We start from the raw sequence: 57,671 nt of genomic DNA on the forward strand, positions 1-57,671 counted from the left end.
GGGTCTACAACGGGTTCAGATGTTCGCCTTGGGCGTCGCCGCCGCTAAAGCTGCCTATGCCAGCGATGGATAATGCGAGTTTGTGGGTAATCGGATGCGTTAAAAACCTTCCGGTATGACTTTCCGCATGACAGGCAATCTCCTCCGGCGTTCCCACCGCCACCACTTCACCGCCCCCGCCCCCGCCTTCTGGCCCCAGATCAATAATCCAGTCAGCGGTTTTAATCACATCCAGATTATGCTCAATCACCACAATGGTATTGCCGCGATCCCGCAGTTCATGCAGCACTTTCAACAATTGCTCAATGTCGTGGAAATGCAGCCCCGTGGTCGGCTCATCCAGAATATACAGCGTCTGGCCGGTATCGCGCTTGGACAACTCCCGCGCCAGTTTCACCCGCTGCGCCTCACCGCCGGATAGCGTGGTGGCGTTCTGACCGAGCTTGAGATAACTCAAACCCACGGCGTCCAGCGTTTGCAGCTTGCGCGCCACCACCGGCACCGCCTGATAAAACGCCAGCGCATCCTCAACCGTCATTTCCAGCACCTCATGGATATTGCGGCCTTTATAGCGAATATCCAGCGTTTCCCGGTTGTAGCGCTGGCCTTTGCACACATCGCACGGCACATAAATATCCGGCAGGAAGTGCATGGCCACCTGAATCACGCCATCGCCCTGACAGGCTTCACAGCGCCCACCCTTGACGTTGAAACTGAACCGGCCCGGCTGATAACCACGCGCTCGTGATTCCGGCACGCCGGAGAACAATTCGCGGATGGGCGTAAACAAGCCGGTGTAGGTCGCCGGATTGGAACGGGGAGTACGGCCAATCGGACTCTGGTCGATGTTCACCACTTTATCCAACTGTTCCAGCCCTAACAGATCGCGGCACGGCGCAGGCGATTCGTTGGCGTTGTTCAAATCGCGGGCGGCGTAGCGATACAGCGTATCGTTGATGAGGGTGGATTTACCGGAGCCAGAGACACCGGTAATGCAGGTCAGCAGCCCCAACGGAATCGTAACCGACAGATTTTTTAGATTATTGCCACTGGCCCCGACAATCCGCAGTTGTTTGTCGGGATTAACGGGCGTGCGCTTGTCCGGCAAGGCAATCCGCCGTTGACCGCCCAGATACGCGCCAGTCAGCGAGTCGGGATGGGCGATGATCTCGGCGGGTGTGCCCTGCGCCACCACCCGCCCGCCGTGAACACCCGCGCCCGGCCCCATGTCCACCACCTGATCGGCGGTGCGGATGGCGTCTTCGTCGTGTTCGACCACGATGACGGTGTTGCCAAGATCGCGCAGCCGCAGCAGGCTGGCCAGCAGCCGGGCATTATCCCGCTGGTGCAGGCCGATGGATGGCTCATCCAGCACGTACATCACCCCCACCAGCCCCGCGCCGATTTGCGAAGCCAGCCGGATGCGCTGGGCCTCGCCGCCGGACAGAGTGTCGGCGCTGCGCTCCAGCGTCAGATAGTCCAGCCCGACATTGACCAAAAAATTCAGCCGCTCGCTGATTTCCTTGACGATTTTAACGGCGATTTCCCCGCGTCGGCCCGGCAGACTCAATTGTCCGAAAAAGTCGCGGGCCGTTCCGATGGGCAAGCCGACCACTTCCGGCACGCTGCGGCCAGCGACGAAGACATGGCGGGCGGAACGGGTCAGCCGTGCGCCCTGACAGGTCGGGCACGGTTGGCTGCTGAGATATTTCGCCAGTTCGTCGCGCACCTGATTCGATTCGGTTTCCCGATAGCGGCGCTGCATGTTGGGAATCACGCCCTCGAACGGATGGCGACGATGGGTGGTCTCGCCCTTGCTGTTCTGATAATCGAAATCGAGCGCCTCGTGACCGCTGCCATGCAAAATCAAGGTGCGGATGCGCTCCGGCAACTCCTGAAACGGCGTATCCACCTCGAAATGAAAATGCCGCGCCAGCGCTTTAATCAACTGGAAATAATAAAAATTCTCTCGATCCCAGCCACGCACCGCTCCCCGCGCCAGGCTCAAATGCGGATGCGCCACCACCCGCTCGGCGTCGAAATACTGCTTCACCCCCAGCCCGTCGCACTCGCTGCACACCCCGACCGGATTGTTGAAGGAGAACAGGCGCGGCTCCAGTTCACTCAGGCTGTAACCGCAGACCGGACAGGAAAATCCGGCGGAAAACAGCAATTCATCCCGGCCCGGCTCGTCCAAAAAAGCGATGCGGGCAATGCCGTTGGCCAGCTTCAACGCGGTCTCGAACGATTCCGCCAGCCGCAAGCCCAGGTCATCGCGCACCTTGAAGCGATCCACGACGACTTCAATGGTGTGCTTGCGACGCAAATCCAGCAGCGGCGGGCTGTCCAGTTCCACTACTTCGCCATCAATCCGGGCACGGACGAACCCCTGTACCTGCAATTCCTGCAACAGCTTGACATGCTCGCCCTTGCGTTCCTTCACCACCGGGGCCAGCAGCATCAAGCGGCTTTCTTCCGGCAACGCCAGCACCTGATCCACCATCTGGCCGACGGTCTGCGCGTCCAGATCAATGCCATGATCCGGGCAGCGCGGAATCCCGGCCCGCGCGTACAGCAGCCGCAGATAGTCGTAAATCTCGGTGATGGTGCCGACCGTGGAGCGCGGATTGTGCGAGGTCGATTTCTGCTCAATGGAAATCGCGGGCGACAAGCCTTCGATATGATCGACATCCGGTTTTTCCATCAACGACAGAAATTGCCGGGCATAGGCTGAGAGCGATTCGACGTAGCGGCGCTGGCCTTCGGCATAGAGCGTATCGAAGGCCAGCGAGGACTTGCCGGAGCCGGATAGGCCGGTAATGACGATCAAACGATCACGCGGCAGGTCGAGGTCGATGTTTTGCAGATTGTGGGTGCGAGCGCCGCGGATTTTGATGGTGTCCATGCGGATAATCGAGTGCAGCTTGATAGGAAGGCGGCATAATAGCGCCCAATCGCCCACTGACGAGGGTTATCAATCTTTATTTCACAAAGCTGATAACTCGAATAGCGGATAAGTGGATTTCAATATCCGCCTAGAGGCTTATCTTTGCCAGGCGCTCCATAGCCAATAAATAGGGAAAGCCAGTAACAACATCCCAAGCCCAATCATCGAACGTAACGGAGATTGCGCCAGTAATCCAAGCGTCATCAATCCACCCGTCAGCAACACCACAACAGGCGGTAATATTCCCAGCGGTGCACGCCACTGCAACGGTTCGCCCACTTTCAAGCGGCGGAGCTTGAGCAACGCTATCGCAGTAGCGCCATAAAACAACCAGACATTGAACACGAAGAAACCCATCAAATCACGAAAATCAGCGGCAAAAACGTAAAGCAAAGCAACGCCGATTAACATCAATGTTGAGCGTGCCGGTGTTTCGAATCGAGGATGTATCTCACCAAACCACGGTAGAAAAGCACGATCACGAGCCATGGCGAACGCCAGACGCGATACGGCAAGCACGATACCGTTAAGAGCGCCCAGCGTACTAACGACCACCAGCAGCGCGACAACTTTGGCGAAACCTGGACCAAGACCCACCCCTACCGCCTGGGCAACGACTTGTTTGGAAGCGGCTGCCCCGGCGCTACCTAACAACGACATGGTGGCATACTGGACCACCATGTACGTCGTTGCCAGCATAGCGACGCCCACCAATACCGCACGGCCAAAATCTTTTGCTGGATTCTTTAGCTCACCGGCGATCATCGAAACATCCGACCACCCATCGAAAGTCCAGAGCAAAACAACCATTGCACTGATAACCCCAGCGAAGCCATTTGGGAAAAGCTCAGGGGGTGGAGCGCTGGCTACAGGAGTAGATACCGTCGGAGCGGCAATTGCCGCTACACACAATGCTAACAGAGCCAATACTTTGAAAGCGGTCAGCGCTTTCTGCACACCAGCCCCTAAGCGGACTCCGATGATATTCAAATCAGCCACGGCAATAAGCGCCATGGCACCCACCAAGGCCGCCCGAAAATCGGTTGCGGCAATGCCGGGAATCACTTCGTTGAGGTAGCGGGCAAAAATCAGCGAAATCGCCGCTAGCGCAGCCGGATAGGTGATAAATAGGGCTGCCCATCCCGCGACAAAAGCGACGGCAGGGCCATAGGCGGCGCCATAAAAGACGAAAAACCCACCCGGTCGTGGCAGTCGCGCCCCGCATTCCGCATAACAGAACGCACCGCAAGCGGCGACAGCGGCCCCCACTAACCACAGCGAGGCAGCCAAAAAGGGTGAAGAGATCGCACCGGCAATTTCAGCCGGCGCCACAAAGATACCGGATCCCAGAATGATGCCGACGAAAATCGCCGCCGCATCGATCCAAGAAAGCTGGCGTTTAAGCTGGGCGGTCGGCAGGCTCGACGAATCGTTTGACATCAGAACAAAACAATCAGGGATTCAATGGAGGCAATCCTTGCCAAAGGTGACTTTTGCCGGGTAGATCGTGAAGGCCGACCGACCCGGTTATTCCAGGTTAACTATCTCCTACGCTTGCGGCTGCGCCTTGAACTATAACCGGTATCGTCCATATTGGCATTGGCTGCAATACAGTTATCGTAATTGATGTCATAAACCTGTTGCAGATTTTGCAACATGTCCTGACTTGCTGCGGCCCCCGCCAAAGCACCCGTAGCAGCACCTACTCCAGCATAGTTAGGGCCACGCGAACGACCAGGCCCTGGCCCACCAGGACCACCACCAGGGCCGCCAGGACCACCGGCGCCAGGACCGCCACCTGGGCCGCCAGGACCACCACCAGGGCCGCCAGGTCCTCGCGGTCCAGGGCCACCGCCACCACCACGAGGGCTTATTGATTGACCGATGACCGCTCCAGCGACTGTGCCAATTGCAGTGACAGCGACTTCTGTATTGACGTTTTGTTGCTTCGCCTGTTCTGCGGCTTTGTAAGCCTGCTCTCGACAATTTCGATCAACCTCCGCCGACACACCACCATAACCGCCAATCCGAGCAGGCGCGCTAGGCAGAGTCGGAGTCGGCTGCATACTGGAACAACCAGCAAAGAAGATTGCGGAAAGCACCACGGCCGCAGTGCGTGAAGAATACGTGTTACCGAGCATACTAGTCCCCTATATAGAGATAATTCTCACTATGAATTCTGGCTCGTTGAGAAAGCAAAGGTATTTTAATCTATCAATACCAGTCGGATATCAAGCTTCCTCAAGCCTGGGTAATACCCAGAAAATATCAACATTTTGTTTATACAGAGCAAACTTTAGACGCATTTCAGCCGACTGAACGATAGTTTAGCTGGAGTTTGGCTTTTACGCAGCATCGACCAGGTGTCTCTGCAAAGCACTCCAATAAATTGAAAAGCGATAATCACTTAGTTTTCTCAAGCTGTGAACTCCGCTGCTGACCCAACACTTTTTCCTTTTTAGGGTCGATCCACCAACTTTCCAACTGCACCCCTTGCATGGGAACCGTTGTCGGATAGCCAAATTTATCCCAAAACGCGATCCGGTCGTAGGGAATATGCCAGTGTGGAATCACCAGGTAATTCCCTTGCAAGGCTCGATCCAATGCCCGCACCCGCGTCACCAGGCTGGTGCGGTCAGGTGCGGCAACCACTGAATCCACTAACTGATCCACCGCCGAATTTTTCAAGCCTACTAAGTTACGGCTTCCCGGTTGGTTGGCGGCGGCGCTGCTCCAAAACTCGCGCTGCTCATTGCCGGGCGACAGTGATTGGCCCCATACATTGACGATCATATCGAAATCGAAGCTGCGCTCCCGATTTTCATACTGTGCCGAATCGACCGTCCGCACCGCCATTTCGATGCCGAGTCGTTCCAGATTGCGGGCAAAGGGCAAGGCGATGCGCTCCCAGGTTGGCTCGGCAATCAATAACTCAAAGCGAAACGGCTCGCCGGTCTTGGCATTGACCAATTTACGGTCGCGAAAAACCCAGCCGGCTTCTTGGAGCAATTGCAGCGCCTTCTGGAAATTGCTTCGTAGTTCGGCATCATCCTTGGCGCTCGGCGGTTCATAGGCCGTCGTGAACACTTCGGGCGGTAGCTCCTTGCGCAGCGGCTCTAATACAGCCAGTTCATCGGGCGACGGCAAACCCCGCGCCGCCAGCTCGGAATTATCGAAATAGCTGCGGGCACGGGTGTATTGACCGTGGAAAAGATTGCGGTTGCTCCATTCAAAATCGAAAGCGTAAGCCAGCGCCTGACGGATTTTGGGGTCTTGAAACAGAGGCCGGCGTAAATTGTAAGCGAAGCCTTGCATCCCGGATGGCCGCTGATGTGCGAAGGTTTCCTTCTTCACCAATCCTTTGCTCAAGGCTGGAAAGTCGTAGCCAGTGGCCCATTGCTTGGCAACGTTTTCCACTCGGATATCATAAGAACCCGCCTTGAACGCCTCCAGAGCGACTGTGACATCCCGATAATAGTCGTAACGCAGCCGGTCAACGTTGTGCAAACCACGTTGCACCGGCAAATCTTTACCCCAATAATTCTCATCCCGCTTGAATACGATAAAGCGACCCGGTTCGAAGCGTTCGATCCGGTACGGGCCGCTACCCACCGGCACATCCAGAGTCGTAGCGGTAAAGTCGCGGCTTTCCCAGTATTTTTTCGACAATACCGACATCTGCCCTACGATCAGCGGTAATTCTCGATTTTCGCCGGCTGAGAAGGTGAATTTCACCTGTCGCTCGTCCAACTTTTCAACTTTGGCGACATTGGCGTAATACAGTCGATAAGCTGGACTGCCTTTCGTCTTGAGGACATCAAAGGAAAACAGTACATCATCGGCCGTAATGGCCGAACCATCGTGAAACCTGGCCTGCGGCCGCAATTTAAACGTCACCGAGCTACGATCATCCGCCACATCCACGCTCTCAGCGATCAGGCCATATTCACTAAACGGCTCATCGGCGCTGCTTGTCATCAGCGTCTCAAATAACTGGCCGATGCCAGCGGCCGCCTGACCCTTGATATTGAAAGGATTGAAAGTGTCGAAGCTACCGATGGCAGCGAAGCGAGCCTCGCCCCCCTTGGGTGCATCAGGATTAACGTAGCTGAAATGTTTGAAATCCAGCCCGTACTTGGGCTGACCGTGCAAAGCGATGCCATGGGCTGGCGCGCCGATGGCGGGATTGATCGACAATACGCAGATGAAACCGAGCAAAACCGGCCACACCTTGCGACGAAAACGGTACTTTGCACGCATCATGCACTTTCCTTTACAGTTTGCAGATTCAGTGACCCGTCTTAAACGATACCTAAAACGCACAGGAGTTCCTTATGGGCTTTCTCGCCGGCAAGCGTGCCTTGATCCTTGGAGTTGCCAGCAACCGTTCCATCGCCTGGGGCATCGCCCAAGCCATGCACCGGGAAGGTGCTGAACTGGCTTTTACCTACCAAAACGATAAGCTAAAACCTCGCTTGGAGAAAATGAGTGCTGAATTGGGTAGCTCAATTGCCCTACCCTGCGAGGTAGAAAGCGATGCCGATATTGATGCGCTGTTCGCAACCCTGCAACAACGCTGGGATAGCCTGGATATCGTCGTTCATTCCATCGCCTACGCCCCGCGCGAAGCATTGGAAGGCGACTTTCTGGATGGCATCAGCCGCGAGAATTTCCGTATTGCCCACGACATCAGCTCTTACAGTTTTGCGGCGCTGGCCAAGGCAGCCCGGCCGTTAATGAAAGGCCGGCAAGGCGCTTTAATCACCATGACCTATCTGGGCGGCGTTCGAGCAGTTCCCAACTACAACGTGATGGGACTGGCCAAAGCCAGCCTGGATGCCAATGTCCGCTATCTGGCGCAAACGCTGGGACCCGATGGCATTCGGGTCAACGCTATTTCCGCCGGCCCAATCCGTACCCTGGCCGCTTCTGGCATCAAAAATTTCCGCAAAATGTTGGACACCTTTGAGCACATTGCCCCACTGCGCAAGTGCGTAACCATTGAGGAAGTCGGCAACACGGCGGCGTTTCTCTGTTCCGACCTGGCCTCCGGCATTACCGGTGAAATCGTCTACGTCGATGGCGGTTTCAATACGGTTGCCCTTGGGGCAATGGAATAAGCAAACCCCGCGCTAACCCTCTTTGCCGAGCGAGAGGGTTGGCGCCTCTCCTTAAAGCCGGTCGGCGTGGGTCACGACCTTGATCTTGGTACGCACACTGTCCAGCAAACCCCCGAATTGCTTCCTACCGATCTGCTGCGCTAGCTGCTGGGCCAACGCTTTCCGCTCATCGGCGGAAAGTGCGTCTTTCTGGCCAGGAACTACCCGCACGACTTCCAAAAGGGCCTGATCACCGTTTGCCAACGCCGTGGAACCCAACGCCACCTTACCGCTCTCCGGCTGGGGCAGGCGGAAGGTCACATCCAGCAGCGCACGATCAACGGCCGGCGTATCGCGCCCTATCAGACCAGCATCTTTGAAGGTCGCGCCAAATTCGTTGGCCAACGTCTGCAAATGGATACCCTGCACAGCCCGAGATTTCATTGTTTCAATATCTTTCGCCAAGGCTTCGCGAGCCTTGGTTTCACGCAGCAGTTTGCCAATTTCCTCGCGTGCTTCTTCCAGTGAGCGGGGAGTCGCATCGCGATGGCCCTTGCTGCGAATCACGGCCACATGACCGTGTTCCAACTCGATAGGCTCGCTGTTCAGACCCCGCTTAAGCACATCCTCGCCGAATGCGCTCTCGAGCACCTTCGGGTTGGCCGCAATCCCCTCGCCGCCGTTACGACTGAACCAATCGCTTTCTTGTATCGCTACTCCCAAACTTTTGGCAGGTAACTCCAGGCTGTCTGGATGCTCGTAAGCGAGATTGGCGAGATTTTGCGTGATCTCGTAAAACCGGCTTTCCGCCTGTTGCTGGCGCAACTCCTTGGCTACCGCATCACGCACGTCTTCAAAAGGCTTGGTCTGTGCCGGGGAGATCGCATCAAGCCGAATCAAGTGAAATCCAGCGGGCATCCGTACCACCTCGCTGATATCACCCGGCTGCTTTAAGGCAAACAGTGCATTCTCCAGTGCCGGATCATCGAACATGCCCTTGCCAACTGTCCCCAGCTCACCGCCTTCTACTTGGCCAGAGCCATCCGCTTTGACCTCATTCAACAGTTGCTCGAAGCTCTTAGCACCGGAACGGATCGACTCAACCATCTGCTGCGCCTTGGCACGGGCCTGTTCCACGTCAGCCTCACCGGCATTAGGTGCCAGCTTAACCAGAATATGCGACGCCTGACGCTCTTCTGGCCGACCATATTTGGCGATTTGTTCCTCATAGCTGGCTTTCAGGTCGGCCTCACTTAGCGTGATGCCCTCAGCGATTTGCGAGAGCTTCAATTCAACAAACTGCAATTGGGCTTGCTCTGGATTAACGAAGCGGCTCTTGTTGGCCTCGAAATAATCTCGGATGGCCGCATCATCAACGGTGCTTTGGGCCACATATTTTTCCAGAGGCAATACCAAGTACTGCAATTCCCGCTGCTGCTTGAGCAAGGCGACGATCTGATCTTGTTCTGCTGCGGTAATCAAGGTGGAATCCACCACCCCATCGCGTAACTGTTGGGTCGCCAGCGACTGGCGTAGACCTTCCTCAAAGGCGGTTGCGGTAAAGCCTTGGTTTCTCAGAAGTCTCTCGTACAGCGCTTTATCAAAACCACCGCTCTGCTGAAAAACGGGAAGCCCTAAAATAGCGTCATGTAATTGCTGATCGCCGATCCGAAAACCCTGATCGCGGGCAATCTCATCCAGGATTCGTTCATCAACCAACTGTCGCAACACATCCTGCTTCAAACGCGGCCCTTCCAGTAGCGACGGGTCCATGTTGTTGCCCAACATGGCCTGCATCCGCTGACGCTGTTGCTGGTAAGCCCGCTGAAATTCCTGCACGGTGATTTTGCCATTGCCAACTACAGCCGCATCCATTGGCCCACCGCCTTCGAAATAGTAATTGATGCCCCATACCGCAAACGGAATGATCAATAAACCGATAATGATGTAGGAAAACCACCCCTGGGCGTGATCGCGGATTTTCTGTAGCAACATACAAAGTTACCCGGTTGCGAGGCCCACCGTGGAGCCTTGAGGATTGAACCATGATGTGAGGCACAAAAAAGGGTGCCGGAACGACACCCTAAATTTTGGCGGAGCGGACGGGGCTCGAACCCGCGACCCCCGGCGTGACAGGCCGGTATTCTAACCAACTGAACTACCGCTCCGTGATAGCTGCTATGGATATCTAAATCTACTCAAACCGATTCATTTGGCGGAGCGGACGGGGCTCGAACCCGCGACCCCCGGCGTGACAGGCCGGTATTCTAACCAACTGAACTACCGCTCCAAAACAGATTCTGGTGGGTGCTGAGGGGCTTGAACCCCCGACCCTCGCCTTGTAAGGGCGATGCTCTCCCAACTGAGCTAAGCACCCCTGGAAGAACTGATTATTCTATTCCATCACGAAGTGTTTTTCCAGCCTTGAAGACGGGTGTCTTGCTGGCCTTGATCTCTAGCGGTTCACCGGTTTTAGGATTGTGACCAGTGCGTGCTGGACGTTCCCGTAGAGAAAATGTTCCAAATCCTGTCAGCACCACAGATTCACCCTTGCTTAACGAGGTGCTGATCGCTGATAGAACCGCATCGACCACCTTGCCAGAGGCGGCTTTCGACAACTGGGTAGCTTGTGCAACCGCATCGACCAGTTCACTTTTATTCATGGGTCCCTTCCTTATGTTAGACATTTACATTACGGGTATGGACACAGCTTACGCAGATACGCTGCTCCAAATACTAAGATAAAGATAGCGATTTTCTTTTATAACAGGGCCTTTCAAGCAGTGTCAACTAGGCAATCCACCCAGCGTCAATGGGCACGCACGCCTTCCGATGCGCTACCAGGTTTAGCTCCAGCGTCCAGAACAGCCTGCTCTGGAGTGGCTTCACTCGAACCTGATGATTTTGATAATGGCAGCGTTTGCAAAGCGATCTCCAAGACTTGGTCGATCCATCGCACCGGACGCACATCGATCTTAGCGAGAATATTCTCAGGGATCTCAGCGAGATCCTTACGGTTCTCCTCGGGCACTACCACCGTTGAAATACCCCCCCGATGCGCCGCAAGTAATTTCTCCTTAAGCCCGCCAATTGGCAACACCTCTCCTCGCAAAGTGATTTCGCCGGTCATGGCAACGCTGGCGCGTACAGGAATCCGGGTCAGCGCCGACACCAGGGCGATGCACATACCGATCCCTGCACTGGGGCCATCTTTCGGAGTAGCGCCTTCCGGCACATGAATGTGGATGTCCACTTTTTGATGAAAATCAGCGTCGATGCCGAGCGCCTCAGCACGGCCGCGAACCACCGTCAGTGCCGCATGAATGGATTCTTGCATCACCTCACCCAATTGGCCGGTATGGATGAGCTTACCCTTGCCCGGGACCAGGGCGGCTTCGATACGGAGTAGCTCCCCACCGACTTCGGTCCATGCCAATCCAGCGACTTGACCGACCTGATCCTGCTCTTCGACCAGACCATAACGGAAGCGGCGCACGCCCAGATATTTATCCAACCTATCGGGTTCGATGACGATCTTCGCTTCTGTGGGCCGAAGCGTGACTTCTTTGACGATCTTGCGGCAAATTTTGGCGATCTCACGCTCTAAGTTACGCACGCCGGCTTCACGGGTGTAGTAACGGATAATATCGCGAAGGGCAGCCTCATCGATTTCCAGCTCCCGTTTCTTAAGCCCATTGTTGTCGAGCTGCTTTGGGACCAGATAGCGGATGGCGATGTTGAGCTTCTCGTCTTCGGTATAGCCGGGAATCCGAATCACTTCCATGCGATCCAGCAGCGGCGGTGGGATATTGAGGGTATTAGCGGTCGCTACGAACATCACGTCCGACAGGTCAAAATCCACTTCCAGGTAGTGATCGTTAAACGTATTGTTCTGTTCAGGGTCGAGGACTTCCAGCAGCGCTGACGAAGGATCGCCGCGAAAATCCATGGACATCTTGTCGATCTCATCAAATAAAAACAGCGGGTTACGAACACCAACCTTTGCCAAGTTCTGGATAATCTTTCCAGGCAGAGAGCCGATATACGTGCGACGATGGCCACGAATTTCAGCTTCGTCGCGTACACCACCCAGCGACATCCGCGCGAATTTGCGGTTAGTCGCCCGAGCGATAGAGCGGCCTAACGATGTCTTCCCCACACCCGGCGGTCCGACCAAGCAGAGGATAGGCCCCTTGAGCTTGCGTGCTCGTTGTTGGACCGCCAAATACTCCAGAATCCGCTCCTTAACTTTTTCCAGGCCGTAATGGTCAGCTTCCAGCACGCCCTCAGCACTCGCCAAGTCCTGGTGAATCTTGGTGCGCTTTTTCCAAGGCACGTTAACCAACCAATCGATATAGTTGCGCACGACCGTCGCCTCGGCTGACATCGGCGACATCATCTTCAGTTTGTTCAATTCGGTCTGGGCTTTACTCTTGGCCTCTTTTGGCATCCCCGCCTTTTCGATGCGCTGTGCGAGATCTTCAATCTCGTTGGAGCCATCCTCTAAATCGCCAAGTTCTTTCTGGATCGCCTTCATCTGCTCATTCAGATAGTACTCGCGCTGGCTCTTTTCCATCTGCTGCTTCACTCGGCCGCGAATCCGTTTTTCCACTTGCAAGATATCGATCTCGCCTTCAACCAGTGCCAGCAGATGGATAAGGCGCTCACGCAAGTTTTGTATTTCCAGAATTTTTTGCTTTTGGTCCAGTTTAAGGGCCATGTGCGCGGCGATGGTGTCGGCAACTCGATGGGGGTCCTCAATGCTGGAAACCGAGGTAAGTACTTCTCCAGGGATTTTTTTGTTGACTTTGATGTAACGCTCAAAGGTACTGAGCAACGCGCGCATCAATGCCTGGACTTCTTGCGTAGCGCTGTCACCTTCTTCCAAGGGAGCTTCCAACAGCGTTACAGCCACCATAAAGCAGGGATCAGTCTCGGTAAAACGCTCAATGGCCACTCGCTGACCCCCTTCGACCAGCACTTTGACGGTGCCATCGGGTAATCGAAGCAGTTGCAGCACGTTAGACAGCGTGCCAATGGCGTAAACATCACCTGGACCCGGATCATCAACCTCGGCGCTTCGTTGTGCGACGAGCACGATGCGCCTGTTGTTCTGCATAGCCAAATCAAGCGCACGAATGGATTTCTCCCGGCCGACAAACAAGGGAATCACCATGTGCGGATAGACCACCACATCGCGCAGCGGCAACACTGGGAATTGCGCATGGTCAGGCAGGTCGAACTTAGGTTCGTTTTGCTTCATGGTTGGGCCTCAGACAGTTAAACCGGGAAAGGGCCTTGGGGCTGGACACCACCCACCCGCTCAACAAACGGGACCCGAAGAAGAAAGGAAGATCCGCGCTGGAACGAGCAGGCGCTCGTCAAAGCGCCTCTCCAAGCTCCAGCGCGCCGGCCGGATAGGCCAGGGTTGGGTTTAGTCGTGGGCCGCAGTGCGGCGTTCCGTATTTTCGTAAATGAAATAAGGCTTGTTGCGCCCCTCGACCACAGCATCATCCACCACGACTTTATGGACATTCTGCATACTGGGCAGATCGTACATGGTGTCCAGCAAGATGTGTTCGAGAATGGTCCGTAAGCCCCGCGCGCCGGTCTTGCGCTCCATCGCTTTGCGAGCAATCGCCCGTAAGGCTTCCTCACGAAACTCCAGCTCGCTTCCTTCCATCTCAAAAAGCCGGTTGAACTGCTTGGCAATGGCGTTTTTCGGTTCAGTCAAAATTCGTACCAGCGCCCCTTCATCCAGCTCGGTGAGCGTGGCGACCACCGGCAAGCGCCCGACGAATTCGGGAATCAAACCGTACTTGATCAAATCCTCCGGTTCGACCTCCATCAACACTTCACCGACGGTCTTGCCGCCATCCTTGCTCTTGACATCCGCCGAGAAACCGATACCACCTTTATCAGAGCGACTGCGGATCACCTTATCCAACCCGGCGAAGGCTCCGCCACAAATGAAGAGAATATTAGTGGTATCAACCTGTAGGAACTCTTGTTGCGGATGTTTGCGTCCCCCTTGGGGTGGAACCGACGCGATAGTGCCCTCAATCAGCTTCAGTAGCGCCTGCTGGACACCTTCCCCGGACACATCGCGGGTGATTGAGGGATTGTCGGATTTGCGTGAGATCTTGTCGATCTCGTCAATATAGACGATTCCGGTTTGCGCCTTTTCGACCTGGTAGTCACATTTTTGCAGAAGCTTCTGAATAATATTTTCCACGTCTTCACCAACGTAGCCGGCTTCGGTCAGCGTCGTGGCATCGGCGATGGTGAAAGGAACATCAAGCAAACGAGCCAGGGTTTCCGCCAATAGCGTTTTGCCGGAACCGGTTGGACCAATCAACAAGATATTGCTCTTGGCTACTTCCACCTCGTCGGTCTTGGAACGATTGCCGCCCTGCAACTCCAGACGCTTGAAGTGGTTGTACACAGCCACCGATAGAACCTTCTTGGCGCGCTCCTGACCGATGACATACTCGTCGAGTACGTGGTTGATATCGTGTGGCTTGGGTAGCTTGCTAGCGGTAGCCGGAGCAGTTTCTTCCATCTCCTCACGGATGATGTCATTACACAGCTCAACGCACTCATCGCAGATGAACACGTTCGGCCCGGCGATCAGCTTGCGGACTTCGTGCTGGCTCTTGCCACAAAAAGAGCAATACAGAAGCTTATCGTCGCTCCTGTCACTTCGATCTCTGCTCATATCACTTCCTCATCGGCGCGCCGGCTGGTGGCGCGGTCGGTTGATTCGCCGGGCGTGCTGCGGGCATTGGCAAGGCCACCCGCTAAGTCCATGCGAGGCGATTGGTGCGGGCATTCCTAGCCAAGCGTGGGACATCCATGCGCTCGGCCTCGTTGCCGAAACCAGTCAAGCCACCCGAACACCGCGCGATAGGAGCGCACCTTGGCGCTAGCGGAAACTCGTTTCAGGAGGTTGGAATACGCTGATTCAACACAGCATCAATCAGGCCATATTCGACCGCCTCAGGACCACCCATAAAGTTATCTCGGTCGGTATCGACAGCAATTTTCTCGATGGGTTGACCGGTATGTTGTGCCAAAATCCGGTTCAAGCGGTCGCGCACGAGGAGAATTTCCCGGGCATGGATGTCGATGTCAGTCGCCTGCCCCTGAAACCCACCGAGCGGCTGATGGATCATGATGCGTGAATGAGGCAAGCAAAACCGTTTACCCGCCGCGCCACCGGCCAATAGCAAGGCCCCCATACTGGCCGCTTGCCCGACGCACATGGTGCTGACGCTTGGCTTGATAAACTGCATGGTATCGTAAATAGCCAAACCGGCGCTGACGGAACCACCCGGCGAATTGATATAGAAATGAACATCTTTATCAGGATTTTCGGCTTCTAAAAAAAGCAACTGGGCAACGACCAAATTCGCGACGTAATCCTCGACTGGCCCCACCAAAAACACTACCCGCTCCTTGAGGAGACGCGAGTAAATATCATAAGCCCGTTCGCCGCGCGCGGTCTGCTCGACCACCATCGGTACGAGGTTTAGGGCGTGGATGTTGCTGGCAGAACCCCGTTCGTTCATTCCGGTGACTCCTGTAGCCATGGGTTAAATTGCTGTTTTTTACTAAGCGCCATGACTTCGGCAAACGTGCTGGTTTTTTCGCTGACTTGACCTCGCTCTAGCAGCCAGTCAACGATCTGTTCTTCCAGTACCAGCGCTCGCACATTATCAAGCGCCTCTGGGGTTTTTTCGTACCAGCGCAGCACCTGAGCAGGTTCTTGGTATGTCGATGCCACAGTTGCCAAATAATCCCGCACACGCCGCTCGTCAGCCTTAATACTATTCAGTGCCGCCAACCGCGAAATCAGCAGTCCCAAGGCCACCCGACGGCGAGCCTCGCGCTCAAACAGTTTACTTTTCAGTTCCCGGATCTTTTCGTCATCGCCCCCTGCTGGAAAGCTCAACTGACGGGCCAAATGCTCAATCTCCGCCTCAATCAAGACTTTCGGCAGGGGAATCGGGTTGGCATCCCATAAACCTTGCATGACCTGGCGTTTGATCGCCGCCGTGATACCACCACGCAATTCACGCTCCATGTTCTCGCGCAAAGATTGCCGCAGGCCCGCGACGCCATTTTCCTTGACATCCAGACTCTCGGCAAAAGCCTCGTCCACCTCCGGCAGGATCGGCTCCTCAACATCATGGATTGTGACCTGGAAACGCGCGGTTTTACCCGCCAGTTCCGCTGCCTGATAATCTTCAGGGAAAGGCACATCAAACTCGGTCTGCTCATCAGCGCGCAACCCCTTAAGGCCATTCTCGAAATCCTGTAGCATGGTGCCCTTGCCCAGGATGACGGTCGCATTTTCCGCCTTGCCACCCGCAAAACTCTCGCCATCGATTTTGCCTTCGAAATCGATGTATAACCGATCCCCCTCAGCAGCCGGGCGATCCACTTTGTTCCAAACGGTCCGCTGCTCACGCAACGTTTGGATCATGTGATCCACATCCTGGTCTGTGATCTCGGCAACCGGTTTTTCAACGTGAATGCTCTCAAACCCAGTCGGCTCGAATTCAGGCATCACCTCAAAGGTCGCCGAGTACTCCAGATTTTGATCTTCTTCGATTTTCTTGGGTTCGATTCGCGGACCACCCAGTGGATTCAACTTCTCCAAGGTCAATGCTTCATGCAAGCTGCGCTCCATCAGCTCGGTCACCGCCTCATAACGTACCCGTTCACCATACAGCCGCTTGACCATTTTGAAGGGCACTTTGCCCGGCCGAAAACCGTCTACTTTGACTTGCTTAGACAAAGAAAGCAGCCGGTCTTGAATTTCCTTGGTGAGCTTTTCCGCAGGGACCTGAACGGTGACCCGGCGCTCTAGATCGCTCAGTGTTTCAACTGAAACCTGCATTGACATACCTCAAAGCTGTTGATCGTGGTAAATGGCAAATCCGCCTAGTGCATCGCCCAGCCGCCAAGCAACCAGGGCCGGGTAACAGTTGAACGGGCCGACGGTGCGGATGGTGCGAAAGGAGAGACTCGAACTCTCACGGGTTACCCCACTGGAACCTAAATCCAGCGCGTCTACCAGTTCCGCCACTCTCGCAATCAGAAATACGGCTTGCCAACTCAAGAGAACCGAGCGCGGTAATAACCGCTACTTATAGGGAAGTATACAGGACAACCTGTCTTTACGAACAGCAACCAAGTTACCGCACGCTTTACAACTGCCCGGCTGATCAGAAAATTGGGAGAAGAAATAACCGGACTTTAGAGATGGTGGGCCGTGTAGGACTCGAACCTACAACCAATTGATTAAGAGTCAACTGCTCTACCAAGTTGAGCTAACGGCCCAATACGACAATGATGACAAAATCAAAAAACCTTTCAAAACGCAACCGAGCGATTTGGGGTGGACGATGGGACTCGAACCCACGACGACCGGATCCACAATCCGGGGCTCTACCAACTGAGCTACGTCCACCATCGAAACCGTATCGACCTATCGTCCACCGAGAGCTGGCGCGCCCGGCAGGACTCGAACCTGCTACCCTCAGCTTAGAAGGCTGATGCTCTATCCGCATGAGCTACGGGCGCGGTATCGCGAACAACCATCACGGAATCGCCCACCCCAGAATTTGGTCGGGGTAGAGGGATTTGAACCCCCGACACCCTGCTCCCAAAGCAGGTGCGCTACCAGGCTGCGCTATACCCCGTCATCAGCCAAAACCAGCAGTCGGCACTTCCATGCGGAATTGAGAATTATATTTTTGATCTCAAACCACGTCAATGGCTTTATCCGCGTCGCCAAATCGTTCCGTTTGGGGTGTCCTCTAACACAATACCGGCTACCTGCAACTGATCACGGATCTTATCGGCTTCAACCCAGTCTTTGGATTTGCGAGCGGCGGAGCGCTGGGCAAGCAGCCTGTCAATCGCGGTTTCAGCCAAACCTGTGGTTTCAGTAACCCCAGCAACATCATCCAGTATGCCCGCTAAATTCCCGGTCACATGCTGATTATTCTGAGGAGTGGGCGAGCCTTTCAAAAATAGTTCAGGATCACATTGCAGTAGCCCTAATAGACCACCCAAATACCTAAGATTCGCGCCCAAACGAGCGGCGTTCCCCTCATCTTCTGACCTTAATCGGTTGATCTCGCGCGCTAGATCAAACAGGACCGCCAGTGCTTCGGGTGTATTGAAATCATCATCCATGGCCGCTCGAAAACGGCTAAACCAAGCGTCCTCCACAGAGGAATCAACCACCGGCAAACCGCGCAGCGCCGTGTACAGCCGGTTCAACGACGCTTTTGCGTGATTGAAATTTTCGTCCGCGTAATTCAATGGCCCTCGATAATGGCTGGACAAAATAAACAGTCGTACCACCTCTGGCTGATAGCGCCGCAACACCTCGCGCACCGTGAAGAAATTGCCCAATGATTTGGACATCTTCTCCTCGTTCACCTGGACAAAACCGTTGTGCATCCACACATTCACGTAACGGTGACCACTGGCTGCCTCCGACTGGGCGATTTCGTTTTCGTGATGGGGAAATTTCAGATCCATGCCACCGCCATGAATGTCAAAATGCTCGCCCAGGCAACGAGTTGACATCGCCGAGCACTCGATATGCCAGCCTGGCCGACCTTGCCCCCAAGGAGAATCCCAACCTGGCTCGCCAGGTTTAGCGGCTTTCCACAGCACGAAATCCAGCGGGTCATTTTTCGCTTCTTCAACTTCAATCCGGGCGCCCGCTCGCAGATCCTCCAGCCTCTTATTAGCCAATGTTCCGTAACGCGCAAAACGACTGACGGCGTAATACACATCACCGCTGGTTCCCGCATAGGCGAATCCCTTCTCAATCAAAACCTGGATCATGGCGATGATATCCGCCATGGCGGCTGTGGCACGCGGCTCATGGGTCGGTGGCAAGATACTGAGCGCGGCTAAATCCTCGTGCATGGCTTGAATGAAACGCGCGGTTAGATCGTTGAAATGTTCACCGTTTTCCTGAGCACGCCGGATGATCTTGTCATCAATATCGGTAATGTTGCGGACGTAGGTCACCGCAAATCCGCTGGCTTTCAGCCAACGCACGACTACATCGAAGACCACCATCACCCGCGCGTGGCCAATGTGGCAATAATCGTAAACCGTCATCCCGCAGACATACATCCGCACCTGACCCGGCACGATGGGCTGGAACGCCTCCTTTTGACGGGAGAGGCTATTGAAAATTTGCAGCATCAGCGATTCTCTTGACTTGGAAGGAAGGCGAACGATAAAGATCAGCTAATAACAGAAAACGATTAAAGCTCAGCAACACGCTTGCAGGCGGCGGCGGATTGTTTCGGCAGGTAGCAAAGCCAGAATTCGTGCCAGTTCCGGGCCGTGCGTTTCCCCGGTCAGTGCCGCTCGCAAGGGCATAAACAGAGGCTTACCTTTAAGACCGGTTCGCTCGCGCAAGTTAGCCGTCAAGGCAGGATAGTCAGCGCCATACTGATCGTAAGCGGCTAATGCGTGACCGAAAAAGCCCGAACCGGCCGCAGTGATGGCCGTCTCGCTCTCGACACTGCGCGCCAATTCAACCCCAAAAAAGCGCTCCGCCCAAAACAGGGCATCGGCTGGAAATCGAATATTAGGCCGGACTGTCGCGATAAACGCTTCGGTTACTTCTTCCGGTACTTGATCTCGCACTCCAGTGCCGACCCAATCCCATAACTGCTCGTAGGTGGCGCGCTGAACCCCTTCAGCTTGCCAATGCAGTAAATGCGCTTCGTCAAAACGCGCTGGCGCCCGACCCAAATGATCGGGTGAGAATCCCGCAGCCAACTCATTAACATTCAGCCATGTATCTTGCTCGTAACTATGACCAAGCCGCGCCAGATAATTAAGCAGCACCTCAGGTAGATAACCCTGGGCGCGCAACTCGCGCACACTCAAATCTCCCGACCGCTTCGACAGCGGTCCACCGTCGCTACCGACGATCAGTGCCAAATGCCCATAGTGAGGCACGGGCAATCCCAGCGCTTCCAACAACAATACTTGGCGTGGGGTATTGGTCAAATGATCCTCGCCGCGCAGCACATGAGTGACCCCCATCAAGGCATCATCGACCGCATTGGCGAAGAAAAATTGTGGCGTGCCATCCGCCCGACGGATGACGAAATCGCCGATATCGTCGCTGGCGAATCGCTGGGGACCGCGCACCAAATCGGTAAATTCCACAGTTTGGCCATTGGGAACCTGAAATCGCAGGCTCGGCGATAAACCGCGTTCCAGTCGCGCTCGCCGGTCAGCCGGACTTAAGCGTGCGCAGGTGCCGGAATAGCGTGGCGGTCGCCCCGCCGCCAGTTGAGCCTTGCGGCTGACTGTAAGCTCAGTCGGCGTACAAAAACAGGGATAGATCCGACCGGTATCTTCAAGCTGGCCGTAGTATTCCTCATAGATCGCCTCGCGCTCGGACTGCGCGTAAGGCGCTTGCGGGCCGCCTCTTTCTGGTCCTTCTTGCCACTGCAACCCCAACCAGCGCAGATCGTCCAGCAGTGCGTCAACGTATTCCGCGCGGCTGCGCTCCCGGTCAGTATCCTCGATGCGCAGTAAAAAAATTCCCTGCCAACGCCGGGCTAGCAGCGCACTAAACAAGGCGGTACGGACATTGCCTAGATGCAAAAAGCCGGTCGGACTGGGGGCAAAGCGTGTTTTGATGTTTGCAATCGTCATGGTGAATCCATAGTAGCGGAAAGGCTGCACGCTCACCAAATCTGGCGGCGAGCGCAATCTCTGACTATCATGCCGCTCTACTCTTGCCAACTCAGGTATCAGTCAATGACCAACCGATCTTCAATCTTGGCCGCAGCACTGCTCAGCCTAATCGCTATGGGCGCCGAAGCTGGGCCGAAAGTCCGCATAGAGACGACCCTTGGCCCCATTACGTTAGAACTGGCCGATGACAAGGCGCCCAAGACGGTAGCGAATTTCCTTGAGTACACGCGCCAAGGTTTTTATAACGGGACTGTTTTTCACCGCGTCATCGACAATTTTATGATTCAAGGGGGCGGTTTCACCGCTGATTTCCAGCAAAAACCCACCCGCGCGCCGATCCCCAATGAAGCCGATAACGGCCTCAAGAACCTGCGGGGTACAGTCGCGATGGCTCGTACCAACGATCCCGGGTCCGCTACGGCCCAATTCTTCATCAACGTCAAGGATAATGCGGCGCTGGATTATAAATCAGCAACACCGCAAGGCTGGGGTTATGCAGTATTCGGTAAAGTGATCGAAGGCATGGATACCGTCGATAAAATTCGCAAGGTCGCCACCGGCGCGGGCGGTCCCGGCGGCCGCTTTGCCGATGTGCCAGCCAAACCCGTCCTCATCAACTCGGCGATGCTTCTGCCCACGATAGTGCCCTCGGCACCAACTACGCCCCCGCAGCCCGCCAAATAACCAACCCTCATCGGAGGCAACGCTATGGTTAACCTGCATACCTCACTCGGAACGATCAGCATTGAGCTGGATTCCGCCAGCGCTCCCGCTACCACAGCCAACTTCTTACAATACGCCCGCGATGGCTTCTACGAAGGAACTCTCTTTCATCGGGTGATCCCCAATTTTATGATCCAAGGCGGTGGGCTTGAACCGAGCATGACCCCCAAATCAACCCGCTCGGCGATCCGCAATGAAGCCGATAACGGCCTAAAAAACAAAGTCGGTACTATCGCCATGGCCCGGACCTCCGACCCGCACTCCGCCACCGCCCAATTTTTTATCAACGTCAAGGACAATGATTTTCTTGATCATCGCAGCCCGACCGCCCAAGGCTGGGGCTATTGTGTATTCGGCCGCGTCGCTGCGGGAATGGAGGTGGTTCAGGCTATCGCCAAAGTCCCAACCACCAGCAAACAGGGCCATCAAGATGTACCAGTCACCGATATCATGATTACCAAGGTGGAACTCGTCGGCGAGTAACCCCATGGCTACACTGTTTATCTCCGATCTGCACCTGGATGCCTCTTGCCCGGCCATAACCGGCTTGTTCCTGGCGTTTCTTGAGGGTCAGGCTCGGCAGGCCGATGCTTGCTACATCTTAGGCGATTTGTTTGAAGCCTGGATCGGAGATGACGATGATGCGGAGCTTGGGCGCACGGTCGCCCTCGCCCTGCGGAGCTTGACCGATTCCGGCATACCTGTGTTTTTCTTGCATGGGAACCGTGATTTTCTGCTTGGGGAACGCTTTGCCGCTGCTGCCGGTTTTCGGCTATTAGCGCAAACTGAAATCATCGACTTGTACGGTGAACCGGTGCTGCTCTTGCACGGCGATACGCTTTGTACGGACGATACCGCATACCAAGCCTTTCGCGCGCAGGTCCGCAATCCGCTTTGGCAGGCCCAACTGCTGGCATTACCGCTGGCTCAGCGCCGGGTCTTGGCCGGTCAACTACGCGAAACCAGTCGCCAATCGACCCGCCAGAAAACCGCTGACATCATGGATGTTAACCCGGTAGCGGTGACACAAGCGCTGCGCGACCATGGAGTGCAGCGCATGATCCATGGCCACACCCACCGCCCTGCTATTCACGACGTTCTGCTGGAAGGGCAACCAACACGGCGAGCGGTATTGGGCGATTGGTCTGCCAATCTCGGCAGCGTTCTGCGCTGTGACGCCAGCGGTTGGCGACTGGAAACCGTGATCTAACTCGGTTTGGATGCCATGATCCTGCTGCCCTCGCCGCCTCTTTCCTCAATCATTCGCCACGAACCGGGAGCGTTCGCGGCGTTGATGGATCTCTACGAAAATAATTACATTCATGTGCGCCGCCTCGTGCCGGCCCTGCCTGAAGATCCGACCCATCTGGTATCTCAGGTACCGGATGGCCTGGATTTGCACTTTCGTTTGCTCGAACGCACGCGGTATACCAGCGAAATCAGCTTGACCTATCGGTTCGACCAAGCCGGTATGCTCTGCGTGGAACCAGATTTGCACATCAGGGTGTACCACGATGCGCAACTGGCGGAGGTTCTAGCCGCGCATCTGCGCCATTTTCCTGCATTCGATGCGGAATCCCTCATCGTCCATCGATCCGATGGCGCGCAACTCTACCGACGCTGGAAAATCAACCGATTTCTTTTTAAGTGGCTGCAATACTGTCTGCGACAAGGCCACCGCTTCACTGCACCAGGTTGCAGCATATGGTGCCTAACATAACGCTTAAAAATTTTGAGGATACCTCCGTCTAATAGTTGACTAATACGCTCAGTATAATATAGTTTCCATACTTAATAGTCGGGAATTAGCTCGTTCAGACAGGTATTGCATCTTAGAGGCGATCACCTAACAAGGCTAAAGGAAGCCATCTTCCGTCATAAGGCACTACGGATAGCTTGGTAATGGCGCTCGACCTTAACGGCCGGCGCACCTGTCCGATCAACATCAAACAGCAGGACGACATCCAATGAGACTTTCCACGAAAGGCCGTTATGCGGTAACCGCCATGATGCACCTGGCCATCCATGATCGGCATGGGCCAGTAACCCTGGCTGAAATATCGCAATGCCAGGGTATTTCGCTGTCTTATCTAGAACAACTCTTCGCCAAATTGCGCAAACATACCCTGGTCGAAGGGGTGCGCGGACCAGGTGGCGGTTACCGGCTGGCACGGTTCCCTGACCAAATCACGGTTGCCGATATCATCAGCGCGGTCGATGAGCGGCTGGATGCAACCCGCTGTTACGGCCATGAGAATTGCCAGGAGGGCCGGCGCTGCTTGACTCACGAACTATGGACCGATCTGAGCCGACAAATCTTCACCTTCCTGGAAGGCATCACGCTGGGGCAGTTCGTCGAGCGCCCGGCCGTTTGTGAGGTCATTCACCGCCAGAATGCCACCCGGCGGCGTGAGCGCCCGACCACGGAGCGAGCACAGATTCCCATCGCTGTCATGTAAACGCCCCAGCGCAGCCTGATGCGCTCACCGATCTATCTGGATTACGCCGCCACGACACCGGTCGATCCGAGTGTGGCGGACCTGATGAGTCAGTACCTGACGTCTCAAGGTATTTTTGGCAATCCTTCCTCCAGCACCCACCGCTTTGGGCGGCTGGCAGCCGAAGCGGTGGCTATCGCCCGTGCGCACGTCGCCGCTTTAATCGATGCCGATCCTGGCGAAATCATCTGGACATCAGGTGCCACGGAAGCCAATAACCTCGCGCTGCGCGGCATTAGCCGCACTCGGCAAGGTCGCCATTTCGTTACGAGCAAAACCGAGCATAAGGCCGTGCTTGATGTCTGCCGGCGGCTGGGAAAGGAAGGCTGGACCGGTACTTATCTCGACCCTCAAGCCGATGGCTTGATTGCGCCAGACCAGTTAGCGGCGGCATTGCGTCCCGACACCGTGCTGGTTTCCCTGATGCACGTTAACAATGAAACCGGGGTCGTACAGGATTTGGCTGCGTTAGGCGCTTTAACCAGCGCGCGCGGCGTGTTGCTGCACGTCGATGCCGCACAGAGCGCGGGCAAACTACCGATTGACCTAAAGACGCTGCCCATCGATTTACTAAGCCTCAGCGCCCATAAGCTTTACGGTCCAAAGGGCATCGGGGCGTTGTTCATCCGGCACCGCCCAAACCGTATCCAGTTGGAACCGTTGCTGTATGGCGGTAATCAAGAACGCGGCTTGCGGGCTGGTACTTTACCGGTTCACCAGATTGTCGCTATGGGCGAAGCCTGCCGAATCGCCGGTACCGGATTGGTTGATGAATGCGCACGTCTCCAAGCCTTGCGCGACCGGTTATGGTATGGCCTCAGCACGCTGGACGGCACGGTCCTGAACGGCCATCCTACTCGGCATTGGCCCGGCATTCTCAATGTCAGTTTTGCCGGTATCACTGCCGAAGCTCTGTTGGCTGCCGTGCCAGATATCGCCGTTTCGACCGGTTCCGCATGCACGTCCGCTACCGCCGAAGCCTCCCATGTGCTACGCGCTATGGGCTGTGACGCTGAACGGGCGCGCGGCGCGATTCGGTTTAGCCTGGGGCGTTTTACCACCTGCGAGGAGATCGATTATACGATTCAGGTGGTCATCGAGGCGGTGAACCGGTTACGGGATTTATCTCCGCTGTGGCATCCCGCTCGCGCATATTCAAGCCTAATCGATTGGTCAGCACCGGTATAAACTGAGCGCCGATACTGCCTATCTACTCGCTTTGAAAGATCACTGATGAACCTCCAAGAACAACGTGCACTGGCCTCGTTAATTCGCAGCCAACGCTGGGCGGCACTGGCGACGCAAGGGCCTAATGGTCCAGAAGCCTCTTGGGTCGCCTACGCGCCAGAACCCAGCTTTGAGGGTTTTTTGCTGCATGTCAGCACGTTAGCCGCCCACACCCGCAACCTGTTGGCCGATCCCCGTGCCGGTCTTGGCATCAGTGCGCCGGAACAGACCGGTGAAGACCCCCAGACACTGGCACGCTTGACCATCCAAGGCACAGTAACCGCCTTGGCAAAGGATACGGAGGCTTACCAAGAGGCAGTTCGGCTTTACCAGACCTGGTTGCCCGCATCAGCGCCACGCTTTGAATTCAGTGATTTTTTGCTGCTGCGCCTGACGCCGCTTCGGGTTCGGTTCGTAGGGGGTTTTGCGCGGGCTTATACCCTGGATGTCACCAGCTTGCGAGCAGCCGCTCAGCGCACCAACTGATTCAGGTCAAAAATTGGTAGCAAAATCGCCAGCACGATAACCAACACCACCCCACCCATCACCAGAATCAGCATCGGCTCGAAAATACCGAGTAAGGCGGCAATCAATGTCTCGGTTTCGCGTTCCTGCTGAATTGCGGCCCGCTCCAGCATATTTTCCAGGCGGCCGCTCGCTTCGCCGCTGGCGATCAATTGGACGGTCATCGGCGGAAAATAGCCGCTAGCACTGATGGCTTTGTTGAGACTGGCGCCCTCTTTAACCCGCGCCGTCGCTTGTTCAACCGCCTCTCGCATCGGTAGATTGCTTAAAACCTGTGCGGAGATCCGCAATGCCTCCAGCACCGGCACACCGCTGGCCATGAGGATACTGAAGGTCCGGGCAAACCGAGCAGTGTTAGCCCCCCGTGCCAGGCGCGCCACCAACGGTAGCCGCAGCAGGGCTTGATCAACTCGGCGCCGGAAGCCAATACGGCGCAGCGCAAGCACCCAAGCGATAACGCCCCCCGCCAAGATCGCCAATAGCCACCAGCCGTTCTGGCGTAGAAACTCGCTTAAGGCGATCAAACCCCGGGTCAAGGCGGGCAATTGCTGATTGAGACTACCGAAAACTTGTACTACCTGCGGCACTACGTAAGTCAGCAAGCCAGCAACGACCAAGATGGCCACACCGGTCAGCATCAGCGGATAAAACAGTGCCAACCCGACTTTCTGGCGCATCTGCTGGCGGGCCTCGGTATAGTCGGCCAACCGCTCGAAGACCACCTCCAGATGGCCTGACTGTTCGCCCGCCGCCACCGTTGCCCGATACAGTTCTGGAAACACCTGCGGAAAATCACTGAGTGCGGTCGCCAGCGTATGCCCCTCCAATACCCTGGCACGCACCGCTAGCATCATACCGCCTAAACGTGCCCGGTCGGCCTGACGGGCGACGGCGCCCAACGCTTCTTCAACCGGCAATCCTGAGCCGACCAGCGTCGCCATCTGGCGCGTAATCAGTGCCAAGTCCGTCGCGCTGATTCGCAACCCCCACAGCCGCCGCCGACCACCGCGTTCCTGGCTGGCCACCTCTTCGACTGATAATGGGTTGAGACCTTGCTCGCGCAATGACTGCCGGGCCATCCGAGGCGTGTCCGCCTCCAGCAACCCCTTGCGCTGGCGACCCTTGGCATCCAGCGCGGCATATTGGTACGCCGGCACTAATCCTCCCGTGTCACTCGGATCAGCTCTGCCAGCGAAGTATCCCCGGCTAACGCCCGCCGTCTACCGTCGTCGCGAATGCTGGGACTAGACTGTCGGGCATAGCGCTCCAGATCAAGTTCGCCCCTGCCTTCGTGAATCATAGTCTGCATCGCCTCATCCACTATCAGCAGCTCGAAAATGCCTGAGCGCCCTCGGTAACCAGACTGGTTGCATTGGTCACACCCGTTCGGCGTGTAAATCGTTGGCGGTGCTACCGGACTCACCCCCAGAACCTCGCAATCCGTCGCCGTCGCTAAATGGGGCTGCTTACAGCTTGGGCACAGTTGACGAACCAGCCGTTGTGCCAGCACGCCGATCAGCGATGACGATAACAAGAACGGCTCGACCCCCATATCGCGCAAGCGGGCGATAGCACCGACCGCGCTGTTGGTGTGTAGAGTGGATAACACCAAATGACCGGTCAATGACGCTTGCACCGCAATTTCAGCGGTTTCCAAATCACGGATTTCACCGACCATAACCACATCGGGGTCCTGACGTAGAATAGCGCGCAGACCACGCGCAAACGTCATCTCAACCTTGGCATTAACCTGAGTCTGGCTCACACCGTCCAGATAGTATTCGATGGGGTCTTCGACCGTCATGATGTTGCGCTTGCGGTCGTTGAGCAGCGTCAGCCCAGCGTATAGGGTGGTCGTCTTCCCGGAACCGGTTGGGCCAGTGACCAGGAGGATGCCATGCGGTCGTTGGATTAGGCGCATCAATCGCGATTCGCTGTGACGCTCCATGCCCAAATGTCGTAAATCCAGCCGCCCTTCCCGTTTGTCCAGTAACCGCATCACCACGCGCTCACCGTGTCCGGTCGGCAGGGTCGAAACCCGCACGTCCACCGGCCGACCGGCGACCCGCAAGGAAATCCGGCCATCCTGCGGCAGACGTTTTTCCGCGATATCAAGATGGGCCATGACCTTGACCCGCGAGACCAACAACGGCCCCAAGGCCCTTGGCGGTTGCAGGGCCTCGCGCAGCACGCCATCCACGCGAAATCGGACCATCAACCGATTTTCGAACGACTCGATATGGATATCGGAAGCATTTTCCTTAATCGCGCCGGTTAACAGCGCGTTGATCAACCGGATGATCGGGGCATCATCGGCGCTTTCCAGAAGATCTTCCGGTTCTGGCAGGTTGAGTGAAACCTGATTGAGATCAATTTCCTCGCCCAGGTCTTCCATCATCCGGGCGGCGCCGTCGCTATCGCCTTCGTAGCTATCTTGCAGCATCCGCTCGAAATGTTCCGGCTGCACCGTGACAGGTCGTAACGGTGCCCTTAAAAAGCGGCGCAGTTCCGCAAGGCTGCCTGAGCCAACCCCCGGCCGACAGGCAACGGTAATCCGACCATCCTCTTGATCGACCACCAGCACACCGTGACGTTTAGCGAACGCATAGGGCAATTGGCGTGCCGACGGTTCTTCCTTGTCCGTCACTTGGGTTGTCGGCACTTCAACGCTCATTTATCGCCAAAACCGAATTCGTTGGTTTTGGGCGCGGCCGTACTCGCACGGGCCGGCGACGGTAGGGGGGCAACGACCTCCTCGCTGTTGACGACCGGGGATTGCGACACCGGGGGCGACGGGGGCGCGAGGTTAAGGACCGTACCCTCTTTTTTAACCTCTACGTCGCGCTTGAGAACCGGAGGCTGGATCTCGGGCAGCAAGGAGATTTCTTGTTGGCGGGCAGCAAGCTGCTGCTCACGCATGTAGCTGTACTTATCGTTGGTATACAACGTACCGAGTGCCGGATCGCGGAGGATGACCGGATGCAGGAACACCATCAGATTGGTTTTTTTCTTGTTGGTGCTGCGGTAACGGAACATGTTGCCCAGCACGGGGACATCCCCCAGCACGGGGACTTTCGAGGCACTTTCCGTATGATTATCATCAATCAAGCCACCGAGTACCAACACCTGTCCGTTTTCCACCAATACTTTGGTCTTGATCGAACGCTTATTGGTCGTCGGCCCTTGTGAGGCCGAGTTCGCCGAAGGTACCACCGTCGATACCTCTTGGGCGATCTCCAACTTGACCGCGTTACCTTCGTTAATCTGGGGCTTCACCTTCAGCTTGATGCCCACATCGTCGCGTTGGATGGTCTGAAACGGGTTACCGACAGCGCTGCTGCTCCCGGTGCTGCTGCCGCTGCTGGTATTCGTAGTGTAATTGCCGGTGACGAAGGGCACGTTCTGCCCGACGATGATCTCAGCCTCTTCGTTGTCCAACGTCACGATAGTCGGGGTTGACAGGACGTTGGTATCCGCATCCTTAGCCAGGGCACTGAGCAGCGCACCGAAATCACCGCCGCCCAGACCTAGTTGCAAACCGTTGGGAATCGTGGCGTTACTTAAATCAAGGTTGTTATTTTTAAGGCCAATCTCTACCTTTTGCGCCAGGCCAAGCACATTGCTGAGACTGCTGGCCCCGGCATCGAAATTAGTAAACCCGATGGCACTATTACCCGCCACACCCCATTGAATGCCGAGCGCGGCCGTCTTCTCGGCGGTGATCTCGGCGATAACCGCCTCGACCAGCACCTGTGCGCGACGCACATCCAATTGCCCAATCACAGTGCGCAACGAGCGAATGAGTTCGGGCGGCGCGGTGATCACCAGCGAGTTGGTGGCCTCATCAGCCTGGATATCGACCGCCCCGCTACCACCACTACTACTGGTCGGGCCTCCGCCGGCTGGCGCGGCTTGGCCTTGCGACAACACCGGGACCGGGACATTGCGTGAGGCTTCGTTGCTCAAGTTCTTGCTGGCCCCTTGCAACACCGACACCAAATCTTTGGCCTTGGCATAACGCAGATAAACCACCTGGGTATTGCCACCGCTGTCTACTGGGGTATCAAGATGCGAAATCAAGGTACGCAGCCGCAGCCGGGATGCCTTATCCCCGCTGAGCAAAATACTATTGGTGCGCTCATCCGCAACCATTCGGGTCGAGCTACTGACAGCGGCAGCCGGATCTGCCTTGGCTTTGCTTTGCTCCAGGGTAGTCAACACCCGCACCACTTCATTGACCGAAGCGTAGCGCAACGGCACGATCTCAACTTCCTCGTTGCTGGCTAGATCAATCCGCGCAATGATGCTGGCGATGCGCTCCACATTGGCCGCGCTGTCGGAAACGATCAGCACGTTGGTCGGCGTGTAGGCAGCCAGATGACCCTGTGGCGGGATCAGTGGGCGCAAAATCGGCACCACCTGTGCGGCGGATACATTTTGCACCTGGATGATTCGGGTCACGATTTGGTTAGGTTCGGCACTGCTCTGCCGGTCAACGGTTGGGATGCTCTCTTGTTTGGCACCCGCTGCTGGGATGATCTTGATGACATTACCGTCGGGTACTGCCGCGAAGCCATGAACATTCAACACTGCCAGGAACACTTCATACAGTTCCTTCTCGTCCATCGGCTTGGCGGAAACGATAGTGACCCGGCCCTTAACGCGAGGATCGACGATAAAGTTTTTCCGGGTCAGCACCGACATGCTTTCGACCAGCGCATTAATGTCGGCATCCTTGAGATTGAGCGTGACCGGCGCGGCGGCCGTTCCAGCGCAAACCGAACCCAACAGTAACGCTACAAAGATCCGGCGGCGCGTGGATTGCCCGCCAAAAGGAAGCTGCCTGCTCAGCCAATTATTCATCAATGATCGCCAATGGTCGATAAATGCCGGCCTGCTCTCTTCTAAAATGCCATTCAAGTCATCTGACGGCGGCGGGCCTACCCAAGGAAAACGCCAGGGGTATTTCGGCGCCATTGCGCAAAACGCGCACCTTGATCTGATCGGCGTGCTGCAATTCTCGCAAACTCGCAAGGCCGCGCATCGGCCCATCAAGGCGATGCCCATTCACTTCGGTGATCACATCACCGCTAGTGAGACCAATCTGTTGCAACAACTGCCGATCTCGGCCCGGTCGTAAACGAAACCCAAGAAAACGGCCTTCTTGCACATAGGGACTCGCAAACGCGATATCCTCAAGCGCCTGGGGACCGGCCGCCCCACGCAAGCGAGCAGCGACAGCCGTTGCATCGATCAGTTGCGGCTCGCGAGAACTGGACGGTTGTTCCTGCGGTATCTCTGGTTGAGCCGGCTCAGCGGGAGGCTCAATGATAGGCTCGGCTGGCGGTAAACCTTCCACAGTCGGTGCCCTCTGAGTTTCTTCGAGGCGGGGCAAATTGAGCACTTCCTGCTGATTGCCACGCGATACAATGACCCGGTCGCGTTGGACCTGCTCTAATCTAGCACCACCCGGTAATGCCTCCCCAATCCGGTAACCCCGCTCTACGCCGGTGCCCTCAGCAATAAGCGCCAGTGCTTTATCCGCGCGCCGTTCGGCGAAAAACACGCCCACCAAGCGCAAATTGAGCGGAGCGACCGCCACTGGCATTGGGGGTGCCGCCACTGGCGCGGGCGCCTCGTTCCTGCCGAACAAGTGCCAAGCACCGATACTCGCCACATCGGCCCGCTGCACGACCCCAGTGTCTCGCGCGGCCACTCCTTGAGTCATGATGCCCGTCGCTCCGCCGGATAGGAACGACGGCCCCCATAAAATCGTGGCTGTCAAACCGGCAAGAACGCGGGCTAATCCTACCACCAGCAGCGCATTGACCAGAACAGCAACACCCCGCAACCAAGCATCGAGGGGCAGTGCTGTCCAAGTGTGTTTTTCCGAGGCTAATTTTATGTTTTTTAGAAAATTTTCCAATACTTAGACCCGACGTGGCAACCTGGTCATCACGCTACATACATAAAGAGCGGCGACACAGTTTACGCTGAACTGAAGCCGCCACTCCGATCTTCTTCAACCTTGCCTGTAAAACAATTAAAACAATCTTAGCGATTATCTCTGGCCCCGCACCCGGGCTTTCGGCCGCACCACAGCCATCGTCGGTGTCGCCGCCGCCGGCTTGGCCCGAACGCCAATCACCCGGCCGGATTGCGGCGGTCGCGCCAACTGGATGTGAGCAGCCATCAGTTCTCCGAGCCGATCCAATACTGCCACCGGCATCGGGGCGCTGTGTCGCTCCGCCAGATCAACATGGATTACCATCAACTCGCTCGTTGCGGATACAAATCTCTTCTCCGCATGATATAAGCGATGGAAATAATGGATACGCTTGGTATCAAAACCGAGCAATTGTGTGGTGACACACAGTGGATTGCCTGCCACTAGCTCGCGTTGGTAGTTGACGTGGGCTTCGACCACAAAAGCGGAGCAATTGTCACTCTTTCGATAAGTTGGCCCCATACCTAAAAAATCCATAAAGGCATCGGTCGCATGATCGAAAGCGAGCACATAATAGGCCACGTTCATGTGACCGTTGTAATCAATCCACTCAGGTGGCACCACATCAGAATACAGGGACAAAGGGGTTTCTAGCCGCATGTTCGTTATTTTAATCTTCGATGTCCGAGGAAAGCGCGGTACGCTACCCGCTTTTATTGGGTAGCGCAATGATTGCTACGATCACTGCGATTCGTTGGCACTCTATCGGTGGGCGGCCCTCAAAATTGGCTTGGTGGATCAGTCTCTCGACCGACTGAGAGAGTGGGTGAAACCATCCTCCATAACCGAGTCCTTGCAAGCGGTTTGAGCAATCCTTTCACTCCACACTAACCTTACGGATAGTCACGAAGATGTCAATGATGGGGCGCATATTAATTGTGGCTGGCTCCGATTCCGGTGGTGGCGCAGGCATGCAGGCCGATTTGAAAACGGTGACGGCGCTCGGTGGCTACGCAGCGACCGCAATCACGGCGTTAACCGCCCAGAATACCCAAGGCGTGTTCGGCATTGTCGGCATCGACCCCACGTTCATCGCCGAACAGATGCAGGTGGTCTTGGCGGATATCGGCGCCGACTGTATCAAAACCGGCATGTTACATACGGCGGCGGTCATCCAAACCGTTGCCGAGGTTCTCGAAGTAGCCGCACCGGGTATTCCGGTGGTGGTGGACCCGGTCATGTACGCCAAAGGGGGTGACTGCTTGCTTGATCCGGCAGCCCGCGAAACGTTGGTGCAGCGACTGCTGCCCAGAGCGGCAATCCTTACCCCCAATATCCGCGAGGCAGAAATGCTCGGTGGTTTACCGATCCGACAACCCGATCATCTGGCAGCAGCGGCTGACCGGCTCTTGGAAATGGGTCCGACAGCGGTATTGGTCAAGGGCGGCCACCTCGCCGGGTCAACGGTTACCGACTGGCTCGCTTGGCGCGGAGGTCATCAAGCCTTCACTTCAATCCGTTCATCCAGCCGCAATACGCATGGGACTGGCTGCACACTGGCTTCGGCTATCGCCACCGGGCTAGCGCAAGGGTTGGCTCTTGGCGCCTCGGTGGAGCGTGCCCTTGCTTACGTCCAAGAGGCGATTCGTACCGCGCCTAATCTAGGGAAGGGCTGTGGACCCTTGAACCATGGCCATACCATGCATCCTTGAGCTTTGGTAAGCAGGGGAAATTATCCTTCAGAATGCGCCTCACGCTGGGCAATATCGAGCCACTCCTTATTAAGGCGATTGCTATGTTTTGAGGCGCGTTTTGCGGTACGGATAAGTTCTTCAAAAATCTGGGTGGCCTCTGCTATTTTCCCCTGGCGTTTCAGTAAAAGCCCATAACGACATTTGGCTTCCGCACCACTATAATATTGACAAAGGGCTTGGTATTCCTCCATCGCCTTGTCGATCTCGCCCAATTCTTCCAATGATCGGGCATAAAGCAAATGCCCTTCTTGATTTCTAAATTCAGGGTTTTTTTGTATCAGCGTATCAAGCGTTTCTTTGGAATCTTTGAATTTTCCAGCCGAGAAAAACGCCTTTGCTAACCCCAGCAGCAGATAAGGGTCGGTACCATAAATTCCCTTGAGTGAGCGTTGATATAACTCGATAGCATCGTCAATCATGCCATGCTTGATCAATTCGTCAGCAAGCATGGTGCGATTTTCCACCGTATCCGAAGCGTCAAGATTATCTAATCTCTTTCGTAAATCTCGCTTGGGGTCCAGCGTGGTGGTAATCGCCTTCGACACACCTCTGACGGCACGGCTTGAACGCGCTTCAGGCAGCAACACCATCAATGTGTAGAGTAGGCAACCGATCAGCGGTACAAAAATAATGAGATAAATCCAAATTTGATCATGGCCACGCCGAATGGCGTGAGCCGCGAAACCGATTTGGATGATTAATATCAAGATACCTATAACAGGCATTCTTTACCTTCCTGTTAATTTTCCTTGAGTAAATATTATAGAACAGCACACCCTAATAGTTAAAAACCACCTCAATCACGGCCCTGAAATAGCATTGAGTACCGCGATTAAGGTGGCATACGAACTGCTCAAGCTAATGCTTATTTTTTAGGTGCGCGAAATCCCGCTTGTTCGGCCGCTGCGGCGTTGGCAAAACAATATTTGGCTTTGGTTTTCGCGTAGTTCCGGCCTTCTGGTACATGATAGATTTTTGACCTGGAGACTTTCACCGGGGCCGATTCTGGGCACGAACCATCCGGATTGCCAGCCATATTGGTTGTTGCCGTAGTCGCCGTAGTTGCCGTAGTCGTGGTAGGGGTTGCTGCCTTGGGAACCATCTGGGTAGGCGTTGAGGTCGAAGGCATCGTCATCGGCTTAGTGGGTGTCGGCACCGATAATGGGGCTACCGGCGTTTTCGGAACTTGTACACCCGCTCCCGCAGCGGCGGCACCGACATCAGCGGCCTGCGCTATACCAAAGCCACCAAGAGCTGTAACAAGCGCAGCTACTAAAAAACTCTGACCAGCTAAAGTACGTGGTTTTAACAACATCTGTCATACCTCCGTTGTGAGTCAAACTATTATCACGCCGCAATCAATGAACGAGAACTTAATAACGGTTTATTGTAGGTCAAAAATTTGTATCCAATTTATTGCATCCTGTTGCTCTAGCAATTGACCCACAAATTTCAGAGCGGCTTGCAGGTTCTCTGCCGCCGCCACACTAAGCGACTCCCCCAGTTCAAAATGCTCGCCGCGAATCGCCAACAAAAATGCGGGTGGCGCAGGTGCGGAATTGATCTGCTCGTAAACATGCAAAACGGCAGCAGGCGTCAGCGCATGACTGGTATAGCTGGTATCGCGGGCCGGTTGCAACCGGGTGAATTGATACGGTGGTGGACAGGAGACGCTGGCATCGACGAACAGCACTAATTTCCGATTTTCCAAATCCACCGCGTGTTCGATCTGCAACTGAAAATCGGTCAGCAGTTCGATATCGTCCCAGTTGACGCCCTGTTCCCGCAAGGCCGCCAAGCGCTCCAGAAACAGCGGCCCCAGCGCGTCATCGCCCCGGCTGGGATTGCCAACGGCCAAAATGAGTAAGCGCGGAATCTTTGCCCTCACCCTAACCTTTTTCTCCCAGATGGAGAGGAAATGCCTCTTTACGAACCATTCCACCCGCATCCCGCACCAAACAATCCACCAACGCGCCAGACTCCTCCTCGACCAGTTCCACGTGCAGCGGCATCTGGCCCAGCGCGTGAGTGGCACAGGACAGGCAGGGGTCGTAAGCCCGCACCGCGACTTCAATCTGATTCAACAGCGGTTCGGTCAATTCCTTGCCGTCCAGATAGCGTTCCGCCACCTGGCGAATCGATTCATTCATCGCCTGGTTGTTGTTGGTGGTGGAGACAATCAGGTTGGCCTTCTCGATCAAGCCATCCTCGTTCATCCGGTAATGGTGGAACAGGGTGCCGCGTGGCGCTTCGATCACGCCGATCCCCTCCCGTGGCGTCACTTCGCCCTTGGCCACCAACTCATCGCCGAAAATATCGGGATCGAGCAGCAAGTCCTTGATCGCCTCAATGGAATGGAGCAACTCAATCATCCGCGCCCAGTGATAAGCCAGTGTGACGTGAATCGGCTCGCCCTCGCCCAGCGCCATGAATTCCTTGCGTTCCTCCTCGGCCAGTGGGGTGGCGATGAAATCGCAATTATCGATCCGGGCCAGCGGCCCGACCCGATACCAACCCTTGTCCGGCCCCAGCGAGTTGATGAACGGAAATTTCATGTAGCTCCACGGCTTGACTTGTTCGCGCAATACCTGGGCGTAACGGCGGTAGTCGAGATGATCAAAGATGATTCCACCCTGTTCGTTTTTGGCCCGTAAGCCGCCGTGATATAAATCCAGCGCGCCATCGGCCCGGATTAAACTGAGGTAATTGGTGCGGATGGTGGCGAAATGGGTGAAATAGCCGGGATTAGCGGCGTAGGCGGCTTTCATCAGCTTGAGGATGTTGCGGCTCCATTGCGCCATCAGGTCAATGTCCACCAACAGCGTGTTGCGCTCCTGCAAGGTCAGCGATTTATTCACGCCGCCGGGAATGGCGCCAGTGCCATGAACGCGCTTACCCGCCGTAAACCGGATCACCTCCTGGCCGTACTTGCGCAGCTTCACCCCTTGCCGGGCCACATCGGGATAATCCGCCATCACGCCGACCACATTGCGATGGGCCACTTTATCGTCGAAATCGAACAGAAAATCCGGCGAGGCCAGATGGAAAAAATGTACTGCGTGCGATTGCAGGGTCTGGCCGTAGTGCATCAGGCGGCGGATTTTCTCGGCGGTCGGTGGGATTTCCTCAATCCCCAACAACTGATCCACTGCTTTGGCCGCCGCCAGATGATGGCTGACTGGGCAAATGCCGCAGAGACGTTGTACGACGACCGGTAGTTCCCAGTAAGGCCGACCCTGAATGAATTTTTCAAAGCCACGAAATTCGACGATATGCAAACGCGCCTGACGGATGCGGTGATCCCGATCCACCAACAGGGTGACTTTGCCGTGACCTTCAACCCGGCTTAGCGGGTCAATAGCGACCCGGCACAAATAATCAGATTGGGCCGCCGTTTCCAGGGTACTCATAACGAGTTACCTCGTTTAATCGTCGTTGATGATCCCCTCGCCTGTTTAATGAGAGTGATTCGGCAAGGAACTGGGAATTAATGCTGTACCAGTCTGATGACATGCAGTGGATAATGCTGGGCAATCAATACAAAATCACGGTCGTTATGCAGCAATTGGGCCTGATGCACCAAAGCAGTAGCAGCAATCATGCAATCCAGGGGCTTACGCACGGTGATTCCTTGAGCACGTAACGCGCGGTAAATTTGCGCGGCTTCAACAAAAACGTCCTGCGTCATCGGTAAAAGCCGCAAAAACTCCAGGTAGTGGCGTGTGCGCTGATAAGTGGATTCCTCACGAATGCCCTGAAGAATTTCGGTCAGAATAACTCCGCAGAGAACGATATTTTCTCCCTGCTCAATCCATTCCTCCAATCGTTGCACATGCGGCAACGCATTTCCCCGAAAAAAATCAATCCATACGCTGGTATCAACCAAGATCATGCGGGACGCTTCCACGCAACACACTCAAATCACCTTCCCACTCGACCTGACCTTTGAGTTCCAACAGTTTTTTCTGATTTTCCCGCCGCAGCAGTTCTCGCAGTGCAAAATTGACCAGATCGCGGCGCGTTTTTAGGCCAGTGGTCTGCAAACCTTCCTCAACCAACTCACTGTCCACCGTAACCTGCATACTGCGCTGAGGTTTTTTATTCATTAAATGCCTCTCCGGCCAGTCTACACAATCGATCAAACTTAAAACTCAATCGTAATGTATCTGGGTATAAGGCAGCGCGATGGGCTGCCCGGCCAATAATTGGGTGACAAAGGTCCAAATCGTATCCGCCGACGGCGGGCAGCCCGGCAGGAAGTAGTCGATTTTCACCACCTCGTGAATCGGATGCACCTGATCGAGCAGCAAGGGAATTTCCGGGTCATTGGGAATCTGCGCGTCCACCAATCCGATTCCGCGTGTGTAGGACTCTTCCAGACAATCCTTCAATTCGTAGTGATTGCGCATCGCTGGAATGCCGCCGCTGATGGCGCACGCGCCCATCGCAATCAGGATTTTGCAACGCGCCCGAAATTCCAGCAGGGTGTGGACATTCTCGACGTTGGCGATGCCGCCTTCAATGATGCCGATGTCGCATTCGCCCAGTTCCTTGAGGTCGGTCAACGGGCTGCGGTCGAACTCCACTTTTTCAGCCAGATCGAACAGCCGCTCATCGAGATCAAGCAGCGACATGTGGCAGCCGAAGCAGCCGCACAGCGAGCAGGTGGCAACTTTCAGTTTGGATTCAATCATGGCGGCGACCTCCCTTGCTGACCGCCAGCGCGGCCACATCGCCGACCACGTTAATCGGCTTGCGGTCATAAAGCCGTTGGCCGATGGGGATTTCATAGCCGCTGTGCTTGCTTAGAATTGTGCCGGTCGGACAGACCTGCGCCGCTTTATCGCTCAGGCTGAAATCGGTCGCACCCAGCTTGCCGGATGGCGTATTCACCACCAGATGGGCCTTGATGCCGCGCCCCTGCACCGCGAACACGTTTTTGCCATCGACCTCACGGCTGGCACGGACGCACAGCTCGCACAGAATGCAGCGATTGAAATCAATCAGGGCGTCGGGGTGCGAGGCGTCCACCGGACGGCGTGGGTAGAAATGGGTGTAGTGCGGTGCCAGCATCCCGACGTAATAGGCCACCGCCTGCAACTGACAGGCCCCGCTTTTCTCGCAGGCCGGACAGACGTGATTACCTTCCACGAACAGCATTTGCAGCAAGCCCCGGCGGATTTCGCGCACCTCGTCGATTTCGCTCTGCACCACCTGACCCGCTGCGGCTGGCGTGGTGCAGGACGCCTGCATTCGGCCATTGACTTTGACCAAACAGACCCGGCAACTGCCATGCGGGGTGAATTCGGGATTGAAGCACAGATGCGGGATATAGATTCCAGCGGCCAGCGCGGCAGCCATGATGGTCTGGCCATCCTGAAACGGCACCGTCCGCCCATCCAGCGTGAAGCGTGGTTCCTCGCTCATGGCATCGCCCTCGACAAAATTTCTTCATCCAGATAGGCGTCGGGATCGGTGCGGCCGGTCAACCAGCGCGCCTGCTCCAGCGCCGCATTCATATCAAAAGCCGGTTCAAACGCGGTCGAGCGCAGCCGCCGCTCATAGGACTCTGGAAATTGATCCAGACTGTCCAGCACCGGATTGGGCGCAGTCTGGCCCAGGCCGCAATGCGAAGCCACCCGCATGATCTGGCCCAGCTTGCGCATTTCCTCCAAATCGGCGCGGGTGCCGTGGCCGGTATGCACCTTGTCCACCAGGTCACGCATCAAGGAGGTACCGACCCGGCATGGCGTGCAAAAACCACAGCTTTCGTGGACGAAAAAATGGGCGAAATTGCGGATGCCGTCCAAAATATCGCGGCGCTGGTCGAACACCATGAACGAGCCGCCTGTCGCCAAATCTTCAAAGCAGATCCGCCGGTCGAACAATTTGGCGGAAATCATGTGACCAGCGGGACCGGCCATCTGGATACCCTGCGCGTCGCGCGCCCCGCAGTCCTCCAGCACCTGCCGCACGGTGACGCCGAACGGATATTCGTAGATGCCGGGCCGCTCACAATCGCCGCTCAGGCTGAGCAGCTTGGTGCCTTTCGATTCGGCGGTGCCGCGACTGGCGAACCAGTTGCCGCCTTCCACCGCGATCTTGGCGGCGGAGGCGAAGGTTTCGACGTTATTGACCACGGTCGGCTTATTCAAATAACCGTGCGTGGTCGGGAACGGCGGGCGAATGCGCGGCACCCCGTGCTTGCCTTCCAGCGATTCGATCAGCGCCGATTCCTCGCCGCAGACGTAAGCGCCCGCGCCCAGGTGAATATCGATGTCGAACTCGAAGCTGGCATCGCCCAGAATCGCCGCACCCAACAACCCGGCTTCGCGGCGGCGCTGCAAAGTCGCTTTCAGCGCGTCCACCATGTAGCGGTATTCGCCGCGCAGGTAGACGAAACCCTGCCGCGCGCCGATCACCCGGCCGCAGACGGTCATACCCTCGAACACCAGATCGGCGTAATCCTGCATCAGCACCCGATCCTTGAAAGTGCCCGGTTCGCCCTCGTCGGCGTTGCACACGACATACTTCACTTCGCCCGGCGCGTTGCGGCAGGATTGCCATTTCGCGGCGGACTTGAAGCCCGCGCCGCCCTGCCCGCGCAGGCCGGATTTGACCATCTCCTCCAGGATCGCCTCCGGGCCGCGTTTCAACACCGCCCGCAGCGCCGCGCCATCGGCGAAGTGCCGACCCAGCAGAATGTCGGCCCGGCGGATATTGCTCACCACCTCGAAGAACTCGCGCGGCCATTGTTCTAGCGGCGTTTTGGCATTGACCAATTCGACGATACGATCCAGCCGGGGCTTGGTGAGCCGGGTCAGTGCGTAACCGTTGACCAGCGCCGCCGGTCCCTGATCGCACATGCCGGTACAGGAGGTGGTGCCAACGCTGACCCGACCATCGGCGCGGGTACCGTTGATCGCCACGCCGAGCCGATCCGCCAGATAGTGCAGCAGTTCGCGGTTGCCCAGCATCCGGTCGGTGATGTTATCGCTGAACAGGATGTCGTAAGAACCGCGTGGCGCGGTGTAGAGGAAAGAATAGAACTCGGCAACGCTGCGAACTTTGGCCGGTGAGATGCCAAGTTCTTCAGCAACCACATTGATCGCCTCAGTGGACAACCAGGTCAGGCGATCCTGCACTTCACGGAGGATTTGCAACAGCCGGGTCGGCAACTTCTGGTGGCGTTGTACGATGTCGCGGATGGTCTGGGCGAGCGTACTGGATTCCGCCATGGAGCACCTCCATCATTAACCCGCCAATCCGCCAAAGCAAGACACGGTTGGCATATTTGTTATCCGTTAGCCGTTAAATCAGGTTGACGTAAATCATACTCCAAACCCTCACAATAAGCGTTAACTTTATAAGGATTACAACTAATTTCTGGGTTTATTTGTCATTAATTTAGAACAAAACCCCTAAATCACCCTCCAAGCTAAAATAAGCCCTTCGTTATCCCTGGTAATCGGCGTCTGCGGGTTTCCGGCGGAATCAATTCTGGCATTGACAGGGAATAACAGGCAGAATTTACTCATACATGGTTAATTTTTGGAGATGAAACGCTCTCATGCCGAGCCAATCTTTAAAGCACGTTCCCTGGCTGCTGCTAGGGGGAATGATTGCCAGCACCGCGCAAGCCACGGTCTACTCCCTGCCACCTCCCGGCACCGATGTGATCGGGGAAGTGAAAGTCGTCTATGCGAATAAGGAAGAAACCTTCCTGGATATCGCCCGTAACAATGGTTTGGGTTACGATGAAATCGTTCACGCCAATCCCGGCGTAGACCGCTGGTCGCCTGGTCACGGAACCCCTATCGTCCTACCACTTCGGCACATTCTGCCCGATACACCGCGTGAAGGGATCGTGCTGAACATCCCGGAAATGCGACTTTATTACTATCCCCCCGCCAGTGCCGGTGGAGAACGGGTTGTTCACACCTATCCGGTCAGTATCGGCCGGATGGATTGGAAAACCCCTTTGGGAACGACCAAGGTCATCGGCAAGGAAGTGGACCCACCTTGGCGGCCACCCGCATCGATTAAGGCTGAACACGCCAAAGATGGCGATATCTTGCCGGACGTAGTACCCGGTGGGCCGGACAATCCCCTGGGCCGTCACGCAATGCGCCTGGGTGTACCCGGTTATCTGATTCACGGTACCGATAAACCTTACGGGATCGGCATGCAGGTCACGCACGGTTGTGTGCGGATGTATCCTGAAGATATCGAGCACCTATTCGGAATGGTCGCGATGGGCACCACCGTGCGCTTGATCGATCAACCGGTTAAAGTCGGCCGCCTCAATGGTGAGTTGCTACTTGAAGCCCACGAACCATTGGAAGAAGACGAATCACCGGTCAAAGTAACACCGGAGCAAGTGCAAAAAGCAGTCATTGCCAAGACCGGGCCGGATATGACCGGTGTTGATCGGGCTGCCTTGGACGCTGCGGTCGATCAAATCAGTGGGATACCGGTCGTGATCTCCGGGAACTCCAGCCCGTCCCCGGCTAGATTAACCACCACCCTACCCGCTACCGGCCAAGTACCACCGCGTCCTGCCGCCAATTATCCGGCGACCGCGAACCCAGCGCCGCCGCGTCCTGCCCCCAGCTATCCAGCGGCTGCAAGCCAGATTCCAGCACAGCCTACGCCCAGTTATCCGGCTACTGCGAGCCAATCACCAACCTATCCCAGGCCAGCTTATAACAACTGGCCAGCTACGGCGCCTTCTGATCGGCCTGCCCTTCCAGCCAACCCCCCGCGCGCGCCCTCTGCATACAGTGCGCCGACTGCGGGTTATGGCGAATCACCCTACCCTCATCCTGTGGCACCGACACCACCAGGCGCGGCTTCCCCAGCCTATCGTCCATCACCCACTTATCCTAACCGCTATGCTGCCCCTTATAACGGTGCACCACCGGCGGAGGATTATGACGATTTACCTTATCCGACACCGCCCGGTGCGGCTGCGCCAGGCTATTATCGGCCAGCGCCACTCAATGCCGGGCCTTATCCGCGGTATACCCCTCCTGCCGCAGTTCGACCTTCGGGTAGCAGGCCCGATACCAACTTACAGGAACCCCCGCCGGTAAATCGCTCTTAAGCAATTTAAAGAGCCATAAAAAAACCCCACGATCTGCATCGTGGGGTTTTTGTCTTTACGACTGAAAATCGACTTACTTATACATGCCCTTCTTGAACGCGCGATTGAGTCTGTCTTCATTCGCGGTGCAGCAAGAACGGGTTTCGTTGGCCGCATCTAGCGCCTGACGAGCCATCGCCTTCGCTTCGCTGGCATCAGCCTGCGCTTTTTGGACTTCAGGGGTGGCGCAACCAACGGTCAAGCCAGTGATCAGGGCCAACATGGAGATTTTGGCCAGAGTTTTAAAGGTCATTCTCAGTTCCTCAGTATCAATAAAACAAAGTTAACATGTCGTAAAAACAAAAAGTTGCCACGACACAACGATTTTGTTCCAGCATAACAAAAGTAATTATATAACGGAAACTCGCGTTAGAGACAACGCAAATTGCCATCTTTAACGAATTTCAACCCGCATACCGACCTTAACCCACGGTCTGAGGGCTGCAATTTGTTGATTGTCCAACGCTACGCAACCACTGGTCCAATTGATTCCGGCCCTGTGTATTGCCGGATCACCACGACCCACCCCATGAATCCCGATCTGTCCGCCGAGCGGCGTATCTTGTGGAGGAGTATAGCCGCTGACCCAAGCTTCACGAATACGCTCGTAAGTCAGGGTATCAATCCGGTGCTCCCGTAGGGCGCGCTGAGCATAGTCGATGTTAGGGTAATCAAGGCCAATAAAGGTCTTGAAACGGCTGTATTCATTGATCCAACCCACGCGAAATACCCCAAGCGGCGTTTTATTGTCGCCCCGCCGGTATTTGATACCAACACCGCTGCTACCTAACGCAAGATGGGGAAATGCCTTGAGCTTCTGATCTCCCCTCATCACCATCAGGGTATCTTGCTTGGTGTCCACTAACAGCCAAGGCTGGTGCGGTGGATAACCGCCAGTCCCATCGGCCAGTGTGGAATCGTTAGTGACGACACCGGTTGGCGCGCAGGCGCTGGCCAACCACGCCAAACCGGCTATCAGAATGATCCGCGCGCTGCGATTCTCCATACTCATCATCGTAGTTCTTTCCGCCTCTACAATCGTTTCGATCTGCCCCAATCACCGCCGCTTGGCTGGGTTTTGCTACCCCAAGGCCGCAAAAACCCTGTGATCAGGTCTCGCTTGGGGAGAAATTTATAAAGCACCCGCCATAACGATGCAAGATGCCGGTTGATGGCTTGACACAAATCCTTAAAGGTTATCAGCACTGGGTCGCAACGCTTCCAGCGCTACCGGCCCGCAAGGATCACTCTCAGCCAAGACCTGTTCCAAACGGCTAATCCGTTCTTGGATCTGTTGATTCACGGTTTCCTGTTGAGCCAACCATGCGGCAGCCTCTGCCGCTGAAACAGCGGACGTATTAGCACCTGTGCCCAACTGGCTGCTAGCGCCAACTCCGCCGCTCAATAGCCAGCCGACAGCAAGGCCAGAGAGCAGGATGGCCATGGCTACTGCTCCCCAGACCCAGGCTCGCTGGTGGCCGGGAATCTTGGCCTCGTCGGCATATATCTTAAATTGCGTGTGTTCTTCGTCCATGACTTTTCCTCAACGCTGGACCGTAAATGCGGTGATCGGCACCAAAGTATTGGGACGGACAGTGCCCTTATAGACGGATTCCTGACCACCCCGGCTCAAACGCACTTGAAAGGGCGTGTCCTGGGGTCGTTCCTCATCCTTACGGGGCACGTAGCGGACAAGAATCTCGTAATTCCCCGGCTCAGCCTTACCAGCAGGCCAAAACGCATTTTCAACGGGACGATCCGTCAACTGACCCCGCGCTATGTTGGCATCCACATCCAGACTGCCGCCGCATTCAGCGGGATTGCGGAAATCCATCTGTCGTCCCGATGGGCAACGCACCACCAGGTCAAGATCACCCCGACTGTTCCAAAGCAGCGTCGCGGTGATTTCACCACTGCTGGCACCCGTTGCCGACATGCGCTTATCAAACTCGCGTCGTTCCTCGGCGGTCGGTTCTGTTTTGACAGGGCGTTCGGTAGTGGGCTGGACGGCAGGAGAGGTACTGGGCACCGCCGAAGGCTTGCCTGTTAATGCCTCTTCCAAACTGCGGCCGGCCCGATCAGAGCCTGCGGTCGCCGGTGGGCCAGCACTGACAGGCGGTGAACCCGTTCTCGCTGACGGCGCGATCACCGAGGCGGATGGTGTTGGTGCATCCGCAGTAGGCGAAACCCTAGCATCTGTCGGCACATCGCCAGGGCTATTCGTGGGATTAACTGGCTTTACTGATGAGCCGTTGGTAGGTGACGGCGTAGATCTAGGCATATCGGTAGAACTAACGGTGCCGGAGTTGGCGCTGCGGGTTCCTGAACCTGTTGTTACGCCTATTGTGGACAGTGTAGCGTCGCGTGCTGAAGGTGCCGCCGAAACGGTTTCACTTGGGCTACCACCAGAAACCTGTATCGACGTGACGTTTGGCCTCTCTTTCCCGCCGGCCTCAGACGCCGTATCCAGTCTGACAGCCCGATTTTGGTTCACATCGGCGGTCGTTGGTTCACCCGGTCGTGGCGTTAGGCTCGTACCCGTGATGCTGGACTTGCTAGCCACGATTGGCGACCCGGCGGCTACGTCGTGGGCAGCGGGACCGGTTGCCGGACCTTCGACATTGCCGACCACGGCCGGCAAGCTCTGGCCATGGACGGCGGAATCGGCGGCTCTACCGCTAGCCGAAGCCACCTGACCGGGGATCGGCGTGGGCGCCCCGGACGTTGCTCCATCCTGCGGCAGGCGACATTGACCGCGACGACCGGCCAGCTCAATCTGCAATTGTTCCAGCCGAGTTCGTAACGCGGCTTCAGTCTGTTGGGTACGATGTAGCGCCTCTGTCAGCTTCCCGTCTCCCGTGACGACGGCGGCTCCACGATCCGCAATGACTTCAGGGGATCGTGTTCTCCCCAGCGCCCAATATGCCGCGAATAAAAGCAGGAGCAGTGCAATGATCGCCACCCCCCAAAAATAGCGCGAGCCAACAACGACATAGCGTAACGATGATGGAGCAGTGGATGATGGAACTTGATCTTTCGATCCTGGCGTAGTGGCCATCGGCGCAGGGGCTGATTTCTCCGCCGTACTAGGACTGGAGAGTGCAGAGACTGGTTTTTTATTGCCCCTCGCGGGTTGCTTAGGCAATTCTGGAGAGGGTTGTTCCAATGCTGGCTCCAGCGGTGGCGGAGACGATTGAGCGGATTGCGCACTCTCGATGACCGATTGCGTGGCTGGCGTCGGTTCGGCGGCTGGAGTCATCACGTCGGGAATGATGACGTCCGGTACAGCCACGTCGCGCGCTGATTCAATGGGTTGGCCCACCGCCGGTATGGCAACATCGCGTAATGATCCGGCCGGCTCGCTGACCGCTGCCGGTCGGTCGGGTGATGGACCCGGTGCATCCCACGGGCGGTCTGGTATGAACCCCCAACCGGTGATAACGGGTTTACCTTCGACCAGAAACAGATCGGTCTCAGCCGGTGGCACCAGCACCGCCTGCAAAATGGCTCCCAGTTGCGCCTTGCGGGCATCATCGGAACCGGCGTAGCGTTCTGCCAGCTCCCGCCCACGTTCCATCAAGCTATTGATATCAGCAATAACCGACCGGCGCTCTTCTTCGGGAAGCTCGAACACCGAGACCGGTTTTTCATCGGGATCGCTTTCACCATACCATTCGATACGATTATTGGTGCGATCCACCATCGGCTCTGCCAGCAAGTGACCTGCATCAGAACCGATCTCGCTGGCCAATACAGTCCGTATCTGCGGATACAGCACATGCAACGGCTGCCCGAAACCACCAATCTCTCGCAGACCATCAAAGGTATGGTGGCGCAAGCGCACGCTATTTTTCATGGAACACCCTGCCGGAAAATTGGTAAAAGCAAGCGTTTCAATCCGCGCCCGTAACCGGGCGAAGCAGCATGGAAGAGGCTTCGCCTCTCTCATCAACGATTATCCCCCTGAAAGGGGCGGTTTCAAACCAGAGTTTATTTTGATGAACGATGCAGCGAGGGAAACGCCAGGCACGAGCGAGTTCGCGCCACACTGTCTTGCCATTGATCTTGAAGTCAGCAAGCAAACCGAGCGGATCGTTAAGTTCGCTGGGGTCAGAGGTGATAACGGGTGCTCGTTTGTGTTCGCTTCCGGGGATTTAGCGACGGAACTTGCCAAGCTGGATGACTTCGCTAAAGAGTGTTCCTTTCTGCTTGGCCACAACCTGATCGCTTTCGATGCCCATCATCTGGCAGCCGCCAAACCGGACCTGCGTCTGCTCAAACTGCCGATGGTAGACACCCTCCGTCTCAACCCGCTGGCTTTCCCTCGCAATCCTTACCATCATCTGGTTAAGCATTATCAAGACGGCCAACTCAAGCGCGGCGGCCTGAACGATCCAGAATTGGATGCACGGTTAACCCTGACCGTCTTTCACGATCAACACCTGGCCTTGCAGACCTTGCAACAGACCAACCCGGATCTGCTGCTAGCCTGGCACTGGCTGACCACCGTGACGGAGCGCGCAACGGTGGGTCTCAACGCCTTTTTCATGACCCTGCGCCGTCAAACGCGCCCTTCAGAGCGCGAAGCTCGCGCCGCCATTGAGCGGTTTTTGCACGGGCGAGGCTGTCCTCATCACGCACAGGCCATCCTGGCGGGGGTGGAACAACAAGGCTGGGAACTCGCCTATGCGTTGGCGTGGCTCGCAGTAGCTGGGGGCAATTCGGTGATGCCGCCGTGGGTACGCCATCAGTTTCCGCAAGCCGCCGTGCTAGTGCATCGGCTGCGGGATACGGCTTGCGACACGCCCGATTGCGCCTGGTGCCGGGAGCGGCACGACCCGGTGCGAGAACTGGCCCGCTGGTTCCCGGACATTGGCGGTTTCCGGCCTGAACCCGCCGCTGCCGACGGGCAGCCTTTACAACCGGCCATTGTCGAAACCGCTCTGCGCGGTGGGCATGTGCTGGGGATTCTGCCCACTGGCACCGGCAAATCCCTGTGTTATCAGCTTCCAGCTTTGTCCCGCTACGACAAGACCGGGGTGCTGACCGTAGTCATCTCGCCGTTAGTGGCGCTGATGGCCGATCAGGTCGCCAGCCTAGAGTCCCGCGGCATCACCCGTTGTGCGGCCATCAATGGCCTGCTGTCCCCGCCGGAGCGCACCGATGTGCTGGATCGGGTGCGGCTGGGCGATATTGGCATCCTGATTCTGTCACCGGAGCAATTGCGCAACCGCACTGTGCGGCAGGTGCTGTCCCAGCGCGAGATCGGCGGCTGGGTCCTGGACGAGGCGCATTGTCTGTCCAAATGGGGTCAGGATTTTCGGCCCGATTATCGCTACGTTAGCCGCTTCATTCGGGAAAAAGCCGGCCAAGAGCCGATCCCGCCCATCCTGTGCTTGACCGCGACGGCCAAGCCGGACGTAGCGGCGGACATCATCAACCATTTCCGCACGAAGCTGGCCATCGAGTTAACCCTGTTCGACGGCGGCACCAGCCGCTCCAATCTGGATTTCAACGTGGTGATGACCACCACCGCCGAGAAGTTCACCCAGATCCAGAACTTGCTGGAACATGACTTACCGCCGGAGCAACCGGGCGGGGCCATCGTGTATTGCGCCACTCGCAAACATGCCGAGCAGATCACCCAGTTTCTGTGTACCAAAGAATTGGCCGCCCGCTATTTCCATTCGGCGCTGCCCCCTGAAACTAAAAAAACTGTGCAGGCCGCTTTCATCAAGGGTGATTTACGGGTCATTGCCGCCACCAACGCCTTTGGCATGGGCATTGATAAATCCGACGTGCGGCTGGTGATTCACGCCGATATTCCAGGATCGCTGGAAAACTATGTGCAGGAAGCCGGGCGGGCCGGGCGCGACCGACAACCGGCCCGCTGTGTCCTGCTTTATGCACCCGATGACGTGGAAAAACAGTTCGGCATGTCGGCCCGCTCGCGGCTGACCCAACGCGAGATTCAAGGCGTGCTCAAGGCACTGCGCCATCTGGACCGTAAAAAGCGGCTCGGCGGGGAAGTGGTAGCGACAGCAGGCGAAATTCTGGCCGAAGACCAAGATGAGGCGTTCCAGCGCGATGCCGCTACCGATGATACGCGGGTGCGCACCGCGCTGGCCTGGCTGGAAGAAGCCGGACTGCTGGCGCGTGAGGAAAATCGGGTGCAGGTGTTTCCCTCGTCGCTGCGGGTCGCGTCGGTTGAGGAGGCGCAAACCAAGCTGGATAGAAAGCAGATAACCGCTCAATATCGCCGCCAATTGAGTGCGCTGGTGGCGGCGCTGATTGCGGCCAATCCCGATCAGGGCATCTCGACCGATGAATTGATGGGGCTATCGGGCTTGAGCGCTGCCCAAATCCGTACCGCGCTGTACGATCTGGAACGCTTGGGGATTGCCAGCAACGACACTGCCCTAACCGCCTTCGTGCATGTTGCGGTGGAACGCTCGTCGCGCAAGCGGCTGGAAGAGACGGAAAGCCTCGAAATCGCCTTTCTGGCGGAGCTGCGCATCGCCGCCCCCGACCTGGAAAAAGGCGAACCCTCCGTTTTGCGGCTGCGCCGCGCCGCCCAGCATCTCAAGGACGCCGGGCACGCCACAGTCCTGCCGGAGCAGCTTTGGCGGATCGTCAAAAGCCTCACACTCGATGGTCGCGACGAAGACGGCGGCGTTGGCAGCCTGCACGCGCAGCGGCTGGACCCGGAAACGATGCAGGTGAGGCTGCAACGGGAGTGGTCGAAGATCGAGCAGACCGCTCGATTGCGGCGGTCGGCGGCCGAAAGGCTACTGCAACATCTACTGGATGATTTACCGTCGGGCACCCGTGGTACTGATCTTCTGGTTCGCACCACCCTCGGCAAATTGATGGCGGCGCTGGAAAGCGACCTCATGCTCAAGAGCGCCATCAAGGCCCCGCAGAAGCTGCTGGATCGGGCGTTGCTGTGGCTGCACGAACAGGAAATCATCCGCCTTCATCAGGGTCTGGCCATTTTCCGCTCGGCCATGACCATCCGGCTGACCCCGGAAAAACGCGGTTTTCTGAAAGCCGATTTTCTGGCCTTGAAGCAGCACTACGACGAGCAGATCGTCCAAATCCACATCATGGTGGAATACGCCCAGCACGGCCTTCAAGCAATGACGGACGCCGTGCGGCTGGCCATGGATTATTTCAAGCTGCAACGCGAGGAGTTTCTGCGACTTTGGCTGCCGGAGCGGGAAAAAGAGCTTGCTCGCCAGACAACGCCGCAATCCTGGCGCGCTATCGTGGAGTCCCTCAATAATTTGGTGCAACAGCGCATCGTCACCGATGACCGCGAACAGGCCAACGTCTTGATTCTGGCCGGACCCGGTTCCGGCAAGACCCGCGTGCTGGTGCATCGCATCGCCTATCTGGTGCGAGTCCGGCGGGAAAATCCGCGCGGTATTCTGGCGTTGGCCTACAACCGCCATGCAGCGGTCGAAATTCGCCGGCGCCTTGCCGATCTGATCGGTGATGAGGCCAAAGGCCCCATCGTCCTCACCTGTCACGCGCTGGCCATGCGACTGGTTGGGGTGAGTTTTGCAGATCGTACCAACGTCATGGATGACAGCAGCTTCAAAAAGGTATTGCAACAAGCGGTAGCCTTGCTAAAGGGTGAGGGCTTACCACCGGAAGAAGCCGATGATCAACGAGAGCGACTCCTAGCCGGTTTTCGCTGGATTTTGGTCGATGAGTACCAGGATATCGGCCCTGATCAATATGAGCTGATTTCGGCGCTGGCCGGGCGAACTCGCCAAGACGAAGAAAGCCGGCTGTCGTTGTTCGCGGTGGGCGATGATGACCAAAATATCTATGCGTTCGATGGGGCATCGGTTGAATTTATCCGTCGCTTCACCGCCGACTACACGGCAAAACCGGCTTATCTGATCGAGAACTACCGCTCTAGCGCGCATATCATCGCGGTAGCTAATCAGATGATCGAGACCGCACGAGATCGCATGAAAATCGAGCATCCGATCACCATAAACCGCGCCCGCGCCAAAGGGCCTGCCGGCGGCCACTGGGAAGCGTTGGACCCAATCGGCCAAGGGCGCGTGCAGATAGTGTCGGCCGGCGACAATCAACAAACTCAAGCCATGGCCGTTATGGCTGAATTACAACGCCTCTCGCGGCTCTCGCCGACTTGGGATTGGGCGCGCACGGCCGTCATCGCCCGCACTTGGGAGATCCTTAATCCGGTGCGCGCTTATTGCGAAACGCAGGAAATTCCCGTGCAGATGGCTGACGAAGAACCGCCAAATTTCTGGCGTCTGCGCGAAACACAGTCACTACTCGACTGGCTGCACATCAGCGGTAACCGGGCTATCGGCGCGGACATTTTGCGGCATTGGCTCGACGGGCAACCAACCGGTGTCTGGTGGGATTTATTGCGGGAAGCGGTAGAGCAATATGCGCTGGAGATTGGCGACACGGAGCTACCGTACCGGCATTTCACCGAATGGCTGGCAGAATGGGGCCGCGAAATCCGCCGACAACAAACCGGTTTGCTGCTGTTGACCGCCCATCGAGCCAAAGGTCTGGAATTCGATCATGTTGCGGTTTTGGATGGCGGCTGGGGCAAGCGTAACCGCGATGAAGACCCGGATGCACCGCGTCGGCTGTATTACGTCGCGCTGACCCGCGCCAAGCAAAACGTGGTGCTGGCTCGCTTCAACGCTCCCCAGCCGCTCCTTGATGCGCTTCCCGACGGCCCGCAGTTAATACGGCGCAAACCAGTTCCCCTACCGCCACCACCCACCACGCTAAGACACCGCTACAAACGGCCGACGCTGAAAGAAATCGACATTGGTTTTGCCGGGCGTTACCCGTCAAGCCACCCTATCCATCGCGCCATCAGCTCCCTCGTTACCGGAGACCCCCTCATCTGTCGGCAAGATGGCGAACGCTGGCTGCTATTGGATAATCATGACACCATCGTAGGACGACTCGCACGCTCTTTTACCCCGCCCGCCGGGATGATCTGCACCGCAGCACGGGTTGCAGCGCTCATCACCCGCAGGAAAGAAGAAGACGAGTACCGCGATTCGATACGTTGTGATGACTGGGAAGTGATAGCGCCAGACTTAATCTTTGCACCGAAAGACTAAAGAATGGCCAGTTTTTCTCTCAAATTCGCAAGAAGCCCAACCGCATGAAGCGCCTATACTTAAAAGGCCGCCCGCCTAGCGGAATGGCTTTGAACCTTTTGGCCCCTAGCGGGAAATATCAAGTGAACGGATGCGCGATTGCGCTATTCGTGGAAAAACCAACCGATGAGCCAGCACCCTGATTTGTCACGCCCGGTCGCTGGAGCCGCCGCTAACGCCGATCTGGAACTGATCCGCGCGGTGGCGGCCAAGGACCGCCAAGCCTTTAAACGACTGTATGACCTGTACGCACCACGGATCGGACGTTACCTGTGCAAACTGCTAAAACACCCTGATCTGGTGGACGAAGCTGTGAATGATACTCTGCTGGCAGTCTGGCAAAACGCAGATCGATTCGATCCTGCCATCGCCTCGCTCTCCACTTGGCTGTTTGGCATCGCCCATCACAAGGGGCTGAAAACCTTGCGAAGAACCAGCCACTTCGGCGCTGAGCAGACCATCGACACGCTCCCACAGCCGCTGCTCGACGACGCCGAGGAGCGCGAGGATAGCCCGCAAGCCCCGGTACCCCACGGCCCCGAACACATCGTACTCGGCTGGGAATTGGGCGGCGTCTTACAATGGGCGCTGGAACAGCTTTCGCCAGACCATCGCAGCGTGATCGAACTAACCTTCGGTGAAGAACTCTCGTATCTGGAAATCGCCGAAATCGTCGGCTGTCCGCTCAACACCGTCAAAACCCGGATGTTTCACGCCCGCAAGAAGCTGGCCCAACTCTTGGCCCGGCGCGACTATCGAGTAGCCGCCACGGCGAACGATTAACCCATCATGACGACGACCCTGACCGACCCATCGCCAAACATGCACGAGGATATTGAGGCGCTGCTGCCCTGGTATACCAACGGCACCCTGACCCCCGATGAAACCACGACGGTGGAGCAACACCTCGCCCACTGCGCTGCCTGCCGTCAGGAACTGGCGCAGTGCCAGGCGCTGGCACAGGCCATCCACCGAGAACACCAAATGGAGGACTGGCAACCAGCGCCGGACGGTTTTGACCGACTGCTGGCGCAAATCGACCCAATGGAACGCAAATCGGCGTCGGCTGCAACCCGTCGCCCTAGCCTGCTCGAACACTTGAGAAATTGGCTGGGAACAACCCCCAATCCAGTCCGCTGGACGCTGGCGCTGGAAAGCATGGCAGTGGCGGCACTGCTGCTGATGGTGGCGCTACCCGGAACTCGCCCGCTTTCGGACTACGAAACCCTATCGGATGCCGCTCACTGGCCATCGACCACCGGGCCGCGCCTGCGCGTGGTTTTTGCCGACGCCACCACAGTCAAAGAGATCCAAAACCTGCTGCAAGAAATCGACGGTGGCATCATCGCCGGGCCGACGGCGCTGGGCGTTTATACGATTGCCCTGCCAAAGAGCGAGCCGACGGCGCACCTTGTCGCTGATGTAGTCGGCAAGCTCCGCGCGCGCCCTCAAGTCCGACTGGTTGAAACACTCAACGATGGAGGCTCTCTATGACCTTGACAAAACAGCAGCGACTGACCGCTATGGCCACCGCAGTCCTGATAGCGCTATGCAGTTGCGCTGGCACGGCTGAGCTGCCCGATTCACCCGCATCAGCGGCCATCGACGAACCCGGTGTCCCCAAGCAATTGCAGGCCCGCCAGATCATCGTGGCGCTGCCCGACCGATTGCGCTCGGACTGGCCGAGCATCACCCGCGACTTGCAAGCCCGTCACCAGCTCCGGCCGGTCGGCGAATTTCCCCTAACCTCCATCGGCGTTCAGTGTTTGGTCTTTCAGGTGCCCGTCGAGCAGTCGGTTGATGCGGTGCTCAGTCAGATCAAAGCCGATCCACGGGTTGAGTTAGCCCAACGCAACCAAACTTTTGAAGGCTTGCAAACCGGAGCAGCCACTGCGTACTACGAACTGGCTTACGGTGCAAAATTACTGCGGGCCGATCTAGCGCACCGTGTCAGCACCGGTCGTGATGTCAGCGTCGCCGTCGTCGATACCGGGGCTGACACCGATCATCCCAACCTGCGCGGGCGAATCGTCGAAACCGCTACGTTTGTGGAAGGCGGTGAACCCTCCTTTCGCAGCGACCGGCACGGTACAGCCATTGCTGGCGTCATCGGCGCCCGCGCCGGGGATAGCGGGATCGAGGGCATCGCGCCCGATAGCCGGCTGACGGTGCTGAAATCGTGCTGGTATTCGGACCCGGCCGCCAGCAAAGCCCGGTGCAGTAGCTGGACGCTGGCAAAAGCGGTGGATTACGCCATAACCCACCGGATCAAGGTGTTGAACTTGAGCCTTGGTGGCGGCGTGGATGATTTGCTGGCGCGCTTGCTGGCAACCGCCGAACGGAATGGGATCGTCGTGGTTGTGGCGACACTGGACAATCCGGTCGATCCGGGGTTTCCTGCGTCGCTCACTACCGTCATTCCGGCGGTTGCTTGCGATGTCAACGGCCACGTCACCACACCGCACTGGCCCAGCATTCGATTCGTGGCCGCCGCACCCGGCGTGGAGGTGGTCGCCCCGGCGCCAAACGCTGGCTACACCCTGATGTCCGGCAGTTCGCTAGCTGCCGCGCATGTCACCGGCGTCGTTGCCTTGCTGTTACAGCAAACTCCGCAAGCGACGCCCGATCAGGTCAGAGCCGTGTTGCGCGCCACCGTCAGGCCAACCGCCGGATCAGCACCGGCAGGGGTTTCACGGCTGGGAATCGTCGATGCTTGCGCGGCGCTAGCCACCCAAAATCCCACCCTGCGCTGCCCCTGAAGCGCTGCAAAGACTGCGTGCGCCTTTTGCCCGAGACGCTCAATGCTCACGCAGCGCCCGCCGCAGGGTGGCCGCCACCGGCTCCAGCAGGTAGTCAATGACGGTGCGCTCACCGGTCTTGACGAAAACTTCAGCGCGCATACCCGGTTGAAGGCGAACCCTGCCGCCAGCTTGCGCGAGCGAGGCGGCATCGACCGCCACTTGCGCGATATAGTGTGGTGCGCCGGTACGCGCATCGACCAATTGATCGGCGGAAAGGTAACGCACCACACCGGTCAATAACGGTGTCGTGCGGGTCGGGTACGCAGTTAGCCGAATGTCGGCCGGCTGATTCAGTCGCAAGTCGTCGATATCATCAAGACCGATGCGCGCTTCGATCAACAACGGCTCGGAATCTGGCACGATGTCCAGCAAGCGCTCGCCCGGCCGCGCTACTCCACCGACTGTGAACAACTGTAAATCGACCACCTGACCGGCGATGGGGGCCACGATGGCTTGCCGATTGACGGCATCGCGCGAAGGCCGTTGTTTCTCATCCAGATCAGCCAGCGTTGCCTTGACCGCCGTCAGTTCGTCGGCGGCGGCTTGGCTATATTGATTGCGCAGCGCCGTCGCGCGCGCCCGCAGTTCCTCTCTGCGCTGCCGCGACCGAGCCATGGCGCCGGTCAGTTCTGCCTGCCGCGCCAGGCGCTCCTGCTGAGCGCGCTTGAGCGCCAAAACCTGAACCTTGGACACGATCTGCCGCTGTTCACCGGCTTCATTGGCGCCCACTTCCTCGGCCAATAACCGATTGGCTTCCTTGCCCGCATCAAATTGCGCCTGAAGGCTGGCTTGCTCTCGGTCGATTTCGCTGATTTGCTGGTCAAGGGAGGTCAACTGGCGGTCCAACGCCGCCCGCTTGGTGTGAAATAGCGTGATTTCCATGCGCAACAGGTCCGCCACCCGCGCATCGGCAGCCCGCGCTCGCAGGCGGGCCGGAAAATCCGGTTCGGGGCGAACATCGCGCTCAGCTTGCAACCGGGCCGCCTTGGCCGCCGTTGCCTCCCACTGGCCAGCCAGCAAATCCAAATTAGCGGCGGCCCGCTCATCTTCCAACACGATCAGGGTTTGTCCGGCGACAACCGGGTCGCCGTTGCGAACCCGGATTTCTTTGACGATGCCACCTTCGAGATGCTGCACGCTCTTACGGTTATCGGCGACTTTCACCACGCCGGAGGCGAGAACCGCGCCCGCCAGCGGCGCTTGACCGAACATCACCCCGCCAACACCGAAAGCTGCTATGACCACCAGCAAGCCCACTCGAATCACCCGCTGCCCCTCGGTAAGCACCGCAGCAGCGGTAGAATCTGGGACCGGGCTTAAGTTTTGCTCCGCCTCACGAGTCGGTTTTTTAGCGGTCATCTGGAAAATAACGGCATCAGCAGTCATGGCGGTTTTCCTGTCATCAGAAGGAGGGTTTAGCAGTAGTTCCCCCGCACCGGATGAAAGGTTCACCACCGTGTCAGTCTCATCTGCCGTGGCGCCCGTTTAGGGCTTCCCGCCGCGAATAACCTGGGGCGCGACCGCGTTGCCGCCCTGCAATCGCTTTAACACCGCCTCGCGCGAGCCGAACAGTTGCGGTTGTCCGTCCTTAAGCACCAGCAAGCGGTCCATTTCCGGCAACAAGGTCGTGCGATGGCTGACCACGATCACCGTCGCACCAGCGGCGCGTAGGGCCTGTAATGTCGCTCGCAGGGCCTGTTCACCGTCGCGGTCGAGACTGGCGTCGGGTTCGTCCAGCACCACCAAGCGCGGCATACCAAACACAGCGCGGGCGAGCGCGACCCGCTGGCGTTGGCCACCTGACAGCCCCACGCCGTTCGGACCCAGCTTGGTATCGTAGCCCTGCCGCAAATGCAGGATCATAGCGTGGGCGTGCGCCAAGCGGGCGGCGGCTACAATTTGGTCAGAGTCGGCTTCACTCAGACGGGCGATGTTCTCAGCCACCGTACCGGCGAACAGTTGCACATCCTGCGGTAGATAACCGATATGCTGGCCCAGCCGCTCCCGCGACCACTGCCCCAATGTTGCGCCGTCCAGGCGAATTTCACCGCTGCTCGGTTGCCAACAACCAGCGATCAAGCGCGCCAAGGTCGATTTGCCGCTGCCGCTGCCACCGATGATTCCCAGGGTCTGGCCGGGTTCTAGCGCGAAGCTGACGCCTTGCAAGAGCGGCTGGTCGCTACCGGGCGCACAGTAACCGAGCTTGCTGACGGTGATGGCACCGGACGGTTCCGGCAAGGCAGTGACCGGCTCGCTGGTTGGCTTGGCCAGCAACACATCTAGCCGCCGATAAGCGGCGCGAGCCTCAAGTAAAGTTTTCCAGCCGCCAATGGCAGTTTCCACCGGGGCCAGCGCCCGCCCCAGCAACAGGGTGCTGGCCAGCATGACGCCCGATGTGGTGGTCTGTTCGATCACGAGCCGGGCTGAGGCCGCCATCACCGCAACCTGGATCAGTAAGCGAGTGCAGCGACTCAAGGCGCCGATGCCGCCACCGGCCCGGCCGGAACGCATCCAGGCCTCCAGCATCTCACCACTCGCCTGTTGCCAGCGATGACGCAAGGCGGGCAACAGGCCCAGGGCCTGCACCACTTCGGCGTTGTGGGCCGCTGCATCTGCGATAGCCCCTGCCACGCGCGCTTTACGCTGGATTTCGTTGAGCGGCTCGCGGCTGAAGCGCTCGTTCATATAAGCAAGCGCGGCCAGAGTGAGTGCGCCAATAGCGGTGATAACCCCCAAACCGGGATCAAGCAGCGCGATAAGCCCAAGATAAAGTGGCGCCCACGGCGCGTCGAACAGGGCCGTGAGCGTGCCGCCGCTAAGAAATCCGCGTAGCTGCGCAACATCGCCCAGACCGGCGGGATCAGCGTCAGCCGCAGTCAACGCCTTGCGCAAGGTACCCGCCAGCACCACCGGGCCGAGCAAATTTTCCAGTCTAGCCCCCGCCAACAGCAACAACCGGCCCCGAATGAGATCCAGCAGCAATTGGGTCAACAGCGCACCGACCGCCATCACCGTCAACACCAGCAACGTCGCTTCCGAACGGCTGACCAGCACCCGGTCGAACACTTGCAATGAG

At 57.0% G+C, this 57,671-nt stretch carries 46 protein-coding genes and 8 tRNA genes (1 of these 54 running past the window's edge); 14 read left to right on the forward strand and 40 right to left on the reverse strand.

Going from position 1 to position 57,671, the window contains the following annotated elements:
- Positions 1-4: 4 nt before the first annotated feature.
- From uvrA to BN873_RS14935, 4 genes are all read right to left on the reverse strand, one after another.
- A complete protein-coding gene (gene uvrA, locus BN873_RS14925) occupies positions 5-2,905 on the reverse strand; it encodes an excinuclease ABC subunit UvrA (protein ID WP_082161331.1) in 2,901 nt (966 codons plus the stop codon).
- Between the two features lie 138 nt (positions 2,906-3,043).
- Positions 3,044-4,387, reverse strand: a complete 1,344-nt coding sequence (locus BN873_RS14930; RefSeq protein WP_048675454.1) for an APC family permease — start codon at positions 4,385-4,387, stop codon at positions 3,044-3,046.
- Between the two features lie 262 nt (positions 4,388-4,649).
- On the reverse strand, positions 4,650-4,799 hold the full coding sequence (locus tag BN873_RS19680; protein WP_171820498.1) for a hypothetical protein: 150 nt from the start codon (positions 4,797-4,799) through the stop codon (positions 4,650-4,652).
- Positions 4,800-5,350: 551 nt separating this feature from the next.
- On the reverse strand, positions 5,351-7,210 hold the full coding sequence (locus BN873_RS14935) for an extracellular solute-binding protein (RefSeq protein ID WP_242434447.1): 1,860 nt from the start codon (positions 7,208-7,210) through the stop codon (positions 5,351-5,353).
- 71 nt (positions 7,211-7,281) lie between these two features.
- Here BN873_RS14935 and BN873_RS14940 point away from each other — a divergent pair, with 71 nt between their 5' ends.
- The gene (locus BN873_RS14940) at positions 7,282-8,067 is read left to right on the forward strand and encodes an enoyl-ACP reductase FabI (RefSeq protein WP_048675460.1); all 786 of its coding nucleotides are present in this window, start codon (positions 7,282-7,284) and stop codon (positions 8,065-8,067) included.
- Between the two features lie 51 nt (positions 8,068-8,118).
- Here BN873_RS14940 and BN873_RS14945 read toward each other — a convergent pair whose 3' ends face one another.
- The 16 genes from BN873_RS14945 to gltX all read right to left on the reverse strand — a co-directional run bounded on the left by BN873_RS14945 (position 8,119) and on the right by gltX (position 20,763).
- A complete protein-coding gene (locus BN873_RS14945; protein ID WP_048675463.1) occupies positions 8,119-10,041 on the reverse strand; it encodes a SurA N-terminal domain-containing protein in 1,923 nt (640 codons plus the stop codon).
- 96 nt (positions 10,042-10,137) lie between these two features.
- Positions 10,138-10,214 (reverse strand) — tRNA-Asp (locus tag BN873_RS14950).
- Positions 10,215-10,259: 45 nt separating this feature from the next.
- Positions 10,260-10,336: transfer RNA gene (locus BN873_RS14955), tRNA-Asp, on the reverse strand.
- An 11-nt stretch (positions 10,337-10,347) separates the two neighbouring features.
- A tRNA-Val gene (locus tag BN873_RS14960) sits at positions 10,348-10,423 on the reverse strand.
- Between the two features lie 13 nt (positions 10,424-10,436).
- The gene (locus BN873_RS14965) at positions 10,437-10,733 is read right to left on the reverse strand and encodes an HU family DNA-binding protein (RefSeq protein ID WP_277921602.1); all 297 of its coding nucleotides are present in this window, start codon (positions 10,731-10,733) and stop codon (positions 10,437-10,439) included.
- Between the two features lie 122 nt (positions 10,734-10,855).
- Positions 10,856-13,309, reverse strand: coding sequence for an endopeptidase La (lon, locus tag BN873_RS14970; RefSeq protein WP_048675469.1), 2,454 nt, complete (start codon positions 13,307-13,309; stop codon positions 10,856-10,858).
- A gap of 171 nt (positions 13,310-13,480) precedes the next feature.
- Positions 13,481-14,764: an ATP-dependent Clp protease ATP-binding subunit ClpX gene (gene clpX, locus BN873_RS14975; RefSeq protein WP_048675474.1), complete on the reverse strand. Its 1,284-nt coding sequence runs from the start codon at positions 14,762-14,764 to the stop codon at positions 13,481-13,483.
- Between the two features lie 223 nt (positions 14,765-14,987).
- Complete coding sequence (clpP, locus tag BN873_RS14980; RefSeq protein WP_048675478.1) at positions 14,988-15,617, reverse strand: ATP-dependent Clp endopeptidase proteolytic subunit ClpP; 630 nt, start codon at positions 15,615-15,617, stop codon at positions 14,988-14,990.
- On the reverse strand, positions 15,614-16,951 hold the full coding sequence (gene tig, locus BN873_RS14985) for a trigger factor (protein WP_048675480.1): 1,338 nt from the start codon (positions 16,949-16,951) through the stop codon (positions 15,614-15,616). Before tig ends, clpP begins: the two co-directional genes overlap by 4 nt.
- Positions 16,952-17,061: 110 nt before the next feature.
- Positions 17,062-17,146: transfer RNA gene (locus BN873_RS14990), tRNA-Leu, on the reverse strand.
- Between the two features lie 171 nt (positions 17,147-17,317).
- Positions 17,318-17,394: transfer RNA gene (locus BN873_RS14995), tRNA-Lys, on the reverse strand.
- Positions 17,395-17,448: 54 nt separating this feature from the next.
- Positions 17,449-17,524: transfer RNA gene (locus tag BN873_RS15000), tRNA-His, on the reverse strand.
- Positions 17,525-17,560: 36 nt separating this feature from the next.
- Positions 17,561-17,637 (reverse strand) — tRNA-Arg (locus BN873_RS15005).
- Between the two features lie 42 nt (positions 17,638-17,679).
- Positions 17,680-17,756: transfer RNA gene (locus BN873_RS15010), tRNA-Pro, on the reverse strand.
- A 79-nt stretch (positions 17,757-17,835) separates the two neighbouring features.
- Positions 17,836-19,287 carry a cysteine--tRNA ligase gene (gene cysS, locus BN873_RS15015; RefSeq protein WP_048675483.1) on the reverse strand — a complete coding sequence of 484 codons (1,452 nt, stop codon included), beginning with the start codon at positions 19,285-19,287 and terminating at the stop codon, positions 17,836-17,838.
- 69 nt (positions 19,288-19,356) lie between these two features.
- Complete coding sequence (gene gltX, locus BN873_RS15020; protein WP_048675562.1) at positions 19,357-20,763, reverse strand: glutamate--tRNA ligase; 1,407 nt, start codon at positions 20,761-20,763, stop codon at positions 19,357-19,359.
- Positions 20,764-20,868: 105 nt separating this feature from the next.
- On the opposite strand from gltX, the gene BN873_RS15025 reads away from it, so the two are divergent.
- The 7 genes from BN873_RS15025 (at position 20,869) to BN873_RS15055 (ending at position 25,739) form a co-directional block, all read left to right on the forward strand.
- Positions 20,869-21,489 carry a peptidylprolyl isomerase gene (locus BN873_RS15025; protein WP_048675486.1) on the forward strand — a complete coding sequence of 207 codons (621 nt, stop codon included), beginning with the start codon at positions 20,869-20,871 and terminating at the stop codon, positions 21,487-21,489.
- 24 nt (positions 21,490-21,513) lie between these two features.
- Positions 21,514-22,011, forward strand: a complete 498-nt coding sequence (locus BN873_RS15030; protein WP_048675489.1) for a peptidylprolyl isomerase — start codon at positions 21,514-21,516, stop codon at positions 22,009-22,011.
- Positions 22,012-22,015: 4 nt separating this feature from the next.
- The gene (gene lpxH / locus BN873_RS15035) at positions 22,016-22,738 is read left to right on the forward strand and encodes a UDP-2,3-diacylglucosamine diphosphatase (protein WP_048675491.1); all 723 of its coding nucleotides are present in this window, start codon (positions 22,016-22,018) and stop codon (positions 22,736-22,738) included.
- Positions 22,739-22,753: 15 nt separating this feature from the next.
- Positions 22,754-23,248 carry a DUF1249 domain-containing protein gene (locus BN873_RS15040; protein ID WP_071244339.1) on the forward strand — a complete coding sequence of 165 codons (495 nt, stop codon included), beginning with the start codon at positions 22,754-22,756 and terminating at the stop codon, positions 23,246-23,248.
- A gap of 247 nt (positions 23,249-23,495) precedes the next feature.
- On the forward strand, positions 23,496-23,987 hold the full coding sequence (locus tag BN873_RS15045) for a Fe-S cluster assembly transcription factor (RefSeq protein WP_048675494.1): 492 nt from the start codon (positions 23,496-23,498) through the stop codon (positions 23,985-23,987).
- A gap of 18 nt (positions 23,988-24,005) precedes the next feature.
- Complete coding sequence (locus BN873_RS15050) at positions 24,006-25,214, forward strand: aminotransferase class V-fold PLP-dependent enzyme (protein WP_048675496.1); 1,209 nt, start codon at positions 24,006-24,008, stop codon at positions 25,212-25,214.
- A 45-nt stretch (positions 25,215-25,259) separates the two neighbouring features.
- Positions 25,260-25,739, forward strand: coding sequence for a HugZ family pyridoxamine 5'-phosphate oxidase (locus BN873_RS15055; protein ID WP_048675499.1), 480 nt, complete (start codon positions 25,260-25,262; stop codon positions 25,737-25,739).
- Here the strand turns inward: BN873_RS15055 and gspF are convergent.
- The 5 genes from gspF to BN873_RS15080 form a co-directional block, all read right to left on the reverse strand.
- Entirely contained in the window at positions 25,724-26,935 is a 1,212-nt protein-coding gene (gspF, locus tag BN873_RS15060) for a type II secretion system inner membrane protein GspF (RefSeq protein WP_048675502.1), read from the reverse strand. The two genes, BN873_RS15055 and gspF, sit on opposite strands and share 16 nt — an antisense overlap.
- Complete coding sequence (gene gspE / locus BN873_RS15065) at positions 26,935-28,440, reverse strand: type II secretion system ATPase GspE (RefSeq protein WP_048675568.1); 1,506 nt, start codon at positions 28,438-28,440, stop codon at positions 26,935-26,937. The genes gspF and gspE overlap by 1 nt, the downstream gene beginning before the upstream one ends.
- An 8-nt stretch (positions 28,441-28,448) precedes the next feature.
- Entirely contained in the window at positions 28,449-30,641 is a 2,193-nt protein-coding gene (gene gspD, locus BN873_RS15070) for a type II secretion system secretin GspD (RefSeq protein ID WP_053085398.1), read from the reverse strand.
- Positions 30,642-30,699: 58 nt separating this feature from the next.
- Positions 30,700-31,629, reverse strand: a complete 930-nt coding sequence (locus BN873_RS15075) for a type II secretion system protein N (RefSeq protein WP_048675504.1) — start codon at positions 31,627-31,629, stop codon at positions 30,700-30,702.
- 210 nt (positions 31,630-31,839) lie between these two features.
- Complete coding sequence (locus tag BN873_RS15080) at positions 31,840-32,367, reverse strand: thioesterase family protein (protein ID WP_242434448.1); 528 nt, start codon at positions 32,365-32,367, stop codon at positions 31,840-31,842.
- A gap of 275 nt (positions 32,368-32,642) precedes the next feature.
- Between BN873_RS15080 and thiD the strand changes: the two genes are divergently transcribed.
- Positions 32,643-33,437 carry a bifunctional hydroxymethylpyrimidine kinase/phosphomethylpyrimidine kinase gene (thiD, locus tag BN873_RS15085; RefSeq protein WP_048675506.1) on the forward strand — a complete coding sequence of 265 codons (795 nt, stop codon included), beginning with the start codon at positions 32,643-32,645 and terminating at the stop codon, positions 33,435-33,437.
- Between the two features lie 20 nt (positions 33,438-33,457).
- Here thiD and BN873_RS15090 read toward each other — a convergent pair whose 3' ends face one another.
- The 9 genes from BN873_RS15090 to BN873_RS15125 all read right to left on the reverse strand — a co-directional run bounded on the left by BN873_RS15090 (position 33,458) and on the right by BN873_RS15125 (position 40,717).
- On the reverse strand, positions 33,458-34,204 hold the full coding sequence (locus BN873_RS15090; RefSeq protein ID WP_048675512.1) for a tetratricopeptide repeat protein: 747 nt from the start codon (positions 34,202-34,204) through the stop codon (positions 33,458-33,460).
- Positions 34,205-34,344: 140 nt separating this feature from the next.
- Positions 34,345-34,794 (reverse strand): sunset domain-containing protein, encoded by a 450-nt coding sequence (locus BN873_RS20495; RefSeq protein ID WP_171820499.1) that lies wholly within the window; start codon positions 34,792-34,794, stop codon positions 34,345-34,347.
- A gap of 69 nt (positions 34,795-34,863) precedes the next feature.
- Positions 34,864-35,367 (reverse strand): hydrogenase maturation protease, encoded by a 504-nt coding sequence (locus tag BN873_RS15095; protein WP_048675516.1) that lies wholly within the window; start codon positions 35,365-35,367, stop codon positions 34,864-34,866.
- Position 35,368: 1 nt separating this feature from the next.
- On the reverse strand, positions 35,369-36,889 hold the full coding sequence (locus BN873_RS15100; protein ID WP_048675519.1) for a Ni/Fe hydrogenase subunit alpha: 1,521 nt from the start codon (positions 36,887-36,889) through the stop codon (positions 35,369-35,371).
- A gap of 77 nt (positions 36,890-36,966) precedes the next feature.
- Positions 36,967-37,371 carry a type II toxin-antitoxin system VapC family toxin gene (gene vapC, locus BN873_RS15105; RefSeq protein WP_048675521.1) on the reverse strand — a complete coding sequence of 135 codons (405 nt, stop codon included), beginning with the start codon at positions 37,369-37,371 and terminating at the stop codon, positions 36,967-36,969.
- Positions 37,358-37,585, reverse strand: a complete 228-nt coding sequence (locus BN873_RS15110) for a type II toxin-antitoxin system VapB family antitoxin (RefSeq protein WP_082161330.1) — start codon at positions 37,583-37,585, stop codon at positions 37,358-37,360. Before BN873_RS15110 ends, vapC begins: the two co-directional genes overlap by 14 nt.
- A 45-nt stretch (positions 37,586-37,630) precedes the next feature.
- Positions 37,631-38,173: an NADH-quinone oxidoreductase subunit B family protein gene (locus BN873_RS15115; RefSeq protein ID WP_171820500.1), complete on the reverse strand. Its 543-nt coding sequence runs from the start codon at positions 38,171-38,173 to the stop codon at positions 37,631-37,633.
- On the reverse strand, positions 38,166-38,906 hold the full coding sequence (locus tag BN873_RS15120) for a 2Fe-2S iron-sulfur cluster-binding protein (protein WP_048675525.1): 741 nt from the start codon (positions 38,904-38,906) through the stop codon (positions 38,166-38,168). The genes BN873_RS15115 and BN873_RS15120 overlap by 8 nt, the downstream gene beginning before the upstream one ends.
- Entirely contained in the window at positions 38,903-40,717 is a 1,815-nt protein-coding gene (locus tag BN873_RS15125) for an NAD(P)H-dependent oxidoreductase subunit E (RefSeq protein WP_048675529.1), read from the reverse strand. Before BN873_RS15125 ends, BN873_RS15120 begins: the two co-directional genes overlap by 4 nt.
- A 332-nt stretch (positions 40,718-41,049) precedes the next feature.
- Here BN873_RS15125 and BN873_RS19125 point away from each other — a divergent pair, with 332 nt between their 5' ends.
- On the forward strand, positions 41,050-42,585 hold the full coding sequence (locus BN873_RS19125; protein WP_071244346.1) for a L,D-transpeptidase family protein: 1,536 nt from the start codon (positions 41,050-41,052) through the stop codon (positions 42,583-42,585).
- A gap of 73 nt (positions 42,586-42,658) precedes the next feature.
- Here BN873_RS19125 and BN873_RS15135 read toward each other — a convergent pair whose 3' ends face one another.
- The 4 genes from BN873_RS15135 to BN873_RS15150 all read right to left on the reverse strand — a co-directional run bounded on the left by BN873_RS15135 (position 42,659) and on the right by BN873_RS15150 (position 46,480).
- Positions 42,659-42,877: an alanine-zipper protein gene (locus BN873_RS15135; protein ID WP_048675532.1), complete on the reverse strand. Its 219-nt coding sequence runs from the start codon at positions 42,875-42,877 to the stop codon at positions 42,659-42,661.
- Between the two features lie 141 nt (positions 42,878-43,018).
- Positions 43,019-43,639, reverse strand: coding sequence for a L,D-transpeptidase family protein (locus tag BN873_RS15140; protein ID WP_242434449.1), 621 nt, complete (start codon positions 43,637-43,639; stop codon positions 43,019-43,021).
- A 174-nt stretch (positions 43,640-43,813) separates the two neighbouring features.
- Complete coding sequence (locus tag BN873_RS15145; RefSeq protein ID WP_048675535.1) at positions 43,814-44,158, reverse strand: hypothetical protein; 345 nt, start codon at positions 44,156-44,158, stop codon at positions 43,814-43,816.
- Positions 44,159-44,167: 9 nt separating this feature from the next.
- Positions 44,168-46,480 carry a hypothetical protein gene (locus tag BN873_RS15150; protein WP_048675538.1) on the reverse strand — a complete coding sequence of 771 codons (2,313 nt, stop codon included), beginning with the start codon at positions 46,478-46,480 and terminating at the stop codon, positions 44,168-44,170.
- 142 nt (positions 46,481-46,622) lie between these two features.
- Between BN873_RS15150 and BN873_RS15155 the strand changes: the two genes are divergently transcribed.
- The 4 genes from BN873_RS15155 (at position 46,623) to BN873_RS15170 (ending at position 54,553) form a co-directional block, all read left to right on the forward strand.
- Positions 46,623-51,755 (forward strand): RecQ family ATP-dependent DNA helicase, encoded by a 5,133-nt coding sequence (locus BN873_RS15155; RefSeq protein WP_048675541.1) that lies wholly within the window; start codon positions 46,623-46,625, stop codon positions 51,753-51,755.
- Between the two features lie 165 nt (positions 51,756-51,920).
- Positions 51,921-52,577: an RNA polymerase sigma factor gene (locus tag BN873_RS15160; protein WP_048675543.1), complete on the forward strand. Its 657-nt coding sequence runs from the start codon at positions 51,921-51,923 to the stop codon at positions 52,575-52,577.
- 6 nt (positions 52,578-52,583) lie between these two features.
- Positions 52,584-53,288 carry an anti-sigma factor family protein gene (locus BN873_RS15165; protein WP_048675546.1) on the forward strand — a complete coding sequence of 235 codons (705 nt, stop codon included), beginning with the start codon at positions 52,584-52,586 and terminating at the stop codon, positions 53,286-53,288.
- Complete coding sequence (locus BN873_RS15170; protein ID WP_048675549.1) at positions 53,285-54,553, forward strand: S8 family serine peptidase; 1,269 nt, start codon at positions 53,285-53,287, stop codon at positions 54,551-54,553. Before BN873_RS15165 ends, BN873_RS15170 begins: the two co-directional genes overlap by 4 nt.
- 39 nt (positions 54,554-54,592) lie before the next feature.
- Here BN873_RS15170 and BN873_RS15175 read toward each other — a convergent pair whose 3' ends face one another.
- Both BN873_RS15175 and BN873_RS15180 read right to left on the reverse strand, forming a co-directional pair.
- Positions 54,593-55,981 (reverse strand): HlyD family type I secretion periplasmic adaptor subunit, encoded by a 1,389-nt coding sequence (locus tag BN873_RS15175; protein ID WP_048675552.1) that lies wholly within the window; start codon positions 55,979-55,981, stop codon positions 54,593-54,595.
- Positions 55,982-56,080: 99 nt separating this feature from the next.
- Positions 56,081-57,671, reverse strand: the 3' portion of a protein-coding gene (locus tag BN873_RS15180; RefSeq protein ID WP_048675555.1) for a type I secretion system permease/ATPase. The gene runs 95 nt beyond the window's last position; 1,591 of the gene's 1,686 nt are visible here — the last part of the coding sequence; the start codon falls outside the window, past its right edge — the gene reads right to left on this strand; it ends in the stop codon at positions 56,081-56,083.

The sequence above is a fragment of the Candidatus Competibacter denitrificans Run_A_D11 genome (assembly GCF_001051235.1).
GTDB classification, from domain to species: domain Bacteria; phylum Pseudomonadota; class Gammaproteobacteria; order Competibacterales; family Competibacteraceae; genus Competibacter_A; species Competibacter_A denitrificans.

Excerpts from the sequence above, each read along its gene's own strand:
- uvrA (WP_082161331.1), bottom strand. The coding sequence starts at position 2,905 with ATGGACACCATCAAAATCCGCGGCGCTCGCACCCACAATCTGCAAAAC.
- BN873_RS14930 (WP_048675454.1), bottom strand. The coding sequence starts at position 4,387 with ATGTCAAACGATTCGTCGAGCCTGCCGACCGCCCAGCTTAAACGCCAG.
- BN873_RS14935 (WP_242434447.1), bottom strand. The coding sequence starts at position 7,210 with ATGATGCGTGCAAAGTACCGTTTTCGTCGCAAGGTGTGGCCGGTTTTG.
- BN873_RS14940 (WP_048675460.1), top strand. The coding sequence starts at position 7,282 with ATGGGCTTTCTCGCCGGCAAGCGTGCCTTGATCCTTGGAGTTGCCAGC.
- BN873_RS14945 (WP_048675463.1), bottom strand. The coding sequence starts at position 10,041 with ATGTTGCTACAGAAAATCCGCGATCACGCCCAGGGGTGGTTTTCCTAC.
- BN873_RS14965 (WP_277921602.1), bottom strand. The coding sequence starts at position 10,733 with ATGTCTAACATAAGGAAGGGACCCATGAATAAAAGTGAACTGGTCGAT.
- lon (WP_048675469.1), bottom strand. The coding sequence starts at position 13,309 with ATGAAGCAAAACGAACCTAAGTTCGACCTGCCTGACCATGCGCAATTC.
- clpX (WP_048675474.1), bottom strand. The coding sequence starts at position 14,764 with ATGAGCAGAGATCGAAGTGACAGGAGCGACGATAAGCTTCTGTATTGC.
- clpP (WP_048675478.1), bottom strand. The coding sequence starts at position 15,617 with ATGAACGAACGGGGTTCTGCCAGCAACATCCACGCCCTAAACCTCGTA.
- tig (WP_048675480.1), bottom strand. The coding sequence starts at position 16,951 with ATGCAGGTTTCAGTTGAAACACTGAGCGATCTAGAGCGCCGGGTCACC.
- cysS (WP_048675483.1), bottom strand. The coding sequence starts at position 19,287 with ATGCTGCAAATTTTCAATAGCCTCTCCCGTCAAAAGGAGGCGTTCCAG.
- gltX (WP_048675562.1), bottom strand. The coding sequence starts at position 20,763 with ATGACGATTGCAAACATCAAAACACGCTTTGCCCCCAGTCCGACCGGC.
- BN873_RS15025 (WP_048675486.1), top strand. The coding sequence starts at position 20,869 with ATGACCAACCGATCTTCAATCTTGGCCGCAGCACTGCTCAGCCTAATC.
- BN873_RS15030 (WP_048675489.1), top strand. The coding sequence starts at position 21,514 with ATGGTTAACCTGCATACCTCACTCGGAACGATCAGCATTGAGCTGGAT.
- lpxH (WP_048675491.1), top strand. The coding sequence starts at position 22,016 with ATGGCTACACTGTTTATCTCCGATCTGCACCTGGATGCCTCTTGCCCG.
- BN873_RS15040 (WP_071244339.1), top strand. The coding sequence starts at position 22,754 with ATGATCCTGCTGCCCTCGCCGCCTCTTTCCTCAATCATTCGCCACGAA.
- BN873_RS15045 (WP_048675494.1), top strand. The coding sequence starts at position 23,496 with ATGAGACTTTCCACGAAAGGCCGTTATGCGGTAACCGCCATGATGCAC.
- BN873_RS15050 (WP_048675496.1), top strand. The coding sequence starts at position 24,006 with ATGCGCTCACCGATCTATCTGGATTACGCCGCCACGACACCGGTCGAT.
- BN873_RS15055 (WP_048675499.1), top strand. The coding sequence starts at position 25,260 with ATGAACCTCCAAGAACAACGTGCACTGGCCTCGTTAATTCGCAGCCAA.
- gspD (WP_053085398.1), bottom strand. The coding sequence starts at position 30,641 with ATGAATAATTGGCTGAGCAGGCAGCTTCCTTTTGGCGGGCAATCCACG.
- thiD (WP_048675506.1), top strand. The coding sequence starts at position 32,643 with ATGATGGGGCGCATATTAATTGTGGCTGGCTCCGATTCCGGTGGTGGC.
- BN873_RS15090 (WP_048675512.1), bottom strand. The coding sequence starts at position 34,204 with ATGCCTGTTATAGGTATCTTGATATTAATCATCCAAATCGGTTTCGCG.
- BN873_RS20495 (WP_171820499.1), bottom strand. The coding sequence starts at position 34,794 with ATGTTGTTAAAACCACGTACTTTAGCTGGTCAGAGTTTTTTAGTAGCT.
- BN873_RS15100 (WP_048675519.1), bottom strand. The coding sequence starts at position 36,889 with ATGAGTACCCTGGAAACGGCGGCCCAATCTGATTATTTGTGCCGGGTC.
- vapC (WP_048675521.1), bottom strand. The coding sequence starts at position 37,371 with ATGATCTTGGTTGATACCAGCGTATGGATTGATTTTTTTCGGGGAAAT.
- BN873_RS15110 (WP_082161330.1), bottom strand. The coding sequence starts at position 37,585 with ATGAATAAAAAACCTCAGCGCAGTATGCAGGTTACGGTGGACAGTGAG.
- BN873_RS15115 (WP_171820500.1), bottom strand. The coding sequence starts at position 38,173 with ATGATTGAATCCAAACTGAAAGTTGCCACCTGCTCGCTGTGCGGCTGC.
- BN873_RS15120 (WP_048675525.1), bottom strand. The coding sequence starts at position 38,906 with ATGAGCGAGGAACCACGCTTCACGCTGGATGGGCGGACGGTGCCGTTT.
- BN873_RS15125 (WP_048675529.1), bottom strand. The coding sequence starts at position 40,717 with ATGGCGGAATCCAGTACGCTCGCCCAGACCATCCGCGACATCGTACAA.
- BN873_RS19125 (WP_071244346.1), top strand. The coding sequence starts at position 41,050 with ATGCCGAGCCAATCTTTAAAGCACGTTCCCTGGCTGCTGCTAGGGGGA.
- BN873_RS15135 (WP_048675532.1), bottom strand. The coding sequence starts at position 42,877 with ATGACCTTTAAAACTCTGGCCAAAATCTCCATGTTGGCCCTGATCACT.
- BN873_RS15140 (WP_242434449.1), bottom strand. The coding sequence starts at position 43,639 with ATGATGAGTATGGAGAATCGCAGCGCGCGGATCATTCTGATAGCCGGT.
- BN873_RS15145 (WP_048675535.1), bottom strand. The coding sequence starts at position 44,158 with ATGGACGAAGAACACACGCAATTTAAGATATATGCCGACGAGGCCAAG.
- BN873_RS15150 (WP_048675538.1), bottom strand. The coding sequence starts at position 46,480 with ATGAAAAATAGCGTGCGCTTGCGCCACCATACCTTTGATGGTCTGCGA.
- BN873_RS15155 (WP_048675541.1), top strand. The coding sequence starts at position 46,623 with ATGAACGATGCAGCGAGGGAAACGCCAGGCACGAGCGAGTTCGCGCCA.
- BN873_RS15160 (WP_048675543.1), top strand. The coding sequence starts at position 51,921 with ATGAGCCAGCACCCTGATTTGTCACGCCCGGTCGCTGGAGCCGCCGCT.
- BN873_RS15165 (WP_048675546.1), top strand. The coding sequence starts at position 52,584 with ATGACGACGACCCTGACCGACCCATCGCCAAACATGCACGAGGATATT.
- BN873_RS15170 (WP_048675549.1), top strand. The coding sequence starts at position 53,285 with ATGACCTTGACAAAACAGCAGCGACTGACCGCTATGGCCACCGCAGTC.
- BN873_RS15175 (WP_048675552.1), bottom strand. The coding sequence starts at position 55,981 with ATGACTGCTGATGCCGTTATTTTCCAGATGACCGCTAAAAAACCGACT.